We start from the raw sequence: 57,671 nt of genomic DNA, 5'->3' as shown, positions 1-57,671 counted from the left end.
TAAAGATGTTGCAACGATGTATCAGCAGGCAGCAAAATACTCCAATGATGTGATTACAGGACAAAGTGTTTACGGTTTCGAAAATAATCTGTTAACAATTTATGATGTTGAAAAACCTTTAGGAAAAGAAAATATCTTTTTGCTTTCAATGGACAGAACAGGGGCAACAGAAGGAGATTATTCTAAAATTTCAAAATTGTTTATTCCGTATATCGACGGAGCGACAATTTATTTGAAAAACCCTGACAATACCTATTCAAAATCACATGATGGCTGGAGTGTTTTCCAGACTTTAACTGGTTTTTACAACAGTTTTGATAATGCTGATAAAAGAAAAACAGACTTATTTGTAACCACTACTTATGATGCTTCAGGTGTAGTTTCTGCGCAATATCCTGGGAAAATTGTATATCCGTTTACACGAAAATACATTGACCCAAACTTCATCGGAGATAAAACGAGTACGAAACCATTTTTAATTCGCTACAGCGAAGTGGCTTTAACTTACGCCGAAGCAGTTGGCCCAACGACACAAGGTTATGCTTTAGTCAATCAAATTAGAAACAGGGCTGGTTTAGGTAATCTGGCTCCGGGTTTAAGTCTGGAGAATTTCAGATTAGCAGTTTGGAATGAACGTGCCTTAGAGCTGGCTTTTGAAGGAAACCGTTTGTATGATTTGCGTCGTTTCAACAGAGTTGCTCAGGTTGTTCCTGAAGCTGCCGGAATTACGGCAGAACAGGCAGCGTTTTATCCGATACCACAGACAGAAATAGATTTAAACACAGGTTTATAATTCTTAAAAATACAATTATGAAAAAAATACTATACGTCTTGTTTGCTTCTATTGCTTTGATGCAGACAAGCTGTCAAAAAGATCCTTTGGAAGATATCGAAGAAGGAAACTGGAACAATGAACGTAATGTTCTGGAAATCAAATTTGAAAATCAGGTAGGTAATGCTCAAATTGTTCGCGTAGACGACCAAACCGGAACAATCAACTTAGCGATTAATGTAGATGCCGTTCCTAATTTGAGCAACATTGTAGTTAAAGAAATTGTATTGTCTTATGGTGCAAAATCATCTGTAAAAGAAGGTGAAGCACTAAATTTCGAAAATACGCAGAACAGCGCAGAACTGACAGTAACTTCTCCAACAGGAAAATCAAGAAAATATACGGTTACGGCAAGTTCGTTTAGAGAATCTCTTGTTGGAACTTATGATATTGACAATTTAATTGTGTACGGAGGAACAGGCCCGGAATATGGTGGAGGAGCGGTTTTAGCCATGACCGATAAACCTTGGATTTGGTCTGCAACAGAAGGGCCGGACAAAGAATTAGACAATCAGCTGATTTTTGAAATGGATGGAATTACTGAAGATGGAAATACGTACGGAACTGTAACCAACACAGCTGGTGCCGACGGTAAATATGCGGACTTTGTATTCGTTGGAACGCCTGTAACTGATGTTAAAAAATTCTACAGACAAATTCCCGCAGGAAAAGGAAAATGGCTGAGAAATTATGCGACGGGAACGATCACTTTCACTTTTGCTGACGGAACGACCAAAGTGGGAACTTTTGAGAATGCAGGAACGGAAAATCTTGGAAACGGAAGGACCAAAACCATTGCGCACAATGCTTTTGCCTTCAACTTAAACGGTACTGACGATTGGGATAAAATTTATACGGATTACGACAAATTCGTTAAAAAGCCAAGACGTTTTTGGATTGACGTAACCAAAAAATAATAAAGTATAAATGTCATAAAACCTTTTTATGAGACAAATAGTTTTTAAAATTATAGTATCATTTTGGTTAGTGACAACAGTAATCAGTTGCTCGGCTTTGCCCGATGCAACTGTTGCTGTTGATAACACAACCATTATAAACCACAATTATATTGGCAATGGCGTCCAGTGGGATCCGTACCAGTTAGATTATGGTGAAAAACAATTGAAAATTTCTTCGGAAGACCGGCAGAAACTCTATTCCCGTCTTGACTTTATGAAACCCCAATTCATAAGAGTCATGATCAATACCACGTCGGTGATTGAAAACGGCGTGCTAAACGAGACAAAAAATTACGAAAACATTGCCCCAATTTTGGAATACTGCCAGTCCCGAAATGTCAAAGTAGTTTTAGGAGACTGGGGAGACAGAATGGTCAACAGTAAAACCAATTCAATTTCTGAAACCAATTTAAAATTCGCGGCAAAATATCTTGATTTTCTGGCAAATCAAAAAGGATTTTCATGCATTCATTATTATAATATGATTAATGAGCCAAATGGTTTTTGGTCTTCTACAAATGAAAACTATGAGCTTTGGAAAAATGCCGCAAGTTATTTTTGGTCAGAATTAAAAGCCTTAAATCTGGATAAAAAAGTTTCGTTGTTAGGACCGGATATCGCCATTTGGAAAGCCGATAAATTGGATTGGATTTCCAACTCGGTTCGAGATCTGGATCATGCCATTGGCGTTTACGATATTCATACGTATCCGTCAAAAATCACGGTTAATTCCGGCGAATATACTTCTATTTTAAAAGCGTATAAAGATGCTGTTCCAGCAGGAAAACCAATTGTAATGGGCGAAATCGGATTCAAGTTTGTCGAAAAACAAGATGAAGCTTTATTGAATGAAAATATCGCAAGGGCAAAAGCAAAACCGTATGCTTCTGTCGAAGATTCTCAAATGTTTGTTTATGATTATGTCTATGGTTCAGACATGGCCGATGCTTTAATCCAAACCGTCAACGCAGGTTATTCGGGTTCCGTTGCCTGGATGCTGGATGATGCCATGCACGCCAAAGAACAAAAAAACAAACTCAAAGTCTGGGGATTCTGGAACATTCTTGGAGATGAATATTTTGGAAAAGAAGAAGAGAAAGTCCGCCCTTGGTTTTATTCCTGGTCTTTATTGACAAAATATATGCCTTCGGAATCTCAAATTCATAAAGTTTCGGTTGATGGAAATCCAAACTTAAAAGCAATTTCGGTTTCAAAAGACGGAAAAAATATGATTGCGATTGTCAATGTTTCTTCAAAAGATTTAAAAGTAAACCTCACTTCAAAAGACATACCTGCTTTACATCAGGTGAAAAAGTTTGTGTATGCCAAAGACAAATTAAAACTCGAAGGCGATCATATTCTGCTTCCAAATGAAACCAATCTCACTTTGGATTTAAGCCAAAAAGCAACGGAAACAATTCCTGCAGAAGGACTTTTGGTTTTAACCAATTTCGATTATTAACCTAAAAAAGAAAACAATGAAATCATTATATACAATTCTGATTGCCGCGAGTTTGTCATTCGTAGGATGTTCTTCGGATGATAAAAACGATTCAGGCGGAAGCGAACCTGAAGTTCCAACTTCGGTAGAATTAAAACTCAGTGATCCAAATGCTACAGCCGAGACCAAAGCCTTATATTCCAATTTATGGCGAATTCAGGAAAAGGGAACCATGTTTGGTCACCACGACGATTTATTATACGGAAGAAACTGGATGACACAAGCCGGACGTTCAGATATTAAAGAGGTCTGCGGCGATTATCCAGCGGTTTTCAGCGTTGATTTTGCTGAAATTATGGATGACAGAAGTACAACATCAACTTTAAATAATGACAGAGCAAGAGTAATAAAAGAAGCCAGAGAAAGAGGCGAAGTGATTACAGCTTGTTGTCATTTAAACAATCCTTTAACGGGTGGCGACAGTTGGGATAATTCTAAAAATACCGTTGCAAAAGAAATCTTAACCGAAGGAAGTGCAACTAATATCAAGTTCAATTCCTGGTTGGATAAATTGGCTGTTTTTGCCAATAATTTAAAAGACAAGAATGGAAAAGTAATTCCGATTGTTTTTCGTCCGTTTCACGAACATACACAAACCTGGTCTTGGTGGGGTTCGGGCGCAACAACGCAGGAAGAATTTATTAGTCTATGGAAATATACGATTGATTATCTGAAAAATAAAAAGCAGGTTCACAGTTTTATTTATGCCATTTCTCCACAATTGGATTCGCAGGGAACTGCAGATAGTTTTTTGTTCAGATGGCCTGGCGACAATTATGTGGACTTTATTGGCTGGGACAGTTATCACGGAACTAATACAACCGCTTTCAGTACCAATCTTAGAAATCTGGCGACGCTTTCGCAGCAAAAACTAAAACCCTGCGGCGTAACTGAAACAGGAGTAGAAGGCATTGTGAAAAACGGTGCGCCTTATGATACGTATTGGACAAATGAAATTTCGGTTCCGCTTACAGGAAAAAAAGTTAGTATGGTCGTAATGTGGCGCAACAAATATGATCCGTTGCATGAAGGAACGCATTTTTATGCACCTTTTGAAGGACATAGTTCTGCGGCAAATTTCAAACTGCTTTATGCAAGTCCGAATATGATCTTCAGTAAAAAACTGCCTGATATGTACACAATGGCGGCCAACACAACAGTAAAATAAAAACCAAAACACAATAATAAAAATGAAATTAAGTAAGTGCACCCAAAATCCAGTTTTAAGTCCAAACCCAAACAATTATTGGGAAAACCTAGTGGTATGTAATCCGGGCGTATGGTATGAAAACGGAACTTTTTATATGCTTTACAGAGCGGCAGGAGATGATGAAGATCATTTAATCCGAGTTGGTTTGGCGACGAGTACAGATGGTATTAATTTTAAAAGAGAATCAGACGAACCCGTTTTTGGACCGAGCAGCAACGGACCAGATATGGGCGGAGTGGAAGACCCGAGAATCATCAAATTTGGAAATGAATATTATGTAACCTATGCTTACAGACCTTATCCTCCTGGACGTTACTGGACATTCCCGCACGATGTCATCAATCTTCCTGAAACTGGACCAGACGCACCGGCAGTTTACAAACACAATATTGCAAATTCCGGATTGGCTGTAACCAATGATTTTAAGAGTTTTAGAAGATTAGGCCGAATCACGACTTCCAACTTAGACGATCGTGATGTGATTTTATTCCCGGAAAAAATCAACGGAAAATATGCGATGCTGCACCGTCCAAAACAATGGATTGGCGCAGAATATGGCTGTGATTATCCTGCAATATGGATTCGTTACTCAGATGATTTAATGGTTTGGGAAGAAAAAAGTACACTTTTGTTAAGCGGAAGAAATGGAACCTGGGAAGAAAAAATTGGAGGAAGCACACCTCCTTTGCGAACTGATGATGGCTGGTTATTAATTTACCACGGAGTAGAAAACGGTGGAAACGGTTATTACAGAGTTGGCGTGGCTTTATTGGATTTGGAAGATCCAACGAAAGTAACCGCACGTTTGGAAGACTGGATTATGGAACCGGAACACGACTACGAAATTGAAGGTTTTTACAAAGGCTGTGTTTTTCCTACAGGAAACATGATTGTCGATAATATTTTATATGTTTATTACGGCGCAGCCGATAAATATGTTGGTTTAGCAACCTGCAACATGAATGACTTACTAAAAACCTTAAAAGATTCCCAAAATGAAAATTCAAAATAGCATTGCGCTTTGCTGCGTATTACTTGGTTTTTCCGCACAAAGCCAAAATTCGATTCCTATTGTTTCTATTAATCCAGATGAAGTGATTTCAAATGAATTTATCGGAAGCGGAATTGAATTTTCGGCCTATCCGCATGCTGATACCAAAGATTCAGAATGGGGAAAATTAATGACAGACGAAAAATGGCAGTTGGTTTTTGATCGTGTTTCATTCATCAAACCTAAAATTGCCAGAGTAATGGATCAGGCTAACTGGAGATATTTAAAAGGTTTTGATAAATCTGGAAATCCAATAATTGATTTTGAAAGCGATCAAATGAAAGCATTATACAAACTTTTGGATTACTGCGAAAAAAATAAAATCGCTGTGATTTTAGGAGAATGGGGACAACCGTATAAAGTACATGATACCCATTTAAATCTGCAAAATAGTTTTACAGGTGCCAATGATCCGAAATGGATTGATTTGATTGTGAAAAACCTAAACCATTTAATCAAAGTAAAAAAATACAGCTGTATCAAATATTATAATTTGGTAAACGAACCAAACGGAGACTGGGCAACCACTGACGGCGATTTTGACCAATGGAAAGAAGGAATTGTATTGCTTCATAAAGCCATTAAAAAAGAAGGATTGGACAAACATATTTCGATTATTGGGCCAGATGCGACTTCTTTTAATAACCGAAAATCAAAATACAAAGGTTTAGACTGGGCCAGACAAACGGCTTTACAGATTCCTGATTTGCTTGAAGCTTATGATGTTCACGATTATCCTTCAAAAGAAAGTATTCGTTCGGGAGAATTTCAAAAGACATTCAGCGAGTTGGTTCGTTTTACGGATTCGGTTCATAAAAAGCCTTTTATTTTAGGGGAATTAGGTCTTAAAGGAGATCCTTCTTCAAAAGAGCATTTGGGCGATAAATTTACAAGTGTAGACAGTCAGCTTTCGGTTTACGATTATGATTACGGAGTCGATATGGCTGATGCTTTAATTCAATCTATAAATAGCGGTTTCGATGCTGTAATTGCCTGGGATTTGGATGACGCCATGCACACCAAAGATGATAAAGGAAATAAATATCAATTGAAACGCTGGGGAATGTTCAACAGTTTAGGAAAAGAACTGACAGATAATAAAGCTGATGAAGATTTGCGTCCGTGGTTTTATACATGGTCGATTATGACACGTTATTTTACGGGTGATATGAAAATCGTAAAAATGGATAATTTGAATGTCGATAAGGTTCGTACGCTGACAGGAATAACAAAATCGGGAGATATTACCATTGCAATTGTCAACAACAGCGATAAAGAAACCATTTTTAAAATTGATACTAAAAAGCTTAAAGCAAAATCAGTATTGAATAAATATTTGTACAGCGAAAATAAACGCCCAGTTGATGCCAGAGGATTTCCAGTTCCGTCGGAAAAAATCAATGTAAAAGCTAATACAATTCAAGTTTCAATTCCTGCAAAAAGCGTAATTCTTTATACTTCATACCAGCCTTAATCATGATAAATTTAAATATAATTGACTTAGTGGTCTTAGTGTTATACATCATCTTTATTGTTTGGTGGGGATTAAAAAACAGCAAATCAAGCGATTCTGATGCTTATTTTCTGGCTGGACGAGATTTAAAATGGCCAATGGTGGGTTTGTCGCTTTTTGCTGCCAGTATTTCGAGCTCGACCTTAATGGGAAATTCGGGAGAAGGATTTATTAACGGAATTGCCGTTTTCAATTACAACTGGATTTCGATTTTGGTAATGGTTTTCTTCGCTATCTTTTTTCTGCCGTTTTATATCAAATCAGGGATTTTTACCATGCCTGAGTTTTTAGAACGACGATTCGATGTAAGATCACGTACTTACTTTTCGTTCATTACCATTGTAGGGAATATCTTTTTAGATGCGGCCGCAACTTTGTACGCAGGAGCTTTAATTATAAATATGATTTTTCCCGGTGCCGATATGATGCTGATAATTATCGGAATGGCAATTGTGGCAGGAAGTTATACGATTATCGGCGGACTTTCATCTGTAATTAATACCGAAGTAATTCAGGCTTTTATTCTGATAATCGGATCTACTTTATTAGCCTTTTTTGCAATGCACAGTATTGGCGGTTGGGATGCTTTTTACACGCAGTTTCAGGATGGAGTCTGGTTAAAACTGACAAGACCTATGAATGATCCTACAGTTCCTTGGCTGGGAATGTGGGTTGGAATCCCGATTCTGGGATTTTATTTCTGGGGAAATAATCAGGTTATGGTGCAAAGGGTTTTATCTGCAAAATCAATAGATCACGGTCGAAAAGGTGTTTTATTGGTTGGTTTTCTGTATTTGTTTACCCTTTTCATCTTCATTTTTCCAGGTGTAATTGCAAGAGGAATTAATTTGTTTGGAGTTGAAAATCTGCCTCATGAAATCATCAGCGGAAGCGAATTAAAATCAAAATACGGTATCAATACCGATCAGGTTTATCCGAGATTGATTAATAAAGTGCTTCCAGTTGGTTTAATTGGAATTATATTATCAGCCATGATTTCAGCTTTGACTTCCGCTTTAAGCGCAACTTTAAATTCGGTTTCCACTTTATTTACAATGGATTTTTACAGCAAGTTTGATAAAAATGCAGCAAGTGAAAAGAAAGTAAAAGTGGGTAAAATCACGGCAGTTGTAACTTTGATAATTGCTATTTTATGGGCGCCTTATATTGGCAAATTCGATTCACTTATTGCCTATTACCAAGAGATACTATCTTATTTAGCGCCTCCAGTTGTCGGGACTTTTTTCATGGGATTATTCTGGAAACGTTCCAATGCCATTGGAGCTTTCAGCGGATTAATGTCGGGACTTTTTATAGCCGTGATTATTATGCTTGCTAAATATATTTTAGGTTTTGAAATTGGTCTTCATTTTTTATTGTTAGCGCCAATTATTTTAGTTTTGAGTCTTTTGGTAAATTTTACAGTAAGTTTATCTACAGCACCACCGCCAGAAGAAAAAGTAAAAGAAAACACTTGGACAAAAGCCATTTGGATTGAAGAAACCGTGGCTTTAAAAAATGTAGTTTGGTATAAAAACTTCCGTATTCAGGCACTTTTATTAATCTTAGCCTGCTTTGGCATGTATGCAGTGTTTTTCTAAATGGAAAACAGTTTTTAAACACATAGAAACATAGTTGAAAAGACTAAAAAAGGCGTTTCACTTACATCAAAACACATAGCTAAGGGTCTATGTGTTAGAAACTAGTTTCTTTCTTCCATCTTTTTGATAAAGAAAAATCTATGTTTCTATGTGTTAAAAAAATATTCTGTTGCGCAAATCAATAAAAATATGTAAATGAAAAAGTTACACTATATAGTATTTCTATTAATCTTTTTTGGATATAATATAAATGCCCAGAATTCCGATGCCCAAATCGAAAAAAAGATTGATATTCTTTTAAAGAAAATGACTTTAAAAGAAAAAATCGGTCAGATGAACCAGTTGTCTGCTGATGATATGGAAACCAATTTTAAAGTAATTCAGCAAGGAATGGCGGGTTCGGTTTTGAGTATTACCAATCCTGAAATTGCCAACAAGGCACAGAAAATTGCAGTAGAACAAACTCGATTAGGAATTCCTTTGATTTTTGGCCGAGATGTGATTCATGGCTTCAAAACGATATTTCCAATTCCGTTAGGACAAGCGGCAAGTTTTAATCCCGATTTAGTAGAAAAAGCAGCTCGTGTTGCGGCAATAGAAGCTTCTGAAACCGGAATTCGCTGGACATTTGCGCCAATGATCGATATCGCCCGTGATCCTCGCTGGGGAAGAATTGCCGAAAGCTGTGGTGAAGATCCGTATTTAACCTCAGTAATGGGAGTGGCAATGATTAAGGGATTTCAAGGAAAAGATTTATCTGATCCAAGTTCGATTGCGGCTTGCGCCAAACATTTTGCAGGATACGGTGCGGCAGAAGGCGGACGTGATTACAATACTACTGCAATTACAGAGCGACAATTTAGGAATGTCTATTTAGTTCCGTTTGAAGAAGCGGTAAAAAAAGCAAATTTAGCAACCATCATGACCGCTTTTAATGCCAATGACGGAATCCCTTCTTCGGGAAATGAATTTTTACTAAAACAGATTCTTCGTAAAGAATGGAATTTTAAAGGTTTTGTAGTTTCTGACTGGGCTTCGATTACCGAAATGGTTGATCATGGGTTTTGCACTGACAACAAAGAAGCAGCAGAAAAAGCGATCAATGCCGGAGTTGATATGGAAATGGTCAGCGGGACTTATGTTGCTTATATCGAAACTTTATTACAGGAAAAGAAAATTTCGATTGAAACCATTAATGAAGAAATACGTAATATTTTAAGAGTAAAATTCAAGCTGGGACTTTTTGAAAATCCGTATGTAAAAGGAAATACAAAAGACGTTTTTTATAAAGAAGAACATTTGAACCTGGCAGAAAAACTAGCAGAAGAATCTATCGTATTATTAAAAAATGAAGCTCAGATTTTACCGTTCAATAAATCAAAGACAATAGCTGTTTTTGGCCCGCTGGCCGATGCACCGCACGAACAATTGGGAACCTGGGTTTTTGATGGAGAAAAAAATCATACGATAACGCCGCTGAAAGCTTTAAAGGAAAAATACGGAAAAGACAGCAACATTATTTATGAACCTGTTTTAAAATATTCAAGAGATAAAGATTCGACCAATTTTGATAAAGCCCGTAAAATAGCCCAAGAAGCAGATGTTGTTTTATTATTTTTAGGAGAAGAATCAATACTTTCCGGTGAAGCGCATAGTCTTTCAGATTTGAATTTACAAGGCATTCAGTCCCAACTTTTATCGGCTTTAGTCAAAACAAAAACACCTTTAATAACCATTGTAATGGCAGGAAGACCTTTAACAATTGAGAAAGAAGTGAAGCTGTCGAATGCTGTTTTATACGCCTGGCATCCAGGAACTATGGGAGGTTCGGCTATTGCCAATATTTTGTTTGGAAAAGCGAATCCTTCGGCAAAATTACCTGTGACTTTCCCGAAAAATGTCGGACAAATTCCGATGTATTATAATCATTTAAATACAGGCCGTCCTGCAAATGGAAGCGAATTGAATTTGACTAATATTCCTGTTGAAGCTTCGCAGACTTCTCTCGGAAACAAATCCTATTATCTGGATAGTGGAACTCAACCGCTATTTCCTTTTGGTTTCGGATTATCTTATTCGAGTTTTGATTATGGAAAATTAAAACTTTCTAAAACTGTTTTGAAGAAAGAGGAAGTGTTAGAAATTTCATTCACATTAAAAAATACAGCACAATATGAAGGAACTGAAATCGCCCAGTTATATATAAGAGATATTACGGCTTCGATTGCACTTCCTGTAAAAGAGCTTAAAAGTTTTCAAAGAATTACTTTAAAACCGAATGAAGAAAAGCAGGTTACATTCAAACTTCCAATAACTGACTTAGCGTTCTGCGGAATCGACATGAAGAAAAAAGTAGAAGCTGGAAAATTTGATTTATGGATAGGATCAAATAGTGAAAAAGGTGAAAAAGTATCATTTGAAGTTCAATAATAAAGAAAAATGAAAAAAGGTATATACGTTTTAGTTTTGTTGTTGTTTCAGTTTTTAGCAAATGCACAAAGCTTTATAAAAGTCGAAAACGGCAGATTAATAAAAGATGGAAATCCGTATCATTATGTAGGAACCAATTTTTGGTACGGAATGAATCTGGCCGTTTCTGATAAAGAAAGGTTATTAAGGGAATTGGATCGATTAAATAATCTTAGAGTCAAAAACTTGAGAATTCTGGCAGGTTCAGAAGGAAGTTTGGAAACACCTTGGTCAGTTCAGCCAGCCATGCAGAAAGAACCTGGAACTTATAATGAGGAACTTTGGAAAGGACTTGATTTTTTATTAGCCGAGATGAAGAAAAGAGAAATGACAGCCGTAGTTTGTTTGAATAATTTCTGGCCTTGGTCGGGAGGTTTTGCACAATATGTGTCGTGGGCAAATAAAAACGAAACAATTCCGTATCCGCCTCCTGCAGAAAATGGAGACTGGAGAACCTATCAGCAGTATTCAGCACGTTTTTACAGCAACAAAACGGCGAAGAAATGGTTTGAAAATCATATTGAAAAAGTGATAAATAGAGTAAATTCAATCAATAAAATTCCGTACAAAAAAGACACAACGATTATGGCTTGGCAATTGGCCAATGAACCGGAAGGGAGCAATAATGTGGAAGATTATAGAAAATGGATTGATGAAACGGCTCAATTTATAAAAAAGCTAGATTCGAATCATTTGGTTTCTATAGGTTCAGAAGGGAATACACCTTCTCCCGCAAACGGAACCAATTTTGAAATGGATCATCAAAGTAAATATATTGATTACTGCACTTTTCATCTCTGGGTTCAGAACTGGGGTTGGTATGATCCGCTTAAAGCGAAAGAAACCTATAGTGCTGCATTAGAGAAAGCGGGTAATTATATCGATGAACATGTGAAAATTGCTCAAAAACTGAACAAACCAATTGTACTGGAAGAATTCGGAATATCCAGAGATGAGAATAGTTATGACGCCGGTTCATCAGTTAAAATCAGAGACGAATATTACGCTTTTATTTTTGATAAGATTTATAATTTAAGTCAAAAAGTACCGCAAGTCGCTGGTGTAAATTTTTGGGCTTGGGGAGGCGAGGGCCGACCTAAAACTCCAATGAGTATTTGGGAACTGGGAGATGATTTAATTGGAGATCCGCCGCATGAATATCAGGGATGGTATTCGGTTTACGATACGGATCGAAGTACTCAGAAAGTTATAAAGGAATTTGCTTTTCAATACAATTCATTACAATAGTCTAATAACTTTTCCCATGAAAAATAAACCGGTTTCTATACAGAATATTGCTGACGAACTGAAGATTTCCATATCGACTGTTTCTTTTGTTCTAAATGGGAAAGCGAAGGAAAAGCATATATCGTCATCTCTGACGCAAAAGGTATTAGATTATGCACAATTGGTAAATTACAAACCCAATCGTATGGCACAAAGTCTTCGTACCGGAAAATCAAATATTCTGGTTTTTATGGTGGAGGATATTTCAAATATTATTTATGCTAAAGTTGCAAAATTTTTGGATGATATTGCTTATAAAAAAGGATATAAGGTTATTTTTTGCAGTATTGGAAATGAACAATCAAAGGCCTTAGAGGTAATTGATTTTTATATTTTGTTACAAGTTGATGGATTTATAATTGTATCTTCTTTAAACTTAAGCTATGAAATTGATGACTTAGTTAAGGGCAGCAATTGTATTGTTTTATTAAAAAAAGATTTAGTTAAAAATAATTGTAATGACAATATGTTATTTAATATTGCTAACAATATGATTGGATCAATGTTAGAGCTTCTTAACAAGTGAGGTTAGATGCCTGTAGACATCTTTTTTACGGTAAACTTTCACTCCTTTTTTCTAAGAATTTAAAAAATGAATTTTAAATAGAAAGGTCTGTAGATAGAATGATTTTTTAATGCGGTTCATTTGTTAGACTTGTTAAAGCTTGATTGCTGTATTTCTGTCGTCCTAAAATAATATACGCCATTATTTTACCACAAATTAATATACTCGAACCTATAATTGCAGATATTGATTTTCGCTAAGATGTTCCTGCTTCAGAATTCGATGTGCCGTGATTCTGCCGCAAACCTTGTATCACTACTTTCTAAAAAGATAATTTGGTGTTAGTAATGTTTCGAACTTGAGGTTTAAAGTCATTGTTGTACAATGTTTTAGATTTTCTCTTGAAATAGATGCATCGATTCTGCACCCAGATTCAAATATATCTTTTTTCAATATTTTTATCTGCCTTCAAATATTTAATACATATTTGAAAATGAGCTTCTTAAGTATTTATTTTTTAAGGTTTATTTTTTCTAAATAAATTATACTAAGATTTTACCACAAAATTTGTATGCTTATTATCTTTAATAACGCTTTTTCTTTTTGGAAATTGTAGGCAATCTCAAATAAAACTCGTCCTAATAAATGTTTTATTTAACTAAAAGATATTTTAATTTATCAATACTTAAAAGTTAAATCTTCGCTTAAAATTATTATTTGGAAAATTAAACGTACTGCAATAAATTACTCCTTCAGGAGAAACATTTTTTTTCTGTTTAATTTTAGTTGGAGTATCAGTTTTTTTATCTAATCCACTATCTTCTACAGTTTCATCACTTTCTGATTCTTTTAGAAATTTCTTCACTGTACCTTCTGCCAAAAATCTTAAAAAAGATAATATTTCAGCAGCTTCTTCTAGGGTGACGTTCATCCCTTCGTCGATCAACATTTTATGTGCCTTCTCAGGAGTTATTTTTCATTTGTCATTTTGGTTGCTCATTATTTGTTTGTTTTGTAACTCAAAGATAATCATTTGTTTATGGAATTGAATAATATTTTTTTTTGTTACATAAAGTGACGTTAGTTCACAATTTACAAATCATTTTACGATTTAAAGAAATTAGCTTACTTTCAAGTGAATTTGTAAGATAATTAGCTTAATAATTTATTGAGGAGCGATTTGTATGTATCGAAAGGGTAAAATGTTAAAAATCGTTAATTTCATAAGAATAGAATGAAAACCAAATCAAATTTTTAAAAGTAAATTTAAATTATAATTTTGAAAGTATTAATATCAAAATTTGTCGAAGATAAAATTTGATTCTTATTATTTTGCTTTTTAACTAATCTCATCAATTTGAGGAAAGGTAAAAGTTAAATTGTCAATGATTAAGTACAAAAAAGACAACTTTTTGAGTTGTCTTTTGAGTAGCAAAATGAAAAAGTTACTTTTTGCAATCTTTCGGAGCACAAGTTCCCGAATCGTCATTACAGCAATGCGTTGAACATTTTTCAGTGCAGTTTTTCTTAGCATCTGTTTTTGATAAGTTCGCATAAGCGAACTATCCAAAAAATTTTTATACTTTTGGAATAGCAATACCCCTTCAAGATGATGAATTCTAAAAACTTAGCCAAGTCTGATACAGAGCCAAATGCAATCGAGCCGGTAAAAATTATATTGGCCGATGATGATAAGGATGATCAGGAATTATTCAAGGATGCCCTTGATGCAGGAGGCATTAATTCTGATTTTACTGCCGTGGACAACGGCCAGCAGCTGCTTGACAGATTAAAGGACGATGCAGAACCGAATCCAGATATGGTTTTCATTGATGTAAATATGCCGTTTAAAGGCGGAAAGCAGGCGCTGAAGGAGATAAGGAGTGATGAGAAGCTGAAGGATATCCCAGCGGTTATGCTTTCCACTTCCGGCCATCCGCAGGATATTGAGGATGCATTGCGCCATGGGGCAGACCTTTATATACAGAAGCCAAATTCTTTTACCGGCTTTGTTTTACTGCTGAAAAAAGTATTCTCCCTTCATTGGGCAAAAGCGCTGATGAATCCGCTTAAAGAATTTTTCTTCCTTTCGGAAAACAATATTTCAAAAAGGGATTAAATACCGCCAATTGCAGTCGCTATGAAAGGCAAGCGGGAAACGGTACCGCATATCTCTGCCTTTTTATTTGCCTGCTCAGGAAATTGTCAATTGTGTTTTGGCAGGTACACGTTAAACACCGCGCCGTTTTCACTGCTTTGGCCTGCATCGATCTCCCCGTGATGGTTCTGCACGATTTTCCTGCACATGGCCAGTCCTATTCCTGTGCCCGCAAACTCGCTTTTGCTGTGCAGCTTCTGGAAGATGTTGAAAATTTTCTTCGTGTCTTCAGGCTTCATGCCGATGCCGTTATCAGCGAACTGGATTTTATAGTAGGACAGGCGCTCGTTTAGAAGAACGGAGCGGATTTCTTCAGAGGATGGAATAGTGCAGGTAATATTAATTTGCGGTTTCACATCAGGACGTATAAATTTCAGCGCGTTCCCGATCAGATTAAAAAAGAGCTGTGACATCTGCAGTGGAATGGCCTTAACAACAGGAAGCCCTTTCCATGCCACTTCCGCGCCTGTGCGTTCGATCAGCACATCATAATCTTCCAGCGCTTCTCGCGCAGTATCCTGAAGGTTTACCGGCACAAAAGCCGCCTCATCTTTGGGAAGGGCGGAATAGGCAAGAAGATCCCGGATGAGCCTGCTCATGCGTGCCGCGGCGTCTGTGATTTTTTCCATATAGCCTTGTGATTTTTCATCCAGGTCTTCTCTTATCCTGCTTTGCAGCATTTCCATAAAGGTGCTGATTTTGCGGAGCGGTTCCTGCAGGTCATGGGAGGCGATGTAGGCAAACTGTCCAAGTTCCGTGTTGGAATGGGCCAATTGGATGTTGGTCTGTTCCTGTTCCCCGTTTATTGCCCTTAATTTCTCCATTGCGGCCTGGATCTCCGCGGTACGCTGCTGCAGCTGGTTTTCCAGTTCCATCTGCAGCTCCATCTGGATGGTGACGTCCTGGGCTGTTCCGTTCATGCGCAGCGGGCGGCCAGTTGGATCAAAAACCGTTTTTCCCTGGGCGTGCAGTATTCTTTTCTTTCTGGTAGAAGGATGGATTACAGTATAGGTCTCATCATATACACCGCCTGACTCAGGGTTCAGCGCCCAGGCTACCGCTTCTGCTACTCGTCCGCGGTCTTCTTCCAGTATGATGGCAATAGCCTCATTGTAGTTCCTGGCGTCAGGGTCATAGCCAAACCATTCTATCATGCGCTCGGAATAGGTGAGCCCCATCGATGCCGCATCAATGCTCCAGGTGCCCAGCTGGGCCAGCTCCACTGCGCCCCTCATATTCTGCTCGGCTTCCTGCAGCCTGCTATTTACCACTACTTGTTCAGTCACATCAATTGCAGTGCATATCACGCCATATATTTCACCTTTTGTATCGTATAGTGGCTTGTAGGTATAATCATAATAGCCGTAGTAAGGGGAGCCGTTTTTAATGAACATGATGCGCGCGGCGGACTCGGTATGGATCTCACCGGTGCGCAGCACATTGCTGTAGGCATGGAAGAGATGCGTCTTCTGCATCTCCGGAACCGCTTCCATTATCGGTCTTCCTATAATGGAGTCCCCACGCCCGAATATTTCAAGCATTTTCTCATTGGCTTCCCGAAGCACCATGTCGGGTCCCGTATACACCAGCTTTGCGACAGGGGAATTGTAGAAGACGGTACGGGCAAATTTTTCATTTTCCTCAGCTTTGTGCCTCTGCACCACCTGAATGGTCGTGTCCATTACCCACACGGCGATTTTCGTTACCTTGCCCGTGCTGTCCTTCAGGGGATTGTAGACAAAGGAAATATAGATGGTTTCTTCCCTGCCGTCTCTTATGACTGTGCGTTTGGACTCAATAGCGGAATAAGGCTGTCCGGTGGACGCAACGCCGGCCATTGCCGATTCATAGGAGGCCCGCACCTCAGGGAAGGTATCCCAGTAAAAACTGCCAAGGATGGCATCGCGGGATCTGCCGGCCAGCGCTATAAAGCTGTCATTCACAATTTCAGCCGCAAGGGTCTGGGCATTTAAAACGCAGATTCCAACCGGTGCATTCATCACTAATAGGTAAAGTTCCTGTTGGTTTTCGACATTCATAAAATTATAAATTGTATAAAGGCGGGCAGTTTTTCCTCTTTATAATACCTGAGGCATTATAAGAATTTGTGCGGCAGCGTCTAAATTAGTTAGATAGTGGGTTAAAGATATACATTCATAAGCAGCTTGGCAATAATGTATATAGAAAATAAGCATATAGTACAAAATTCAGCAATTAGAGCGGCATGCTTTTACATAATTTTTAATTTTTATTACAAGATTTAATGACTGCATAAAATTCTTGGCAGATTTCTTTTTAATTTAATAATACCACAGCAGAAACTTATAGTAAGGACAGCATTCAATTAGTTATCTTGCTGGATGATCAGTGTTAAAGTATTGTTTTGTAGTACTTTTTTTAAAAAAAATAGCCCTATATTTGCTTTTACCATCCGATCCACGGATATAATTCGATCGTTTATGAATTTACAAAGGACTATATTAATTTTTTTAGTATAACTCTCTGCAGATTTACAGCGCTTGTCTTGCACTGCACTAAATTTGAAAGTTATGTTAGAAAAGCACAATTCCACTAAAATTATTTACCATGCTGATGACGATGAGGATGACAGAATGCTCTTCACCGATGCCGTCGATGAACTGGCTCTTCCGGTCAGGGTCCAGCAGGCATCCGACGGGCAGCAGCTTCTGGATATCCTTTTGCGAAATACGGAGCGGCTCCCCGATATTGTATTTCTGGATATCAATATGCCCTTCAGAAACGGCTTTGAATGCCTTGAGGAAATCAGGAGGGGAAAAGTGCCATTAAGGGAAGTAAAGGTGGTCATGCTCTCCACCAGCGGCAGCCCGGAGAATATAGCCCGCGCTTTTGAGCTCGGCGCCGACCTATATGCGGTGAAGCCCAGCAGTTATCAGGGGCTTAAAGAGCTGCTCTCTGAGATACTGGGGGTAGGGAAAAAGCAGGACCGCGAAATAAAAAGCGGCCATAAGGTCTATTCCAGCCCGACCTGGCTTTTGTGATTTTTAATGTTCTTGTGGGACGATAATGATGATTTTTCTGTAGTCTGCAGGCGGGCATAGTTATGCAGGATCTGATTGATGCTGTGTTGTGAATTGCCGCCGTAATCTGACCTGAGTGGCCATTACCTTAAGGTGGTTTCCTGTCTGTTTTTTTAAGTTTGAAAATTATTTTAGCCTTAATTTTATATCTACGTTTATTTTTTGAGAGCTTTTTCCGCTATACGCTTCAATCTTCTGCGCCGAACCCCGGCGCAGAAGGATTTCCGCTGCTATCGGGGCTAAAAAGGCCGAAATGATACTTATTGAAAACGATCCACAGTGCCGCAGTCGCTGTATAGTCTGTCTTCCTGCAGCCATTTTTTTTGGTAAGATAATTTTAACATGGCTTTTAAAATCCAGCTGCCCAATAGATTCGTATATCTGGCTGATAAGAATCTAGGAGAACAGTGGCAATGGAAATACTTTTAATTGATGATGATCAGGATGATGTGGAAATATTCATCGATGCACTTTACCAAGTGGGGGAGAACTTTATGATTTGCTCATCCGTAGATTCAATTTCAGCCCTCCACCAGCTTTCATTCTCCAATAAGCTTCCCGATGTTATTTTTTTGGATATAAATATGCCGCGAATGAACGGATATGAATTTATAAAAGAAGTAAAAAACATTGAACGTCTGAAGAATCTCGATATTATTTTGATTTCAAATCCTCCCGAGGAGCTTGTAATTCCTAAAATCAGCCATTATCAAAAGGTGCGTTATCTGGCCAAACCTGCATCCTATGACAGTTTGAAGAATTCTTTAAGCCGGCTTTTGGACCAGTCATAGAACAGTGCGGTTTTGATTTTGCTCAAGAAGTGTACAAACAGCGCTTGTCAGCCGTTTATTTTTTCCTTATGGTATCGCGATAGCCATTTTTCCATTCTCTGGAGCAGCTGGATTTCCTGCGGGTCGCCCGTTGGGTTCGAAAGCCCGGTTATGGTTCTTGAGTAATGGAATTTTTTGTCCTCAAATAGGCAGGTGAACCGAGGCAGTTCATTATGGGAGACCAGCCAACTCCCTGTTTTTTCTTTTTTATCTCAAACTTCTTCATATCTCTTGCACTGTCAATGCTGCATTTCGTCTTTAAATTTATTCCTGTTTAAAAAACTTTAGATCCCAATGGCCTGCCTGCGCCAACATATTTGCAATAAAAGCCAATGTATTTGTTAGTGCTCTTTGTTAATGATAGGGATATTTGCATTTTAATTCTAAATAAATTTTTATGTCAGCCAGTAATGAAAAGATTAAAAAAGTGCCGGACGGATACACATCTGTGACGCCATGGTTAATAACAAGGGATACTGAAAAGATGATATCATTTTTGCAGATGGTCTTTGATTCTTCAGAAATTCCAAACAGCAGAATCAAAAGTGAAGATGGGAAGATAATCCATGTCGTGGTAAAAACAGGGGACCGGCGGGGTTCGTCTGGAGGTTCTGTCCCAAATGATTTAGTTAATTACCATATACTTTTCAGGCAACCGCCGGCCGCCTAAGGACTCCCTTTTTTAGGGAGTTTTTTCGTTTGGTACAAGCATTCTGGATCTGCTAACTAAAATTGGAGTAAAAGTCAAGGTGTAATTTCTGCATCCATAACTTCTATAAAATTCATTATTAGTAGTAAAAAAATCCTAAAATTCCTTCTCTTTTGTGTGGGAATCTATCGTGATTCAGCAAAATTAAGAAAAAACTTCAACTAAATACAATTTCCTAATTTGGCAGAAGTGGCAGAAAACCTGAGAATAGAATTTAAGTGCCTTGTCCCGGGATAACTTTAGGGTAATTTGGTTATAGCCAACGCAGTTATCCACATTCATAAAGAGGTGGTGTGTTAGGTTATCCATAGTCTGTTCAGGTATGTACTGCTGGAATATATGTTCTTCCTTAATCCTTTAAATATTAATTCAAACTCTATTTTTCTGTGTTCTAGAATCTTGCGATAATCTTGTTCCAGCTCAGGCAAATCTTTAAAACTTTCAAGAAAGCTGATAAAGATAAACCGGTATTGAAGGCCTGTAAATATTCCAGCTGAAATTATAAAGACTGCCTTACCGCGTACAATTCTTATTTGGCAGTATATTAATTTAGCGATCTGGAGAAGTATCTAAAAAAATGATCAAAGTAATGATTAGTCATAGAAATTACAAACCATGAAGTCCAACTTAATAGTAAAAATAGATTTTTTTCTTCTGAGATTTACAAGCCGGTTTTACATTTGAGATATTTATCACTGACCGATTATTTAAATTATATAATATAAAGCATGTAATACGTAAAACACCAGACTTAAAAATGTATAATTTTGTGTGTGTTTACAAATTATCTTTGGCATGCATGTTAACATTAATTAATTAGCATTGAAAAGTGCTTTATTATAGCCATACTTGGCTTTGCTGGCTCGTAAACACACTTACTAAATAGCAAACAGATTAAATTTGTTTACTTATATACACAAGTTGAAATGTAATATTTGGTATATTTTGAAAAGTAATTTGCAAATATTAATGAACCTTTTTGATCGTATGGAAAAGGTTTGGCGCAATATATATAGTTATGAATAAAAAAATAATTTTACTGGTGGACGATGACTATGATGATTTGGAATTTTTCAAGTGGGCTATGGTAGGAACAGAAGAAACTTTTTCACTTAAATTTGTTGACAGCGGTGATGCTGCACTTCGTCTGCTTTCCGGCTTGGAGCAACTGCCGGATTTAATACTGCTGGATGCGGGTATGCCGAAAATGAATGGCTGGGAATTATTAAAGCAGATCAAAATTGATCATAGATTTACCAAAGTGCCTATCATTATGATGGCAACTTCCTCTCGAAAGCAGGGGATCGAACAGGCCAAACTACTGGGTGCTAAGGCATACATAATCAAGCCTTCTGACTTTCAAGAGTTGAAATCAATAATGAATCAGCTTTGCATCGGTATACAGACTAATCTTGATAATACAATTGCGAGTCTGCGCTGTAACCTTCCAGAGAATATTTACAATTTTAATTAGTCTTTAATTAAAAATGAATATTTTATAAGACCGAGTGTAAATCTTCCTGCTTAAAAATAGCCACTCACAAAATTTTAATTCCAAATAATGAATATTAAAGATATAGTTAACCGAGATCTGGTAACATTAACCAATTGCGATCAGGAGCCCATACATATTCCCGGGAAGATACAGCCCCACGGTTTTTTGCTTGGACTCACCAATAGCTGGACAATAGACTATTGCACAGATAATATTTCCTTTTTCATTAATTTAAGCCACATCGAGGCTCTGGGTAATAAATTTGAATCTGTTTTTGGGAGCAGGGCGCAGGAACTGCTTTTCAATTATATAAATTCGGATACGGTACAAGACGTATTTCCTCTTGAAATAGAGCTGCTGGATAAAAAATTTCAGGTCAATGTTCACAAAAGTCATGATATATATGTTCTCGAAGCTGAACCTCAGTTTGACAGACAGATTCTGGGGGACGTTTATACCCAGACCATTCAGTTTGTAACCCAGATGAACAGCACTGAATCATTAAAAGATCTGTGTGCTCTGGTTGCAGAAGGCACCCGTGAAATAACAGGCTATGACCGTGTTATGATTTATCGCTTTGACGAGCAGTATAACGGGGAGGTATATGCAGAAAGCTGCAGAAAAGACCTTGAGCCGTTTTTTGGACTGCATTATCCTCATACAGATATTCCGGTTCAGGCCAGGGAATTGTACATAAGGAACCAGATGAGATTAATTGTTGATATTAATTATGAGGCTGTTCCTATTTTTACTGTAGACGACAAATTAGATAAAAACCTTGATTTAAGCCTGTCCGTTTTAAGAAGTACATCTCCCATCCATGTACAGTATCTTAAAAACATGGGGGTTGGTGCCACACTTACGATTTCTCTTCTTCATCATGGCCGTCTATGGGGACTGATTGCCTGCCATCATTATTCAAAAAAAAATATTTCACCTGCAGTAAGGCTGGCGGCTAAACTGCAGGGGCAGTTTATTACTTCCCAGATAGATATAAGGGAGTCCAATGACGAAAATCTTGATGCAAGGAAAACCATTGAGGCTTTGGAGCATATAACAGCGATTGATCTGCCTCTGGCAGAGAACTCACTTGAGACTGTTATTAAGCTTCCCGAATTGCTTGCTCTCTGCAATGCTGCAGGTGTTTCGATCCTATTCAGAAATAAAATCTACAAAAATGGACTAACGCCAGAAGATCACCATATTGTTGCTTTTGCGGCGCTGGTTGAACAAAGGAAGTCCGATGATTTTTATGTAACAAGAAATGTAGGTGACCAGTTTCCTGAACTGGAAAACTCTCCTGATTTTGCAGGAGCGGTGTACCATTCTCTGGGAGGGTCAGATCATATAATATGGTACCGACCGGAAACTATCTCTGAAATCAACTGGGCGGGTGATCCCCAAAAAAGCATAGTTAAGGACCAAAACGGTCTGCATCCTCGAAATTCATTTAACAGCTGGAAACAGATTGTCAAAGGCCACAGTAGTATCTGGAAAAAGTACGAACTGAATTCAGCGGCAAAATTTGCGCACTCCCTTCATAAGAATTTGATCATGATATTGTTAAGTGAAGAGGAAGAAAAATACAGGCGTCAAAGCGAGGTTTTGCGAGAGACCAATTCTGAACTGGAAAATATAAACTGGATCAGCACGCATGATCTGCAGGAGCCTCTGAGAAAAATACAGATGATTACCTCAAAGCTGCTTGCTGACAAACGATTATCATCTTCAGACCCTGAGATTGATTCGCTTGAACGCGTTTCAAAATCTGCAACAAGAATGCGAGAGCTGCTTCAGGATATTTTGAAATACACCCGTATTAAAAATACAAGGGAGGCTGCCGAAAAAATAGATCTTAATTTAATTTTTGAATCTGCAGCAGAGGAATGCAGCGAGCTGATAGAGCAAAAAAATGCCGTTATCCACTGCGAGCAGCTTCCGGAAGTCAGTGCTATAGGTTTTTTAATGAAGCAGTTATTTTTAAATATCATCCAAAATTCATTAAAGTATGCGTCGCTGGACCGCTCGCCAGTCATAACAATTACAGCTTCTCAGGAGCCTGTGATAATAAAAGATCGTTTCAATGTATATTGCCACTGGGTTAAATTTTCAGATAATGGAATAGGTTTTGACCAAATGTACTCAGAATCCATATTTAAAGTGTTCACAAGACTTCATAATCAGCAGGAATACAGCGGTTCGGGAATCGGTCTGGCATTATGTAAAAAAATAATGCAGTCACTGGGAGGTAGCATTTCGGCCGAAGGAGCAGTGGGTGAAGGCGCGTCCATTACCATTTATTTCCCATGTGATCCTGATGATACTCTAATTTAACACTTGATGGATAAACAGGGATGTGTTGATCAAAATTAATATAGAGATAAGTTGTAAAATTCTCTCGTTGAATGATTAAATGATCTTTGAAATTAGTCTCTGGCTTTCTGGGGAAATTTTTGCAAAAATCAATTTTTAAAAGAATAAGCATTTCCAAGAGATTGCAGAATTGTCCGGAAATCAGACATGTATTGGGATAGATCAGTTTTCAGAGGAATACAAGATAAAGAATAGAATTTTTGTTCCCATGATTGTTTGTATTAACATTTCTTATCGATTGCCGCTATGATAATTACAGTAGCGGACTCATATCTTAAAATTATGAACTTTTAAGATGTTTCGGAGTATTAATGTTTCGAACTTAGATTTTAAGAAGTTCTAATTAGGTGTTTTAGTTAATTTCTAATATTTAAGTGTGATGATTTTGCAGCCAATTCATATTACCATTAATACAAAATAATATTTTACCAACATATGATATACAGTTTCGAACCGAAGCTTGTACGGATTTTATTTTACTGGATTGCTGCATTATAAAATGCGATGTGCCACAAATCTGCCATTAAAATTGAGCAGTTTTCAAGATGATAAAATTAAATTTCTAATTAATAAGTTTGTTGAAAAACTGGAATGCAAACAGGGATTAACGTGTTGATTTTTAGATTAAATAATCTATATATATATATAGAGAGAGATCCGGAAACTTTTGAGATCTAATGAGTGGACAAATCTTTAATTTAGTTCTTTTTTTACTCCTTATTTTGCAGATTTATCTGTACCTTTTTTTTGTACCATTGCTTTGTACTGTACCGTTATATAGAGGTTTGTTACTTTGTTTAACTGCGCAGAATAACTGCGTACTTCTTGCATAGCTTTGAATTGTTAAAAGATAAATATTTTATGATCGATTTTGTAAATTATAAAAACACAGTATTATGAACAGATCAATTACATTTATGGAAAAGCTATCCGCTGGATATTCACTTGCTGACCTTGGATACCGTGATAAGGGAAGACAGCAGGACTATCAAATAAAAAAGCGTGAGATTGGAAAAGCAATGGACGGATCAATTAACAGAAGCTTAAATGCACATAGGCTTTTTTCAGAAGGAAAAATTGATTATGATGATTATTTTCTGAAAAAAGAAAACTGTAAAGCTTATTTGAAAAAATATGCTTCGGAATTGCGTGAGCTGGTCTTAAATGCAGGGGCAGGGATTTATGCAAAGAATACAGGTGATAGTATATTCCATCGCTTAGCAGAGGTTTATGAGCCGTCAGATGTATTAATGAAACAAAGAATTGCGAGGCTGTTTTTTCCTGAAAAAGTAATTGCTGACGCAAATATTTTCAATATGCTTCCAGAATTTATAAAGAAAATATTCGGGTTAGAATTAGTTAAAAATCGCTCGATGAAAGAGCAGGATTTTAATAATGATGAGATGATAAATAATTTTCTAAATGAGATTGCATTGTTAGCCTTTGAGCAGCAGTTGAAAACAAATTAAGAGAATGTATATAATGAGGAGAACAAAATATTTGATTTAATTGGAAGCCATAAAATTTGGCGGCAGAAATGGTGTCAAGTATGGATTTGATTCTTTTTAACGTAAATTCTTACTAGCAAATTACATAATTCCCATTTTTAGCATGGAAATTGTAAAACTATTTTACTTTTAATTGTTTCGTAATAATGGTAGAACTATCTTTAAACATTATTAACCGGATAACGGATGTAATTCCATTTTTTAAAAATTTACAAAGGATTATAGAAATATAAGCGGCTGCGGATTCTTAGATTATAGTTTTATGTTTGCCTGACAAACTACATATAATGCCCGAGCCTGAAAATTCCAAAAAGGTTGTATGTATTGCTGACCATGATGAGGACGACCGAATGCTGCTCCATGAGGCATTACTTAGTCTAAATCAGCCATGTGAGATTCTAGAGATCAGCACAAGAGACCAGCTTACAGACCAGTTATCTAAATTGTCTGATATTTTTCCTGATTTTATTTTTCTTAATACAGGTATGACTGGCATAGAGATGGTTCATTGCATTGAAACGATCAGGAAGGAAACCGGATCAGGCATGAAAGCAAAGATCATTATTTATTCCACTGACAGCGATAGGTCCAGCATCGAAAAAGCATTTGAACTGGGAGCAGATTTTTATGCTGTCAAGCCGAGTAATTATAAAGATCTTAAAAAGCTTGCAGGAACTGTAATAGAAATGGAATGGGAGACTTCTGAGGAAGAAAGCAGGATATTTCACATTGGATTTTAATATTTAGGAATGCTGTCTTATTTCTATCGCACACACGCTTTTTTCAGCCTGCTAATGTTATATTATGCTTGGCTTTATAGACGATTTTGAATACCGGCAGAAAAATTTGCAGGGAGATAGATGCACGGAAGAAAATTATGCGGCAACATTCTTTCATAAAATTTTGACTGGCAGATTTTGCGTAAATCTGTCTTGGCTTTTGTGGCGGAAATGCTTAAAATCCATTATTTTTTTATGATGAATGGATTCGACTTTTCTTGGATTAATGTAAAAATTGAATAGCACACAGTATGATACTTGGAGTGCCTAATTAATTTTCCGCCATTTTTTAGTGACCCAAAGGAGTCTTTATATCTTGACGTGAAAGTTTTCAAAAGCTGGCTGGAGATTATCGGGCTGCGACACTAAAGATAATGCTTTTTTTATAAGAATAGAAAGATGGCTGTATACAACTGGTTTTGTGATAAAATAATTTGCCCCAAGGGAATACATTTTTTCGATATCCGCAGTATTGCTGCTGGTGCTGAAAACAATAATGATATGCTTTTTTAAGGCATCAGAATTTCTGATTTTTATAAGACATTCCTCTCCAGACATAATAGGCATATTAAGATCTAGGAAGACCAGCTCTGATTTAGGAGTTTGGGGATTTTCAAGAAGACTGATCAATTTGGCTCCATCATGCATAATGGAGAGTTTCATATCAGGAAATTGGTCCCTGACTGCTTCGGCAAAAAAGTCGCAGTCATCGATATCGTCGTCTGCCAGCAAAATGTGATTAAATAACCTTTTGGTCATATTTTTTTGCATTAATTCAACATAACTCAAATGTACGGCTTTTCAAGCCAATTGCAAAATACGGATTTACTGGAGCAGTGCATATTTCTAACTGCATAAAACCGTATTTCGCGGAAATGCAAGAGCTATAGGAAAATAGGATTTAATTTTTTACACAATTCCCATGTTTGACATGGGAATTATATAAGTTTTGTTAAATTATAAATTTTTGAAAGAAGTCTTCTATAAAAAAGGCTAGTAATAAAAATACTTACTCCAGATATCGTTAATGACATCAGGCTTTGGACCATAAATTCGGGTAACAAACATGAATTTTTCATTTTTGGAGTGGGAAGCCAATTGCTTTCTTTATCCTTTCCCAGTTAGGTACTCTGCAGGTAGATAATCAAATCCCCGTTGGCTTCATATTTCAGCCCTTTGGTTTTATTAATGATAGAGTATCGGTCAATTGTATTTGGAACCATAAAACGTTCTGGGGGCTTATACATTGTAATGCTCCAGAAATATTTTGCTTCAGAAGGTTCTTTTTGGATATAGATCCTATTTTATGTTAAGGGGAGCTCATCTTTTTTGGCATTGCATCTTACCGTGGTATACAATACGGGGGCGGTCATCTTAGTAGTTTTTTATCAGTGTTTCTCCTGAAGACTTCTATATCATAGTTTATTATGCATGATTGTAAATGCTATCTAGCGGTATAATCAATACTAAAGAATTGCAGATATATTTATATCATCTTTAAGATAATAATATATTTTATTTCGGATCTTCCTTCTCTTTTGGGATGATTTTTTACATTTTTTTGATTTAATGCTGCGCTGCAGTTCAAAAACTTCTATATCATTTGCAAGAATGGATATGCCCAGAGAGTTTGTAGCTCAGTGCCCCAGACATCAACTACGCCGGCAGTTCATACAGGCAGTATGCCGTATCTAGTTCTTTCCCGGAGCAGATCGTATTTTTGGTTCTTTGGGCAGTATTTTCTGGTGGCTTTCTTTGACCGTGCGGCTTTCAGAGGCCATAGATGTGAAATGCCCATGTTCATCCACGTAGATAATCATGCTCTGAAAGCCTTTGCCTTTGAGGTTGTTTGTTTTTCTTTCCAGCTTCCTGAGTGCTTTCTGCTTTTTGAGAACAGCTTTTTTCTTGTTATTTTCTTTTTTAAAAAATGAGTCGGCCATATTTGACTTCAGTATTAAATTAAACAATTGGATTACTATTTTTTTTTTCTTTGATCGATGCCCAGTGTTTCAAAGTAACAGTAGCTTTAAGAGCAGGATATCCTAATACGGTATCACCTGCGCAGACATCGGAGATCACTCCCGATCCTCCGCCGACGGTAGCTCCGTCTCCAATTGTGACATGGTCCTTAATGCTGCTTCCCCCTCCGATGACCACTCCTCTGCCAAGTTTCACAGAACCTGCAAGTCCGCTGTTTCCTGCGATGATGCAGTGTTCGCCTACAATGCAGTTATGCCCGATCTGTACCAGATTATCGATTTTACAGCTGTTTCCAATAACAGTTGAAGCGAATTTTGCGCGGTCTATGCAGACTGCTGCACCAATTTCTACATCATCACCGATAACAACATTTCCGATATGGGGGACCTTTACGAGTCCTTCAACAGGACACTTCACAAAACCAAACCCGTCGGCACCGATAACAGCATTGGAATGTATGATTGTCCTTAGGCCGATGCGACAGTTTTCACGTATGACAGTCCCAGGCCATATAACAGTTCCAGAACCAATAAAACAGCCGTCAAGCACGGTAACGTTAGGATAAATAGTGACATTATGTTCCAGTATGCATCCTGCGCCTACGTATACGCCGGCTCCTATTTTTGTTTGACTGCCTATTTCAGCGGACTTATGAATTACTGCAGAGTGATGGATGTTGTTTTCAAACCTAACAGCCACAGGTCTGAAAAGTTCAAGCACTCGGCACATAGCCAGCTCAACACTGTCTACTTTGATCAGTGCCCTGCCGGGGCCGGGGTCTAGGACGCTGTTCTTATCCACAACAGCAACAAGAGCTTTGGATTTCGGCCAAAGCCTTTCAAATTTTTTGTTTCCGAGAAAAGTAATCTGATATGGCTGGGCGGTTTCAGGGCTCCCCGCAGAGGATACCATTGCCGACGTTTTGCCGTCAGTTATGCCATGAAGATGTGTGCAGATCTCATGTACTGAAAATTTTTTCATGTAAATATGATTATTATGTATGGCAGTATGTTAAATTTATAATTTAGGTGGCAACCGCCATACAATTGATGATTATAAAAAAGCAGCAGCAGGTGTACCTGATGCCTTTCGCAGGTAGGTTTTCAGCTCTGATTTTAAAAAAAAAGATAATTCCTGTTATAAAAAAAAGGTAAAGTTTAATTCTATGCCTGCTAGAAGCATTATGATTTATTGGTTTCAGATTAGTGTCTTAAGCAAAGAAATTTATTATAGTAATAACGAGCCATTATGCATCAGCTCTATGTAGATTTGGCCGCTGGTCTGATCAGAGCATTGCCAGAGACTGCAGCTATCTTCTTCTGTCCTTAGAGTAATTTGATGCGCCTCTGCTGGAGCTGTAGTCCAAAACATCAGGCTTAGGTCGGGCTTCGTTTACCACTACAGTCTGGCTGTCCAGTTTGGAGTTGTTCAGCCCTTTTATTGCTTTTTCAGCATCAGATTGGTCAGGCATTTCAACAAAACCGAAGCATTTTGAGCGGCCTGTAAACGGATCCATAATTATTTTTACAGAGGTTACTGTTCCATAAGATGCGAAAGCGTCGCGCACCTGATCCTCCGAGGTTGCAAACCCCAGTTTTGCTACAAAGATATTCATAATGTAAAATGTTTTAAAAATTAAGGCGGCTGTATGCCTAAACTGAAGAGTAAGGGAGGACAAATTTTACAAGATGGACAGATCTGCTTATCAGAGTGAGCATTGGCAGAATACCAATTACAGCAAAGATAGCATTATATATTTTATCGCAGGCATGTTATTAAAAAAAAGTTTGGTAAAAAAAACTGAAAATCAATAATTTAATTCTGTGATCCTAAGTTTTACGATGTATTTACTTTAATCTTTACAACTGTATTACGTTATTATCCGCTTTATGAATAAACCATTTTTTTGCCTCCGTCATTATTTTTCCATACTTATAGTGGTTGCTTTAAAAGATTATGTCTTTTTTTAGAACTGATTTTATTGCTTCCAAAAGTTCATGCTGCTTAAAAGGTTTAGGCACATAACCGTTCATGCCGGCATCCAGGCATCGGTGCAGTTCTCCTGCCAGGGAATGTGCAGTCATGGCGATAATAGGGATAGGGTTATTCATTTCTTTTCTTATATATTTAGTCGTCTTGTAGCCATCCTGAATAGGCATCTGCAGATCCATAAGCATCAGGTCATATTCTCCGTGCGCTAGCATTTCTATGCCCTGGCTTCCGTTTTCGGCTATATCTATTTTAAATCCGAATCCTTCAATTACGTTCTGTGCCAGTTTCTGGTTGAGGTAGTTGTCCTCACAAAGCAGTATGCTGAGCCTGCCAAGATCATTGAAGAGTTTCGCTTCAGGCGGGCTGGTTTCCAAGACTGCTTTTTTATAAGATAATGTGAAGTAAAAATACGTTTGATGCCAGTTTAATCGTTAAATACAAAATTCCAATAATAACGGCACGAATCATTATCTGGTGTTACTTATAGTCGAAGACCGAAAAATATTGATAATTGAAAATTATTACATAAAAAATGGTTAGTACAGCCAGAAAATTATTCAGTGAAAGGAGAAAATCCCTATTGTCAGTAAAGATCATAACCAATTGCATAAAAGCACTGATTGTTAAGATTCCATACAACAAAAACAAATTGAGTACTAAGTTCTCTGTAAAATTTTGTCTGCTTTTTTTAAAAAGTAAATAACTGGCTAAAGCCATAGTGGGAACGTGCAGAAAAACGATAATTTTTGAATAATCCTTTAATACCTTAAATAATCCAGAAGCCGTTGTTTGATCATACAAATCTGAAAATTCAATTATGGTCCATTTCTTTAAAAAATAACCGATGGTCAGTAAAAGAATTATCGTTGCAAAACAATTGTAATGCTTTGATCTTTTTCCTTGTATATAATCTCTAATACTGTGTCCTGGTCTGGTAAACAGCTCTTTGATGGTGTAAAAAAAGCCTGTATCGAAGTGGAATATGCGTGAATAAAATCGTGCTTGATAACGTGAGATTAAGAAAATCTATGTGTTGATGCTGACTTGCTGCAATTGCTGCAAAATTTACCTGCAAGCTGTTCATTGCAATTTAAACAGTTATTCGTTATTGTTAGTTAATATTTTTCAATAATGTTAATTCTTGATCTTTTTTCAGTCTGAATGCCTTACATCTGTATTAAGTGACACATTTTGCTGTTTAAAAAGCCAAATTTAGGAATAATATTTTAGTTCGGCATCTGGGAAATTGAAAGTTTTTTACCAGTATACGAGAAAAACTTGAAGAATTTAAAAGAGTGTGTTTCCCTTTTAATCCTGATTATTTTTAAAAGATTTATGATACTTGGCTTAATAATATCTTTATATTAATTGCTTTATCCCGAAGATGAATGCTGCCGGAAAGGTCCATCGGTGAGAGTTGCTTTTTTTTGGAAAATCCCTTGTCTGATTTCTCGAATCGCGTTGCCGGCTGTAAAAAATACTTCTTCCTTATTTTTATAAGTGATGGGGTTCTTCTTTGGTTTGAGATTAACAGGATTGAAAAGTTTTACGGCCCGCGCTTCAGGCAGCATAGATGCTGTGATCTGATAAGTTAGGACACTGGTAAGGCTTGATAGTAGTGAAAGGGGGATCAAATATCAAACTGCAGGTATGTACAATCAATTTTCCAGACATGTCTGGCGGCCTGTTAATTATACTAGTTAAATCATCTTCATGGATAAACAGTATCCCTATTTCCATGCTGGCAGCTTCTCCAATGTGACAAAGCTGTAGATGAAATCTCATTTTATGAGCAGCATCTCTGAGGAGATCGTTTCGTGTTGTGAATTTTAACCGGCTACCCAGATTCTGCCGACCTGAAGGCTAGTTCTAAAGTCACACTGCTTATACTTATAATTCCAATTTTCATACCCTATGGTTTTATAAAGTTAAAAAGATGACTTTGGACAATTTAATGCTTAATAATAGATAATAAATTTATTATATTTATATGCTTTTCAAACAGGTAATTAAACTTGATGTTTCTTAATTTTCTTAAAATAAGAATTCCGTTATAAGAAGCTCCCTAGAGAAATAATTGCTGCCTTAAAAAAAAAAGTATATGCCTGAAACATCATTAAAGCTCACTGATAAGATACTTGGAGAGCTTTCCAAAAATTATAATAAACCTTATAGTTTAGAAGAACTCGTAAAAGCCTTATTCCCTTTGTGTGATTATAAAAGCAGAGACTTAACTGAGGTTAGAGCGGCGGAGGCTGCAGTGCTGGACGCTTTGCTTATTCTGGATGATTTTGATCTAATATTTTTAGATCCGCTTACCGATGAAAGCTCAATAAAATTTAAGATGTAATTTAAGAAAAGAAAAAAACTGTTTTCTATCAATAACTTTGAAACAGGGGACGATAAACGAAATGAGTACGGCAGTACATTGCCGCTTTTATATCGCAGGAAAATCTTGCCGAAACTATTGCCATTAAGTAAATCCAACTTCCAAGCGTATTTACTCTCCAAGCCCGCCGGCGGGCAAGCCGGCGGGCTTTTTAGTATATTTAACCACAAAAAAAGCCGATGCATTATCGGCTTTGTTTATAGTTTCTTTTTTTCTTTTTTCAAACGTTCCCTAATTTGATACAGATTCCGGCTGAGCAGGTTCAGTATCTTCTTATGATGCTTTGAGGGCTTGTTTTTCAGCCCCCTGCACTGCAGTACTTCCATACGGCTCAGGGAGATTTCAATGGTTTCCAAGGATTCCCCTGCCATTTTAGCCGAGAGTATCAGCGAATCCCTTCTTCCGTAATACTCGTTGGTGAATACGCAATGCCTCAAATCATCGCCTTCCTGCATAAAATCCCTTACGTTTTCAATTACGGAAATGCTCAAATCTTTCTCGTGGAACGAGAGGCCGAAAAAGCGCTTCTTGTCGCTTGCGTATCGTTTCTGCGCCTTTTCGATTTCAAGGCGCAGGTCGTGCAATTTCTTTTTTCTGAGCAGTTCCCTTTTCTTTTTTACGAAATGGTCGTGAGCATCTTGCAGATTATCAGGGCAGACATAAAGGGCGCAGGAAAGGTCTTTTTTGAAATAACGGAGCAGTTCCAAGTAATCCTCCCATAGCTGCACGTCTGCAATCTTGTAGCCGTTTCGGATGACCGTTTTGACCGCCTGCCAATTGCGTTTTATCTGCTGTCGTGATGCGCCGAGGTAATACTGCAAAAGGTTCAGCTGTCGGGATTTCAGCAGGGTTTCGGCTATGGGGTCGCTTAAAAGCGATGAAAACAATAGGTGGGGCGCAATATCATAAACCGAAGACTTGAAGCCGTTGCGTCTCAAAATCGGAAGCGTTTTCATCTGCGGATAGACCCTGTAGGGATTGATATAGTATTTGGCATTGCGGATGAAGTCCTTAGGCTTTATTTCGAGCGGGGAATAGAATTTCCATGCATCAAGGGTAGAGGAAAATACATTCGTACTGAGCGCAAAGGTGCGCACTTCGCCTTTGGGATTAATCCAGTGCTGCATGACCTCTTTGTGGAAATAGGTCGGCGTGAAATTCTTTTTCATGTGCTTGTGGGAAATGACCATGCGCACCACCTGAAACCCCGCACAGCGCTCGACTACTGCAAAGTATTCGGTTTCCTTGAAATGCACCTGATTATAAGGCATCATTTTGAGCTTTCCTTGGCAGGCAGGACAGGTGGTGAACTTGGCGCAGGTGCTGTGGCAGGAGGGCTTCCAGACATGGGCGCATTCGAGGCAGTAGAACTTGGAGCGTGAGAGCACGCCCCATTTGAGAAAGATATTCTGCTCCGCCCAAAGAAAAACCTCTTCCCTTATGGGTGCAAGCGAGGCGAAGGGATAAATATTCCAGGCGCAATCGGCAGGGATGTCGCGAAGGCTTCTGCAGACCGTTCAATACAGACTTTAGGATTGACCGGTGTTACAGATTCATGGGGAGCTCAGGCAGCAGGAATGGGTATAGAGGCGGCAAAAAGTCTTTTAAGCAAGAAAGTAAAACTGATCAAAGTAATAGTTAAAGCAGGATATCAGGTACTTTTGTATGATGAAAAACAAAAGAATCTAAAACCTTAAAGTGAAAAAAATGAAAAGAATTAATCATTTATTTAAAATGAGTTTATTGCTGTTTTCTGTTTTAGCCTATCCCCAGTTGAGTGTAAAAGAGACGATAGCGAACGAAGACCAATACAAAAGCGTTCAGATCGGATACTCCAAAACAACAAGTATTGTTTTTTCCTATCCAATCAAGAGCATTGATAAAGGAAGTGATGAGGTACTGGTACAGAAAGCCAAAGGTGTAGAGAATATATTACTGATTAAAGCAGCTAAACAGCATTTCATTCAGACCAACCTGACTGTTGTCACTTCTGACGCGAGATTATACGTATTTGTACTGAATTATGATGATGACTGTCCGGATTTGAATGTTAAAGCCGTGAATTCTATTGCTGCCAGTAAAGATGTTTTATTTTCACTTGAGAACGAAAACCAGAAAAAAATAGAACAATGTGCCTCCCTGGCATTATCTAAAAAGAATAAAATCGGCGGTTACAACAAATCTAAGTATCAGATAAGACTAGAGCTAAACGGTATTTTTATTTATCAGGATGTTTTGTATTTGAGGATAGTATTTAAAAATAAGTCAAAGATTAACTATGACATTGATCAGTTCCGATTTTTTATCAGGGATCAAAAAAAATCAAAACGTACTGCATCGCAGGAAATAGAAATTGAGCCGCTTTATCAAACTACGTCATCCACTTTGATTCCCTATAAGTCTGAAGTAATAAAAGTTTATGCACTCGAAAAGTTTACTATTCCTGAAAATAAATATCTCACACTTCAGCTAGTTGAAGAAAGTGGTGGAAGACATCTTGAACTTGATATCAGCAGTAACCTGACCGATAAAGTATTTCCAATCGAGGCAGTTAACATGGATAAATTTTAAACTACATATATCATGACAATAAATGTAGCAGATGCTGAAACGCTGTTATCATACGCGGAAGAGATGGTTTCTTACGGTTATCAATTTGCAGCCTATCCTTTGAAATTAATTACTGACAGCGATACTATCCAGTTTTTTAGAACATCGATGGCTGCAGAGGATTATTGCCTTGTGGGTCCTAATGATGTTGATTATTTTAAGAATATTCCAATAACATCTCTCATCAAAGATTTAAACATAATTCTAGAGAGAGGTCTGGATACTTCTGGAATAGAGACCGTTGATGTAAATGATTTTATGCATCTGTATAAACAGAGAAATGAATTGAATAAAAACTACTTAAATGCAAATACAATGAACGAGAAAAATTTAGAATATCTAAAGGACCAGTTAAAATACACTGGAATGGGTGAGACGTTTGAAACAGAACTTAAAGAGAACATGCAGAAAGGTGATAAGGATTTTAAAATCATCCATAGCGGGATTATGAATAATGGGGTGCCAAACAATGATACTTTGACAGTTGAATTGAATTTCAAAAAATCGGATCAGAGTGACATTTACTTTTTTAATTCTTATCATGTGAATCTGCAGAAAGAGAACAAGCCTGGACTGGAGCAAACATTTTATATAAATAATGATGGCACGAGTATAACTCTTAAGGAAGCTTACAATTTGATGGAAGGCCGTTCTGTGAACAAAGATCTTAAAACCAAGGAAGGGGAATCATACAACGCATGGTTAAAAATGGATTTTAAAGAATCAGAGAGCAATGGCAACTTTAAAATAAATCATTTTCATCAAAATTATGGCTATGACTTGGAGGCCAGTCTCGAAAAACATTCTATTAAAGAGCTTCAGACTCCAAACTACAAAGAAAATCTGATGAGCTCACTTAAGAAAGGAAATCTGCAGTCTGTAACTTTTGTTGTCAATGGTGTGGAAACTAAAATGTTTGTGGAGGCCAATCCTCAGTTTAAAACATTAAATGTCTATGACGGCAGTCTGCAGAGAATCAATCATAGAGAAAGCAAACAGCAAAAACAGTCGGAATCTAAAGATAAAAATGTCAGCAAGGATAATGATGATGAACCAGCACAGAAAGAGCAGAACTCAACAGCCCGCAAAAGAAAAGTTGGTAAATCTGTGTAGCATAAATAATCAAAAGTAAAAAACGATGGATAATCAGTCCCTTACCAATAGACTTGCAATTGAAATAAATGATTGGAATAGTAAAGAGGAAAACCTAAAAAAACTTTTCCGTTCCAGTCCTTCAATTGAAACTTCTCTTTTAAAGGAGAAGTTAAAATGGTATGAAAGCATGCTGGTTAGATATCGTAAGACAAATAGTGTTTATGAAAACCTCATTCTTCAAGTTGTAAAAAGCGAGCACAATAATCTTGCGAACAAGTTATACCCAGAAAAACTAAGAAGGTTTATTTATAAAAACATTGTTCTAAGGATGACTGTGAGATTAAAATCTGATATTTATAGCAAAACTGAAGCGAAATCCAACAATGAGCTTAAGGATAAATTGGAAAAAATAGGTTTTAAAGATGCTTTCAAAAAAGTCGAGCGATATATGAATCTGGGAGAAACGAAATTTATTGTGCCTGTTTCTTACTATCTAAATGAAAAAGAAAGACTAGATCATTCTCTTAATTTTAAAAAAGATGAGTCCGGCCAATATCAATTTGAAGGATTTAAAACCAGTCTTTATACGCAATCCAAAAATGAAGAAAATAGTCAGCACTTTTTTACAGAGGATGGTGTTAATGCAAGACAGTCTTATGAATTACTTTCAGGTCGGGCGGTTTTGATCGATGGAATCTGGAAGCAATTGGATTTAAATGATAAAGATGCATCTGGCAGTTATAGAGTAAAAGAATTTCCTCAAGAGTACGGCTATGATTTAAAGAAGGCTTTGGAAGAATTGCCTATAAATTCTTTGGATCAATTACAAGTTGCGGAAATCTTGAGATCTTTAAAAAATGGAGGCAGAGAGCTGGTTAAATTAGAAAGAAATGGCAGTTCTCAAAATTTTTATGTAGAAGCTAATCCACAAAATAAAGGGCTTTTGATCCACAATGAAGATTTAAAAAAAGTATTGCTTTCGGATCTTTTAAATCAAAATTCCAAAACTTCAAATAAGCAAGCAAAGTATGTAGCGATACAGTCTTCTCAAAGACAGCATAGAACAGCTAAAAGTAAAAGTTTATAAATTATTCAAAATGGAAAATTTAAAACCGCTATCGGACTTTTTTACAGCAATTGAAAATGATTTTCGAATAAGCTCGACACATATTGCTATTTACATGTCTCTGCTTCAGTATAGGACGCAGAATCAGTTTGTAAACCCAATACAGGTCTATAGACATGATATTACTCCGATAGCAAAGATTTCCTCACCGCATACTTATCACAGATGCATCCAGGAATTGAGTGATTATGGATATCTTAAATACGAGCCTTCGTTTAAGAAAACACAAGGAAGCAAGATTTACTTTTACGATTGAACACAGGTAAATAACCATGAAAGCCCGTAAAGGGCTTTTATTATTTAATTAAATGATGATGGAAAATGAAGAAGAAAAAATGAGAGGAAAAATAACTCCAGAGAAAGCTATGCAAATGTTAAACTCTGAGGGTATGAATGTTACAATTGAAGAAGCAACTGAAATTTTGCTATTTTTACGAAAATTGGCCCATGCGGTCGTTTCAAAATTTTTAGAATCATGAGTATTATTGCAGATTTATACATTCGTGTAAGCACAGACGAGCAGGCTGAGAAAGGATATTCACAAAGAAATCAGGAAGAAGTCCTACGTAAGTATTGTTCTATAAATTATATTGAAGTTCGTAATGTTATTTACGAAGATCATTCAGCCAAAACCTTTAATAGACCACAATGGAATAAATTACTTCTTAATCTTAAAAGAGAAAAAAACAAATGCGACTTTGTCTTATTTACAAAATGGGACAGGTTTAGTAGAAATGCTGGTGACGCATACCAAATGATAAGTGTTCTACGAAAACTTGGAGTGGAGCCACAAGCTATCGAACAGCCTCTTGATTTATCTATTCCGGAAAATAAGATGATGCTTGCTTTTTATCTCGCTGCCCCAGAAGTAGAGAACGACAGACGGGCTTTAAATACTTTTCATGGAATGCGAAGAGCTAAAAAAGAAGGAAGATATATGGGAACTGCTCCCTTTGGTTATGCAAATAAATCAAAAGAGGACGGAACTAAATATATTGCTCTTGTAGAGCCGGCTGCATCAGTAATGAGATGGATATTCGAAGAAATTGCAAGAGGAGTGTTTAACACTGAACAGGTTTACCATCTTGCATGCAGAAGAGGTTTTACAAGAACCAAAAGCAATATGTGGGGTTTAATTCGAAATCCAATTTACTGTGGTAAAATTTTTGTCCCCCAATATAAAGATGAAGAAAGCATGTTAGTTACAGGACAGCATGAGCCTTTAATTACGGAAGGTCTTTTCTATAATGTTCAGGATATTTTAGATGGAAAATCCCGTATTTACAGACCTAAAATTAAAACAGTTGTAGAATTTCCCCTTAGAGGATTTTTTAATTGTCCAAAGTGCCAAAAAAAGCTTCAGGGAAGCAAGTGTAAAGGCAGACATAAACATTACTATTATTATCATTGCGAAGCCCAGTGTAAATTTAGAATCAATTCTGAAATAGCCAATAAATTATTTATTGATGACCTAAAAAAATACCAGCCAATACCAGAGGTCAAAAAAATATACACATCTGTAATATTTGAAACTCACCGAGAATTGGCTAATAATGCTGGTGAACAGAAACGACGACTTTTAGAACAGATTAAAGATTATGAACTTCGATTAAGTAATGCAAGGGATCTTCTTTTAACATCAAAAATAGATTCGGATGATTATAAATTAATGAAGGATGACTATAGTGCACGAATTACAAACCTTGAAAGGGAATTATCCTCCATTGCAAAAGATAGACACAGCATCGAATCCCTTTTAAATAAAGGCATTGAGAACTTAATTAAAATGAATGTGGCTTATGCGGATATGGATCTTTCGGAAGCTCGAAGCTTAATAGGTTTGGTTTATCCTGAAAATTTTACGATTCGTGAAAATAAAATACAAACCGCTAGAGTGAACAAAATTGTAGAGGGTATTTATATGATTAACAAGGAGTTAAAGGCAAAAAAAAATGGGACAAAAGATGATTTTTATCTTTTGTCCCATAGAGTGACCTCGACAGGATTCAAACCTGTAACCTTCTGAGCCGTAATCAGATGCGCTATTCAGTTGCGCCACGAGGCCGTATTTGTTATCTCACTATTTTTTAGTAGCTTTGATAATTGCTGTTTGCGGGTGCAAAGATAGACATAAATACTAGATAAACAAGCGAAATTTTACAGAAAAATAAAAAAAAATGAACATTGAAAAGTATATACGTGATATTCAAGGATTTCCAAAAGAAGGAATTTTATTTAAAGATATTACACCTTTGCTGATTAACCCTGAAGCACGAACAAATTGTCTTAAAATTTTGGTCGATTCTTTAGAAGGACAAAAAATCGACAAAGTGGTAGGAGCAGAAAGCCGTGGTTTTTTCTTCGGGATGTTACTGGCACAGAAACTCAATGCTGGGTTTATTCCTGTTCGAAAACCTAAAAAACTTCCATTCGAAACTATTTCGGCTTCTTATGAATTGGAATATGGAACCGATAGTCTTGAAATGCATACCGATGCTATTCAAAAAGGCGACCGCGTTTTAATTCATGACGATGTTCTGGCAACAGGCGGTACTGCAAAAGCAGTATGCGATCTTGTGCAGAAACTCGGCGGTGAAATCATACAATGCAACTTTTTAATGGAACTGACTTTTCTAAACGGAAGAGAAAAAATTAAAGATTTTCCAGTTTTTGCAGCTTTAACGTATTAAACAAAAACTATTTTATGTTTAATGGCATATAAAACCAAGCCGATTCGAGTTTTGATTTCAAGTTTATCAAATAACGATTCTCGGTAACCATCAATCGTTTTTGGGCTTAAACACATTTCCGAAGCAATTTCTTTGTAGGTCATTTCGGTGCAGGCATGTTTAATGAAAACAATTTCTTTTTCCTTAAGACTGATTTTTTTATTGTCGCTGTTGACTTTATTAATCAGCATGCCTGAAACTAATTCGGTAAAGTAAAATCCTTTTTCGATAACACACTCAATTGCTTCGCGGAAAACTTCGGGAGAAGTATCTTTTAATAAATAACCTTTTGCGCCATTGGTAATCATTTTAATGATGATTTCTTCATCGTCATTAACAGAAAGTGCAATTACTTTTAAGTCTGGACGGTTTTCTTTTATCCATTTCATGGTGTTTATGCCGTCTAGAACAGGCATGTTTACATCTAAAAGAATTAAATCTATATCATTGTCTAAATTTTCCTGTAGATAAGAAATAAACACTTTGCCGTTTTCAAAACGATTTATGACGTCGTAATCACCAAAACTTTTAATAAGCAGTTCCAAAGACTGTGAAAAAAGAAGATGATCGTCTACAATTATTATTTTGCTTTTTGAGTTAGTTTTCATCACATTGGGTTAAAGGGTATTCCAGAGTTACAATTGTTCCAGATTGATCTGAGGCAATAGCCAATTTGGCACCAATCAATTTGGCTCTAAGTTTCATATTTGTAAGTCCTAATCCTGCATTAGAATCTTCTAAATTATATCCAATTCCAAAATCTTTCAGTTTAAGTCTGAATACATTTGGAGTGGTTTCAAGGTGAACATCAAATAAATCACTATGCGAATGCTTTAAGCTGTTGTGCAGTGCCTCTTGAAATATTCGGTAAATAATCAAATCATGTTCTTCGTTGATCTCGGGAATTTCACCAATTAGGTTGAAATTATATTTGATTTTTTTGAGTTTTTTTACGCGTTCTAAATCTAGCTGAATGGCTTCTGCAAAATTGTGCTGCAGTAGATTATCTTTATTGATAATTCGGGATAAAATTCTGAGTTCATCCAGTGATTTGGCTAAAACACTTTTAAGATCTTTTAATTCTGATACTTGAATGCCTTTATTGCTGATTCCGATGTTAAGCTGCATAATCGCAACCGAAATAATCTGTCCAATATTATCATGAAGCTCTTTGCTGATTTCAGAAAGCGTTTGGTCTTTTATCTCAATTCTGGTTTTTACAAGTTCGGATTGGAAATACATTTCAGCCTCCATTTTTTCAACCATATAGTTGTTTTTCTTCTTTATAAAATAAAAGAAAAGAAAAAGCAAAACGATGAGTAAGGTAAAAAAGACAATACCTAATGAAATGACTAATAATTGTATTTCTTTTCGCTCCATAAAAAACCAATACTATAGCATGTGTGTGCCAGAAAATTTAAAATGAACAATACAAGACTAAAAATAGAATCGTCCTGCTTGATTAAGAACCAGTTAATGGCAAGCATAAAAGGAGTAAAAGGCACATGAAATACCAAAATTCCTAATAAATACCAGAAAAAAACAGATCGTTTGAAGTTTAATATTTTGTCTGAATTAAAAATTTCCACCAGATACAAGCAAGATAAAATCAAAATCAATACAACTCCAATTGCGAAACTGTAGGTAAAGGAACGATTAGGATCTTCCTTAAAATACATAATGTTTAAAAAGAAAGAAACAATAAACAGTAACAAAAACAACACTGAAGTTATTCTGTAATTAATCTTTTGTAAAAGGCTTCTTATGAGTAAGATATAGGCGGACAAACTGACCAGCATATAAGCATTATAAACATAATAGTTTAATAAACCGGTCCAATACGTAAAATAGTATCCGATTATTTCTGTGAGAATCGAAAACCAAATTAAAATTACTAAAAATTTAGCTTTCTTACCAGGTAATTTATGCATCGAAATTAATCCGATGCTTCCTGATAATAAAGCTAAATAAATGATATAGGATCTTAAAAATTCAAACATACAATTCTATTAATATACTAAGCTTGGCGGTCTTCCTATGTTTCCGTAATTCATTGGTTCAAGACTTTGAATGTCAGCCGGAGCTGATTCTTGAACTAAAGCGAAACTTTGAATTTTAGCCGTGTTGTTTTCTACTTTTTTTCCTGTAGGAACTAGGAATAATGTGGTTAATCCGGCTTTTTCACCATGTTTTTCATCGTCTGGGTATACACCAAAATAAAAACGTATACCGTCTACGTTATAGCCCTCTTTTGCGCCACTGGTTTTGATATAATGAATATAACTTTCAAGCGCTTCTAGTGAATACCAAATAGCATTTGCATCTTCTTTTTTAGCAGCTTTTGCAGTTAATGAGGATGCTCTTTTGTTATTGTAGTTCACATTTAACTGTTTTGCAAATTCTTTAGTTATTAACTGACTAGGTTTTGCGGGTGGATTTTTCATGATTTTTTTAAAATTAATTGGTTAAAGGTTTAGTTTACAGTTTTTTTTATTTGTTGAAGTGACAAAATTATTGGAAACCCAAAACGTGAACAAGGGGAAAAATACCCTTTTTTGTGCAGGTGAAATTATTTAAAAAAATGGGTTAAAGTGCTGTTTCATAATATTTTATAATGAAACAATTTTACATCGTCAAATTTATGTAAAAATCTGACGGTCAAAATGAGTAACCAATAATAAGTAATAACTAAATTTTTTTAATTATGTCACAACCAACACCTCTAGGTTATCCTCACGCAGGAGCCGGAACAGTAGAAATCCTTTTAGAAAAAGAAGATGGAGCAGATTTTGCAGTCCTTTTTTCACCAGATCCTAATAATATATTATTGAGAGACGCTGGTCTGCCAATGCAGTTTTATTATTATCCAAAGTATCCAAGACTTTCAAAACACCCTGACGGAAGATTTAAATTTGCAATGCAGGTGTTTAAATCAGCTGGAGATTCATCAACCGTAATTGGAGCAGAAGGACTAGAAGAAGAAGCAGGAGCTTATACCACACTTACCAGTACCATTGATCTTCCCGAAGCTTTATTAAAAAAAGCAATCGACAAATTGAAAGCTAGACTTAATTCTGACTACAAAAACCACAGAAATTCAACTCTTTTTGGATTGTTTTCTTTCTTAATTGGAGTAGATAAAGATTTTAATTCGACTAATGTAAGACCTATTCAGCTCACAGAGAACAACATCGCAATGCATGTGGTGGGCGAAAAATCACCTAATAATCCATTTGGAGGTGCTAATCCGTGGACTTTCAACATTCAGGGAGAAGGAGCAGGAACCACTTTCGGATTAGGCGATAATGCGCTTTCAATTTTAATGGGAAGAAACAGTGCTTCATTAGTGAAAAATGCACTTGAAATAGGAAGCAACAACCTAGTAGTCGAAAATAACATTAAGTACAAGGCTTATATGCCAACTACAGTTATCAAAACTACAATTGATGTTAAAAAAGTACACTCTTATTTCTCTGCAAAAACCAATGTAAGCTGGTCGTTTGTAGATTTGAACTGGGAACATGAATACGAAAAAATCAGTACAGAGGGAGGAATCGTAAGCGAGATCATTACTGATGAACAGTTTTCAAACGAAGAAAGAAAAAAAGTAGAAGAATCATTACTCCAAAAACAAAGAGATTTTGCTTTTGAAATGTTGAAAAAACAAATTTTTGACGTTCCAGAAAAACAATTCACACCAGCTGCAAATCCAGAAAAACCAAACGGTTTCTTCAGATTGTTTATGGGGCTTGGCAGCGTGGGAGTAAACCTTAAATCAGGAACACAGATTCGTGCGGTTAAATTTACAGATGAAATTAAATTCTCTGCAATTCAGGTTTTGGATTCAAAAATCAGCGGAAACTTAACTCCTTTGACTTTAAAAACAGGAACTGAAGCAAAAGCAGACGTTAAAAAGTACATTACAGAAATTCAGCTTGACGAAGACTTCTCAAAAGTGCAGGTAGTTGCTTCTTTAAATGGAGGTTTAATTAAACTGGACAAAGACAGTGATATTGTTAACGATAGTCCGGTAAGCCAAGTTTCTATAGAAGTTGGGTATCCTGATTCTAAAGGACAAATTATCTGGAAAGGGCAAGGAAGAATGATTGCTCCAGAAGGAACGCCATACGTAAAAAATACGAGCAAATCAGGAAAAGAAATCGATGCCATTTTTCCAGCAACATGGAACGATAAATCAAAAGAGAAAAATGCTTTCGTATTTGATTTCGTAAAAAACAATGGGTCTTCTAAAGTTAAAGTAAGACAAGAAGTGATGTACGAAAAAGATAAAAGAATCAAATTAAAAGACAGTGTAAAAGAATTTGAATTTGAAGGAACTAAAATCTTCGTGCCGCTTCCGGTTATGAACATGATTAACTATACATTATCGACTGAACAATTGTTTGAATGCGATACACTTGAAGTTACTCTAAAAGTAGATAAAATGTCAACTAAAAAATTCAAGTTTACTGCCGATAATTTTGAAGATGCAATTCCGTACAGAGCTTGGTATGAATTGGATTACACTATTAAGCCAACCGAGTATAAAGTGAAATATACTTGCAGTGGTAAAATTGGAAAAAAATCTAAAAAAGTGTCTATTTCTACAGATTTTATCAAAATTGATTATCAAGAAGGAGATATATTATTTGAACGTCCAACAGGAACTGACGCTCAAAATGCTGATATCGAGAAAATCAGAGCTCCATTTATGGAATAATTTTTTTGAGACATTTTGCAAAAGGGACTCAGAGGTCCCTTTTGTTTTCTTAAAAGTCACTAATCATTAAACCAAAACGTCATGCCGGATTTAAACACATTTAAGCTCGAAGGAACTAAATTAGTTCCCATAAACAGATTCAATCTTGAACCTGCAAAGCCCAGCACTTCCTTTACAGCAGCAACACTTAAAAAAGAAAATGAATTTAAGGTTATAGAACATCCCATAATTCATTCGATAGAAATAAAGCCTGTAATAATTGGATTTCCAATATTTGAAAGCTATTTTCCTTTAATTGAAGATGATAATGCTATTACAGAAAATGCTTCCTTTAAGGATTATTTTAAAAATGACATTACTTTATTTTTTCCTCAGGTAGAAATTGAACCCAATAATGGAACTCTTTTTTACTATGAAAATGTTCCAGACAAATCAGGAAACCGAGCGGGTTTGATTGGAAAGGTAACTTTGAAATACAGCATCAAAAACAAGGAGTTACAAGCTAGTCAAAAAAGTATTACTTTAAATCTGAGAGAAGCGATTTTAAACTTAAAAGTAAATCGTGATTTTGTAAAAGTAAACGGAATTGTCAATACAACAACGCAAGAAATCCAATTTGATTTAATAGATGAAGCTGTAAAAATTGCCTTTCTAAATTTAGTTTCAAACCTAAACGATTTAAAATCTAACCTGGATTTGTTTTTCGATTTTAAAGGATATACCAAATTGAAACGCAATTTTTTGTTTGCAAAAGATATCGCCTTTATCAAACAGAATGTTATAAAGAAAGACCTAACGACAGCGCCAACTACTATAACGCCTAAAGCAACTCTTATTAGCAGTCCGCTGATGGTAAAATCGGCAGTGAATAGAATGGCACCCAAAATGGCTATTTCTGAAATTCAGCGTGAAAACAGCATTAGGGCAGATGTACAAGAAGAATATGTAAAAAGTACTTTTCTGCTGAAAATCAACAAAATATTAAGTTATCCCATTGGTACAAATCCAGCGACAAGTCTATATAAAACAATTGGCGGTGGGTTTACTAATATTCCGTTCAATTTAAATGATGATTTTTCCCAGTTCAAACAAATCTTTGTGTCGGGATTTAATTTTGACAAACTTTCGATTTACAAATCGATGGTACAGCCAAATACGTTTTTATTAATTTCAAAAGTCTACAGCCTTTCGAAAGATTTAAATACCATGAAACCTTGTATTTCGACCATTTTTCATGCTTATGAAGAAGGTGCTGGAACAACCGAAGAAATCTCAAAAATCAGTTTTCAATTTGCAATTGGTCCAAACCTTTCTGATTTTGATCTGGCTAAACTTAAAATTGCGCTTCTAAATAATAATTTTATCGATGGAGATACTGCAGACTATTTTGATAAAGTTCAGTTTTTGTTTCCCAATGATATTTCTTCAGAATACGAGGTAAGCGGTAATTACTTTTTACAGCAATCAGATATTACTACAGATGGCAAACATTTTTTATTCAATCTTTCGACTGAAAACCTATCAGAAGCCAGTATTATGATTAATGCTTTAAACAATACGATTACACAATATGCCAATATCAATTTCAAACATAAAGAAATCAAAGATTCCAGTATCATTGAATTGAATATTGAGCAGACAATAGGCGAAATCGTAGAAGCTTTGATTGACAATGCCACGAAGAAAATTCAGATCAACAATCAGTCTATTTCTAATTGTAAACTTAATTCCATTCTGCTGGTTTATAATCAGAATGTAACTTATTTAAACAGCACTTTCTTTAAAAATTATCCACAGCTGGTTAGCAATGATACCAAACAGCTGGATTTCACAGCACTCAATCCAACTGCTTCTGGAGATTTAAAAAGCGTGTTTTTCGATTTTGAAAATATTGAAAACATTAGTTCTGAGTTTAGTCAAGTTGTTTCTCAGTCTACAGCTTACAATCGATACATTCAGGTTCAAATCAAAAGCCAGACAGCTGCTACAGCCAGAATTACGATTGAATTAACGGTTCAGGAAACGGGAAGTAAATTTACAATCGAACGATTAAAAACCGAATTTTCTACTCCAATATTGTTCAATTTTATTGTAAAAAATACTTTGAGCAATTCGACACTGATTTCATACAAAGTCAATTATTATGATAAGAATGATAATTTGACCGGTACTAAAAATGATGTTTTTGATTTTTCAAAGACTTCAATATTAACAATAAATAAAAAGTAATGAAAACAATACAATCAGGAGCCAAATCTAGTGAAGTATATTATTTAAATGAACTTCTTGCGAATTTGGGTTACAGCGTTGTAGTTTCCAACAATTTTGGATCTGCAACAGATTCTGCTGTTAGAGATTTTCAGTTGACAAACAATCTTGTGGTCGATGGAATTGTGGGTTTAAAAACATGGTCGGCAATATTGCAGAAAACACAAGGATTGTTTACTTCGAATAGCAAACTGCTTTCGGAACAAAATTTAATCGATTTCTCTAATCACTATAGTTTGGAATTAGCAGCGGTTAAGGCAGTTAACGAAGTCGAAAGCAATGGAAAAGGTTTTCTGGTAGATGGAAGACCGAAAATTTTATTTGAAGGTCATATTTTTTGGCGTGAACTTGAAAAAAGGAATATAGATCCAGCAGCCTATGTGAATGCTTCAACTGAAAATATTCTTTTTGAAAATTATACCCGAAAATATTATGTAGGAGGCGCAGAAGAATACAATCGTTTAGAAAAAGCGTCTAATTTAGGCGGAAAAGATTTTGAAGATGCAGCGAACTGTTCGGCATCGTGGGGACTTTTTCAGGTTATGGGATTTAATGCAGTGCCAATTGGATATTCAAGCATTGATGAGTTTGTTGGTAAAATGTATGAAAATGAAGGAGAACATCTTAAAGCTTTTGGTTTGTTTTTAGAAGAAAATAATCTTATAGAAACTTTAAGAAGTAAAAACTGGGCAGGGTTTGCATTGAGATACAATGGTTCGGCTTATAAAACCAATAAGTACGATGAAAAGTTGCTAAAAGCCTATCAAAAATATTCTAGATAAACTGGGAATTTATCTAACTGCTAACAACAAAAAACTAAAGAATATGAGTTATTTAGTCAATCAGATGATACAATCTTTATCGAATAAAGTACTGCGTCTTGAAAAAGCAAACAGTGATCGTGATTATTCTGGCGGAGGATGGTATCAGGAAGTAAAATATGAGATTTATTTGTATGCCGATTTTACTGCGGTATACATCAAAGAATCTTTCAGCAGTGTTTCTGGAGGCGGATTGTATCTTCCAAACCAGTCTTCTGACAAAGAATATGGAAATTGGAACGTTTTAGAAGAAAACGGAAAAGTGTATCTCGAAATGATTTTTGATGATAATTCCAGACAAAAATTAGAAACACAAAACCTAGGAACCGGAATTCAGAAATTAGAAGATCAAATCTGGAACAGATATTTAATTAGTTGAGTTTTTTGTTTCAGGTTTCGAGTTTCAGGTTTCAGGTTTTGACTAACATGAAACTTGAAACCTGAAACAAAAAAAACTTAAAACCAAAAAACAAAACCCGATAAATTCTAAAATCTATCGGGTTTTTAAATTATGATGAGATATACTTATCTTAAACTCGCACCAAGTTCAGTTTCAAAAGTCTGTTGTAGTTTAGACATGATTTTGTCAATCTGAGCATCAGTAAGAGTTTTGGTATTATCTTGAATTGTAAAGCTTAAAGCATACGATTTTTTACCTTCCGGAAGTTTGTTTCCTTCATAAACATCAAATAAATTAACATCTTTTAAAAGCGTTTTCTCGCTTTGTTTAGCCAGATTGTAAATACTTTCGTAAGTAGTGTTTTTATCAATCAATAAAGCTAAATCTCGGCGTACTTCAGGATATTTCGGAATTTCGGTGTATTTAATTTTTCCTGTAATGATTTTTAAGACCAAATCCCAGTTAAAATCAGCATAATACACATCTTGTTTGATTCCGAAGTGTTTTAAAATGGATTTTTTAACCACACCCATTTCTACTAAAGTATCATTGTTGTAGCAGATAGAAGTTCCTTCAGAGAAAACATCTGATTGTACAGGAGCATTCGATACTTTTTCAATTCCTAAACGATTTAAAACTGCTCTTACATATCCTTTCAATAAAAAGAAATCAGTTCCTTTTTGAGGAGTTGTCCAGCTTTCTTTATTTCTGTTTCCTGAAATAGATAATGTTAAGTGTTTGTGCTCTTCGTAACCGTTCAGGTATTTATGATATGATTTTCCGAATTCAAATAATTTTAAATCCGAATTTTTTCTGTTAACATTATATGAAATAGCTTCTAAAGCCGAGAACAATAAAGACTGACGCATCGTTGCTAAATCGTTACTCAACGGATTCAGCATCGTAACATTGTGTTCTTCTTTTAAAACAGATGATAATTTAGCGTAAGCAGCTGTTGTTAAAGAATTCGCCATCATTTCATGAAATCCTTGCGAGTTCAATTGAGAAGCGATTACATTTTGTACTTTATAATCTTCTGTTCTTGGTGAATTAGCCACAGTCGCATTGAATTTTTTAGAAAACTCAATATTGTTGTAACCATACACTCTTAGAATTTCTTCGATAACGTCAATTTCACGTTGTACATCAACACGATATGCTGGAATTGTTAATCCTAAACCAGTGTCTGAAACGCTGTTGACTTTAATATCTAAAGAAACTAATATTTTCTTAATCGTATCTTTTGGGATTTCCTGTCCAATGATTTTGGAAACATGACTGAAGTTCAATAAAACAGAGAAATCTTCCACTTTTTTAGGATATACTTCTACCACATCTGAAGTTACTTTTCCGCCTGCGACTTCTTGAATCAAAAGAGCGGCACGTTTTAAAGCATATTCTGTAATAGTTGGGTCAATTCCTCTTTCAAATCTAAAAGAAGCATCTGTGTTTAATTGGTGTCTTTTTGCTGTTTTACGAACGCTTACAGCATCAAAATAAGCACTTTCTAAGAAAATAGATGTGGTTCCGTCAGAAACACCAGATTTTTTCCCTCCAAAAACACCTGCAATACAAAGCGGACCTTTTTCATCGCAAATCATTAAATCTTCTGCATGTAATGTTCGTTCAACATCATCAAGCGTAACAAATTTAGTTCCTGCAGGTAATGTTTTTACAATAACTTTTCCAGTGATTTTAGCAGCATCAAAAGCATGAAGCGGCTGTCCTAATTCGTGTAAAACATAATTAGTAACGTCAACAATATTATTTTTTGGAGTTAATCCAATAGCTTTCAAACGATCTTGTAGCCAAGCAGGAGATTCTTGAACCGTAATTCCAGAAATAGTAACACCACAATATCTTGGCGCCAATGTTGGTTCTTCAACATTCACATCAATTTTAAGTGTACGCATATCTACTCTAAAGTTGCTCACAGAAGGCGTAATCAATTCTACGTTTACACCACGCTGTAACATTCCAGCTCTTAAATCACGAGCAGTACCAAAATGGCTCATGGCATCTGCACGGTTTGGAGTCAGTCCAATTTCGAAAACTTCGTCATTGGCAATTTTGAAAACTTCGGCAGCAGGAGTTCCAGGCACTAAATTTTCGTCTAGAACCATAATTCCGTCATGACCAGTACCAAGTCCTAATTCATCTTCGGCACAAATCATTCCGTGGCTTTCCTGTCCGCGGATTTTTCCTTTTTTAATAGTAAATTCTGCGCCTTCTTTATCGTATAGAATAGTTCCAATGGTTGCAACGGGAACTTTTTGTCCAGCAGCTACATTTGCAGCACCGCATACAATTTGCACAGGCGCTTCTAAACCAATATTTACAGTTGTAACTTTTAATCTGTCGGCATCAGGGTGTTTTTCGCAAGTAAGTACGTGTCCTACAACAACCCCTTCTAAACCGCCTTTAATCGATTGGTATTTTTCAACAACTTCTACTTCAAGACCCAGATCAGTAAGTAATTCCGATGTCTGCTCAGATGTCCAGTCTGTCTTAATAAATTGTTTTAACCAGTTGTAAGATATTTTCATGTTAGTTTTATTATTCTTTTTTGTACAAGGATACAAATATAAGGAATTGCAGACTGTAGTAAGAAAGAAATTATTTGGTTTTTTTAGACTGATTTTACTTGAATAAAAAAGAAGTTAGGTTAAATCAATTCTTCGATGTGTTTTTTGATATTTTCGGAAATCTTTTTGGTTGGAAGATCATTTTCATCATCACCAAACGGATCTTCGATTTCTTCGGCAATCAGCTCTAAACTGGCTAAAACGTAAAAAATAAAAACCACAACAGGCGCTACAAAATATCCTAAACTAACAGAATATCCAAAAGGCAGTGTCATGATATAGAAGAAAATAAATTTCTTAATGAAAGCACTGTAAGAGTAGGGAATAGGCGTGTTTTTTATACGTTCGCAGGCCCCGCAGATATTGGTGAATTCCTGAAACTCTTCGTTTAAAATAATAAGTTGTTCTCCGGTAATTTTTCCTGTATCGTACAAATCAGTGATCTTTTGATACATGATTCTTTTTACCTGATTAGGTTTGTGTTTGTGCAGATCTATTTCTAAATCAACATCTTCAAAAAGTTGTTTGCTGGTTTCTTCATCTTTTAAATGTTTGTGAAGCACATCAGCATACATTGGAATAAATTTTCGGAAAAACTTTCTGTCGTTTTCATCCTTTAAAATAGCCGAAAGTTTTATGGCAAGATTACGGCTGTTGTTTACCAAACCGCCCCACAGTTTGCGGCCTTCCCACCAGCGGTCATAAGCTGTATTGGTTCTGAAAACGAGTAATAAGGAAATTACAAATCCCAACATTCCGTGCATGATGGGAATGTTGTGGATGTAATCATTTTTTGTGACTTTGAAATGATGAATTTCAAGATAACCTACTACTGCGGCATAAACGCCTATTGCAAGCATTATCGGAAGCAGTTTTCGAACTGTATCTGATTTATGAAAATGGAATATAAAAGTAAACCAGTCTTTGGTGTTATATGAAATCATCTAAAATTTGTTTGAAACAAATTTATTTAAAAATTAATTGTTCCTGCTAATTCTTTTAAAGCAATTTCAGATAATTTTGCTTCATATTGTGCATTGCTGTAGCGAACTTTAGCGTTTACATAATTCAATTGTGCCGTTCTAAAATCGATTGTAGTAATGGTTCCAATTCTGAATTTATCCAGAGTAATTTCAAGGTTCTGCTTCGCAATTGCTTCGTTATCTTCTTCTAAATCTATTAATTCCAAATTGGTTAAATAGGTTTGATACGCTGTATTTAATTGCGTGTTTAAAACCGTATTTTGCTGTTCGATCGCAATTTTAGAATTCTCAATTTGAAGTTTCGCCACTTTTTCATTTCGATGCTGATTAAAACCATCAAAAATATTCATAGAAGCATTAAAACCGTAATTTAAACCTCGTGAAGAGGTCTGGCTGGTAAATCCTAAACTCGATTGACTTTCAGCGAAATTATATCCAGTTGTTAATCGTAAAGTTGGATAACGATCTGCTTTTACTTGTTTCAGTTGTAACTCGGCAATTCGTTTATTGATAATTTGTGCTTCTAAAGCCGGATTTTGTTTTTGGGCTAATTCTGTTAAATCAGCCAACGCGAGTTTGTCATCAACTTTAACTTCATCTGTAACTTTAAAATCAATTTTTGGATCACGCGCTAAATATTGGTTCAAAAGAATTTTAGCATTAGCATACGATTCTTTTTGTCGCAACAAAGCGACCTGATCTGAGTTTAAGTCTACTTGCGCATTCAAAACTTCTAACTTGGAAGCTTTACCAATGGTAAAACGATTTTGTGCTAATTCTAATCGTTGTTTAGAAATTACAATAGTTGTATCTAAAGCGGCCAATTGCTGCTGTTGCTGCACCAAATCATAATAAGCGGTATTGACCTGTCCGATTTTTGCCAGAATGGTTTGTTTTAGCTGTGCGTCTCCTAATTTTTGAAGTTCTTTCAGCTGGTCTAATCTCGCAAACATTCTCATTCCGTCAAAAACCGTCCATCCTAAACTTACACCATAGGTTAAACTGTTGTTTTTAGCATTGTTTAAAGAAGTGGTGGTTCCGTCCTGACGTGTTTGTGATGAATTGGTAATACTGTTATTGTCAGTTACAGAAGCAGTTGCTGTAGGCAGCATTCCTGCATTTCCCACAGTAACATTCGTCTCATTTATAACCGAGTTATTCTTGGCAATTTTGATTTCAAAATTGTTCTCCAATGCGATTTTCATAGCCTCTTCAATAGTCAAAACTTCCTGTGCATTGGTTTGAACCACACAGAAGATTATGATTATTAAAGTGCTGTATAAATTCTTAATGTTCATATTTATTTTCTTTTGCCGAAAAATCACGAATTTCAAAAAGTAAAATTCGTGATTTTTTTGACTTCTTATTTCAAACTTTCTTTTTCGTATTCGTCTATACGGTCAAATTCAGGATAATGTTTTCTGGCTTTAGACCACATGAAATAAATCGCTGGAATAACAAAAAGAGTTAATGCTAAAGAGAAAATAGTTCCTCCCACAATGACAACTCCCATACCAATTCTACTGGTAGAAGCGGCTCCAAGTGACATTGCAATTGGAAGTGCTCCTAATGCAATTGCTAAACTGGTCATTAAAATGGGACGTAAACGTGCTTCTGAAGCTTCGAGAATGGCATCCATTTTTGATTTTCCTTGCTCGCGTAACTGATTCGCAAACTCAACGATCAAAATACCGTTTTTAGTTACCAGTCCAATAAGCATTACAGTACCAATTTGGCTGAAAATATTCCACGTTTGATTGAATAACCATAATGAAAATAATGCTCCGGCAACTGCCATTGGAACCGTTAAAATGATGATAAACGGATCGATGAAACTTTCAAATTGTGCTGCAAGAATCAAGAAGATTAATAATAAAGCCAATCCAAAAGCGAAAGAAGTATTGGAACTGCTTTCTACGAAATCTCGTGATTCTCCAGCTAAATCAGTTGTAAAACTTTCGTTTAAAACTTTGGATTTAATTCTATCCATTTCCTGAATTCCATCGCTGATACTTTTTCCAGGTGCTAGTCCGGCAGAAACAGTAGCCGACATATAGCGATTGTTGTGGTACAATTGCGGCGGATTACTCTGCTCATCAATATTTACTACGTTATCCATCTGGATTAATTGTCCGCTTTTGTTTTTTACAAACATCGAAGTTAAATCCAGTGGTTTTGATCTGTCTTTCTGGTCAAACTGTCCAATTACCTGATATTGTTTTCCGTTTTTGATGAAATATCCAAAACGCTGTCCGCTTAAAGAAAGCTGTAATGTCTGTGCAATATCGATAATTGAAATTCCTAAACTTTCTGCTTTTTCGCGGTCAATACTTACGTTAATTTCAGGTTTGTTGAATTTTAAATTTACATCAGTAGTCGAAAAAACATCGCTTTTATTCACTTCATCCATGAAAACAGGAATTTTTTCTTTTAATTTTTCAAAATTCGGCGCCTGAATTATGTACTGAATTGGTAAACCTCCACGTCTGTTAACTGCAATTGTAGGTTGTTGTGTGACAGAAGTTTTAGCATTTGGATATTTTTTGGTCCATTTTGTTAATTCGTCTGCAATATCTTTTTGCGATTTTTCTCTTTCGTCGACGTCTTTTAATGTAAGCCTTACTAATCCGCTGTTAACCGAATTTGAACTAAATCCAGGCGAAGTAATTACTAAACTCACTTTTTTCTCTGGAATAGAATCATCAATCAATTGAGAGATTTCCTGCATGAAACGATCTGTGTATTCGTATGAAGATCCTTCTGGAGTCGTCATACGCATGGTTACAGAACTTCTATCATCGTAAGGAGCCGTTTCTTTTGGAAGAATGGTAAAGAACAAATAAATCAATCCAAAACACGCTATTAAAATGGGAAAACTAATCCATTTTCTGCCCATGAATTTGTTTAAGGCTTCAGCATAACTGCTGTTCATTTTTTCAAAAAATGGCTCGGTTTTAATGTAGAATTTAGATTTTTTCTGTTCGCCGCCCTTCATTAAATAAGCATTCAGCATTGGTGTTAATGTCAGTGATACAAAGGCAGAAATTAACACGGCTGCACCAATTACAACTCCAAATTCCCTAAAAAGTCGGCCAACGAAACCTTCTAAGAAAATTACAGGTAAAAACACCGCAGCTAATGTTACCGAAATGGAAATTACAGCATAGAAAATTTCATTAGAACCTTTGATTGCTGCTTCAATTGGTGACATTCCTTCTTCAACTTTCTTGAAAATATTTTCGGTTACAACAATACCATCATCTACTACCAAACCTGTAGCCAAAACGATAGCTAATAAGGTTAATACGTTGATTGAGAATCCGAAAAGCCACATAATGAAGAAAGTGGCAATTAACGAAACGGGAATATCAATTAAAGGTCTGAACGCAATTGCCCAGTCTCTAAAGAATAAATAAATAATAATGATTACCAGAATGATCGAAATTCCTAAAGTCTCGGCCACTTCAAGTACTGATTTCTTTACGAAAATAGTATTGTCAAGTGCAATGTTTAATTTGATATCTTTTGGAAGGTCTTTTTTAAGTGCTTCGTATTTTTTATAGAATTCTTTTGAAATATCTAAATAATTGGCTCCCGGCATGGGTACAATTGCTAAACCAATTAATGGAAGTCCTGATTGGCTTAGTTTTGTTTCTAAATTTTCGGGTCCTAATTCGGCACCGCCAACATCGCTTAAACGTACGATTTTGTCTCCGTCGGTACGAACAATAATATTGTTGAATTCTTCTGGTTTAGAAAGGTTACCAACCGTTTTTACGGTCAATTCGGTATTGTTTCCCGTTAATTTTCCTGACGGAAGTTCTACGTTTTGCGCATTTAATGCATTACGAACGTCGGCAACTGTACAGCCATAAGCGGTTAATTTTGCAGGATCAATCCATAAACGCATAGCGTAGCGTTTTTGTCCCCAGATTTGGACACCGCTGACTCCTGGAATGGTTTCTAATCGTTGTGAAATGACATTTTCAGCATAATCACTTAGTTCTAAAGAATTTCGTGTATCACTCTGAACGGTCATCGAAATGATAGCATCACTATCGGCATCGGCTTTTGAAACTACCGGCGGAGCATCAATATCCTGCGGTAAACTTCTGATGGCTTGTGATACTTTATCACGAACGTCGTTTGCGGCTTCTTCTAAATCTTTGTCAAGATTAAACTCGATGGTAATATTACTGCTTCCTTGATTACTGGAAGAAGTGATGTTTCGGATTCCGTCAATGGCATTTACTGCTTTTTCAAGAGGTTCCGTAATTTGTGATTCGATAATATCGGCGTTGGCTCCTGTATAGTTGGTACGAATGGAAACCTGCGCCGGATCGATCGACGGGAATTCGCGCACCCCTAAAAATGTATAACCAATAAAACCGAACAATATAATTAATAAGTTCAGTACTATGGTTAAAACAGGTCTTCTAATACTGGTAGTTGATAAACTCATTTGAGATTTTGGATTTTAGATTGTTGATTTTGGTTTTAGATTTCGTGTATGCTGAAATCCAGAACCTAAAATCTGAAATCATAAATTATTTTTGCGCTTGTACTTTAACTTTGATTGGTGCTTCGTTTTTTAAAGACATTACACCGCTTGTAATTAAAGTATCTCCGGCTTTTAACCCTGATAAAATCAAAATAGAAGCATCTGTTCGTGTGGTGGCATCAACCATTACTTCTTTGGCTTGACCATTATTGGCGATATAGACTTTTTTACCGCTTTGTACGGGTACAATTGCTTGAGATGGAACTACAATGGCATCTTTAATAATGTTCAATGGTAATTTAATATCAGCAAATGTTCCAGGGAAAAGTTTTCCGTCGGTATTGTCAGCAATAGCGCGAATCTGCAGTGTACGAGTGGCAACGGCAACTTCAGGCTCGATAGCGTATATTTTTGCGGTATAAGTTTTATCTGAACCAGAAACGTTAAAATCAATTGTTGATCCGTTTTTTACTTGTGAGGCATATTTTTCTGGAATAGAAAAAGTGATTTTTAGTTTTCCAGTATTGACCAGTTTTGCGACTAAAACGGTTGGAGTGATGTATGTTCCAGGTGAAATAGAACGTAAGCCAATTTTTCCTGAGAAAGGAGCTTTTACAGATGTTTTTGCAATTTGTGCTCTGATTAACTGGCTTTGTGCCTGTGCCGAAGCGTGATCTGCTCTTGCTACATCTGCTTCCTCCTGGCTGATAGCTTCTTTTTGAAGTAAAAGTTTGGCTCTTCTTTCGTTTTCTGCTGCTAAACCTTCTTTGGTTACAGCTTGTCTTAACTGCGCTTTTAATTCGATATCATTTACTTTAAAAAGTACCTGTCCTTTATTAACGTAAGTACCTTCATTAAAATAAATTCCTTCTACAATTCCCGAAACTTCGCTGTGGATTTCGACTTGTTCATTGGCTTCAATAGAACCTGATAACGATAAATTATTATCGAAGGTAGAGGTTTTTACGACAAGTCCCGTTACCGATATTGGTTTGTCTTTGTCGCCAAATTTTTTAGAGTCCTCATTTTTACTCTTATTCGAAATTATCCTGTAAGTGATAAATCCTCCTAAGACTATGATTATTAAGGCGTAGATTAGGTGTTTTAGTTTCATAAAGTTTTGGTGAAATAGGTGTTTTGGGTGTATGTTTTTTGCAACTGACAAATTTAACTTTTTGAAGTGAAATCGAGAGGTGTTAGCTTTTATTTAACACTTGCGTAATCATAATTTCAAATCGGTTTTTATAGGTATTGCATTAAAAATTTTGCACTTAGACACTGTTTTTGATCAAAGGTTTAATTAAATACTTGATATTTTTATTTTGCTTTAACTCTTTTTATGTTAATGAAATCTATGTACTTGATAATTATGCTGTTATTTTCTTTTTACAGTTGAAAATTAAAAAGAAATTTTTCTCAACTTTTTTATGAAGAATAAAAATAAAGTTTTTTTTGTCTGATTTTTTTTGCATTTAAACGATTTTATTTGTAACATTGATATGTTAAACAAAATGAAGTTTTTTCCATGAAAAACGATTGTTTTTATTCATTTTGATGTTAAAATATTGAAATTGGTGGTGTTTTTTTGAAGTTTTAAGGAATTTAGCTGATAAATTTATTAACAAGTGTTTAT

Annotated in this window: 50 protein-coding genes and 1 tRNA gene (1 of these 51 running past the window's edge); 30 read left to right on the top strand and 21 right to left on the bottom strand. The window is 36.0% G+C overall.

Going from position 1 to position 57,671, the window contains the following annotated elements; translation table 11 throughout:
• From P2W75_RS09140 to P2W75_RS09095, 10 genes are all read left to right on the top strand, one after another.
• Positions 1-793: the 3' portion of a RagB/SusD family nutrient uptake outer membrane protein gene (locus tag P2W75_RS09140; RefSeq protein ID WP_276380115.1), read on the top strand. It extends 701 nt beyond the left edge of the window; only the last 793 of its 1,494 coding nucleotides appear in the window; its start codon lies off the left edge, out of view; its stop codon occupies positions 791-793.
• 17 nt (positions 794-810) lie between these two features.
• Entirely contained in the window at positions 811-1,749 is a 939-nt protein-coding gene (locus tag P2W75_RS09135; RefSeq protein WP_276380114.1) for a hypothetical protein, read from the top strand.
• A gap of 28 nt (positions 1,750-1,777) precedes the next feature.
• Positions 1,778-3,253, top strand: a complete 1,476-nt coding sequence (locus P2W75_RS09130) for a cellulase family glycosylhydrolase (protein ID WP_276380113.1) — start codon at positions 1,778-1,780, stop codon at positions 3,251-3,253.
• A gap of 16 nt (positions 3,254-3,269) precedes the next feature.
• Positions 3,270-4,460 (top strand): glycoside hydrolase family 26 protein, encoded by a 1,191-nt coding sequence (locus P2W75_RS09125; RefSeq protein WP_276380112.1) that lies wholly within the window; start codon positions 3,270-3,272, stop codon positions 4,458-4,460.
• A 22-nt stretch (positions 4,461-4,482) separates the two neighbouring features.
• Positions 4,483-5,514, top strand: a complete 1,032-nt coding sequence (locus P2W75_RS09120; protein ID WP_276380111.1) for a glycosidase — start codon at positions 4,483-4,485, stop codon at positions 5,512-5,514.
• Positions 5,498-7,027 carry a hypothetical protein gene (locus P2W75_RS09115; RefSeq protein WP_276380110.1) on the top strand — a complete coding sequence of 510 codons (1,530 nt, stop codon included), beginning with the start codon at positions 5,498-5,500 and terminating at the stop codon, positions 7,025-7,027. The genes P2W75_RS09120 and P2W75_RS09115 overlap by 17 nt, the downstream gene beginning before the upstream one ends.
• A 2-nt stretch (positions 7,028-7,029) precedes the next feature.
• A complete protein-coding gene (locus tag P2W75_RS09110) occupies positions 7,030-8,667 on the top strand; it encodes a sodium:solute symporter (protein ID WP_276380109.1) in 1,638 nt (545 codons plus the stop codon).
• 195 nt (positions 8,668-8,862) lie between these two features.
• On the top strand, positions 8,863-11,097 hold the full coding sequence (gene bglX, locus P2W75_RS09105) for a beta-glucosidase BglX (RefSeq protein WP_276380108.1): 2,235 nt from the start codon (positions 8,863-8,865) through the stop codon (positions 11,095-11,097).
• 9 nt (positions 11,098-11,106) lie between these two features.
• Entirely contained in the window at positions 11,107-12,384 is a 1,278-nt protein-coding gene (locus P2W75_RS09100) for a hypothetical protein (RefSeq protein ID WP_276380107.1), read from the top strand.
• 16 nt (positions 12,385-12,400) lie between these two features.
• Positions 12,401-12,949: a LacI family DNA-binding transcriptional regulator gene (locus tag P2W75_RS09095; protein ID WP_276380106.1), complete on the top strand. Its 549-nt coding sequence runs from the start codon at positions 12,401-12,403 to the stop codon at positions 12,947-12,949.
• A 664-nt stretch (positions 12,950-13,613) separates the two neighbouring features.
• Here P2W75_RS09095 and P2W75_RS09090 read toward each other — a convergent pair.
• Positions 13,614-13,877, bottom strand: a complete 264-nt coding sequence (locus P2W75_RS09090; RefSeq protein WP_276380105.1) for a hypothetical protein — start codon at positions 13,875-13,877, stop codon at positions 13,614-13,616.
• A gap of 660 nt (positions 13,878-14,537) precedes the next feature.
• Between P2W75_RS09090 and P2W75_RS09085 the strand changes: the two genes are divergently transcribed.
• Positions 14,538-15,047, top strand: a complete 510-nt coding sequence (locus tag P2W75_RS09085; protein WP_276380104.1) for a response regulator — start codon at positions 14,538-14,540, stop codon at positions 15,045-15,047.
• Between the two features lie 86 nt (positions 15,048-15,133).
• Here the strand turns inward: P2W75_RS09085 and P2W75_RS09080 are convergent, their stop codons facing one another.
• The gene (locus P2W75_RS09080; protein ID WP_276380103.1) at positions 15,134-17,125 is read right to left on the bottom strand and encodes a PAS domain-containing protein; all 1,992 of its coding nucleotides are present in this window, start codon (positions 17,123-17,125) and stop codon (positions 15,134-15,136) included.
• A gap of 510 nt (positions 17,126-17,635) precedes the next feature.
• Here P2W75_RS09080 and P2W75_RS09075 point away from each other — a divergent pair.
• The 7 genes from P2W75_RS09075 to P2W75_RS09045 all read left to right on the top strand — a co-directional run bounded on the left by P2W75_RS09075 (position 17,636) and on the right by P2W75_RS09045 (position 25,800).
• Positions 17,636-18,106: a response regulator gene (locus tag P2W75_RS09075; RefSeq protein ID WP_207295639.1), complete on the top strand. Its 471-nt coding sequence runs from the start codon at positions 17,636-17,638 to the stop codon at positions 18,104-18,106.
• Positions 18,107-18,558: 452 nt separating this feature from the next.
• Positions 18,559-18,936: a response regulator gene (locus tag P2W75_RS09070; RefSeq protein ID WP_276381001.1), complete on the top strand. Its 378-nt coding sequence runs from the start codon at positions 18,559-18,561 to the stop codon at positions 18,934-18,936.
• A gap of 436 nt (positions 18,937-19,372) precedes the next feature.
• Entirely contained in the window at positions 19,373-19,645 is a 273-nt protein-coding gene (locus P2W75_RS09065; RefSeq protein ID WP_207295642.1) for a hypothetical protein, read from the top strand.
• 1,057 nt (positions 19,646-20,702) lie between these two features.
• Positions 20,703-21,158, top strand: coding sequence for a response regulator (locus P2W75_RS09060; protein WP_276380102.1), 456 nt, complete (start codon positions 20,703-20,705; stop codon positions 21,156-21,158).
• Between the two features lie 87 nt (positions 21,159-21,245).
• On the top strand, positions 21,246-23,513 hold the full coding sequence (locus P2W75_RS09055; RefSeq protein WP_276380100.1) for an ATP-binding protein: 2,268 nt from the start codon (positions 21,246-21,248) through the stop codon (positions 23,511-23,513).
• Positions 23,514-24,448: 935 nt separating this feature from the next.
• Complete coding sequence (locus P2W75_RS09050; protein ID WP_276380099.1) at positions 24,449-25,021, top strand: hypothetical protein; 573 nt, start codon at positions 24,449-24,451, stop codon at positions 25,019-25,021.
• Between the two features lie 326 nt (positions 25,022-25,347).
• Positions 25,348-25,800, top strand: a complete 453-nt coding sequence (locus tag P2W75_RS09045; protein ID WP_276380098.1) for a response regulator — start codon at positions 25,348-25,350, stop codon at positions 25,798-25,800.
• A 348-nt stretch (positions 25,801-26,148) separates the two neighbouring features.
• Here P2W75_RS09045 and P2W75_RS09040 read toward each other — a convergent pair whose 3' ends face one another.
• The 8 genes from P2W75_RS09040 to P2W75_RS09010 form a co-directional block, all read right to left on the bottom strand.
• Complete coding sequence (locus P2W75_RS09040; protein ID WP_276380097.1) at positions 26,149-26,610, bottom strand: response regulator; 462 nt, start codon at positions 26,608-26,610, stop codon at positions 26,149-26,151.
• A 350-nt stretch (positions 26,611-26,960) separates the two neighbouring features.
• The gene (locus tag P2W75_RS22595; protein ID WP_373921636.1) at positions 26,961-27,131 is read right to left on the bottom strand and encodes a DUF1214 domain-containing protein; all 171 of its coding nucleotides are present in this window, start codon (positions 27,129-27,131) and stop codon (positions 26,961-26,963) included.
• Positions 27,132-27,530: 399 nt separating this feature from the next.
• A complete protein-coding gene (locus P2W75_RS09035; RefSeq protein WP_207295648.1) occupies positions 27,531-27,779 on the bottom strand; it encodes a hypothetical protein in 249 nt (82 codons plus the stop codon).
• Positions 27,780-27,798: 19 nt separating this feature from the next.
• Positions 27,799-28,800, bottom strand: a complete 1,002-nt coding sequence (lpxD, locus tag P2W75_RS09030) for a UDP-3-O-(3-hydroxymyristoyl)glucosamine N-acyltransferase (protein ID WP_276380096.1) — start codon at positions 28,798-28,800, stop codon at positions 27,799-27,801.
• 328 nt (positions 28,801-29,128) lie between these two features.
• Complete coding sequence (locus tag P2W75_RS09025; protein WP_276380095.1) at positions 29,129-29,497, bottom strand: RNA-binding protein; 369 nt, start codon at positions 29,495-29,497, stop codon at positions 29,129-29,131.
• 268 nt (positions 29,498-29,765) lie between these two features.
• Positions 29,766-30,185 carry a response regulator gene (locus P2W75_RS09020; RefSeq protein WP_207295651.1) on the bottom strand — a complete coding sequence of 140 codons (420 nt, stop codon included), beginning with the start codon at positions 30,183-30,185 and terminating at the stop codon, positions 29,766-29,768.
• 103 nt (positions 30,186-30,288) lie between these two features.
• Positions 30,289-30,729 (bottom strand): hypothetical protein, encoded by a 441-nt coding sequence (locus P2W75_RS09015; RefSeq protein ID WP_276381000.1) that lies wholly within the window; start codon positions 30,727-30,729, stop codon positions 30,289-30,291.
• Between the two features lie 455 nt (positions 30,730-31,184).
• Entirely contained in the window at positions 31,185-31,382 is a 198-nt protein-coding gene (locus P2W75_RS09010; protein ID WP_276380094.1) for a hypothetical protein, read from the bottom strand.
• A 530-nt stretch (positions 31,383-31,912) separates the two neighbouring features.
• Between P2W75_RS09010 and P2W75_RS09005 the strand changes: the two genes are divergently transcribed.
• Positions 31,913-32,161, top strand: a complete 249-nt coding sequence (locus P2W75_RS09005) for a hypothetical protein (protein ID WP_276380093.1) — start codon at positions 31,913-31,915, stop codon at positions 32,159-32,161.
• A 236-nt stretch (positions 32,162-32,397) separates the two neighbouring features.
• Here P2W75_RS09005 and P2W75_RS09000 read toward each other — a convergent pair whose 3' ends face one another.
• Entirely contained in the window at positions 32,398-33,474 is a 1,077-nt protein-coding gene (locus P2W75_RS09000; RefSeq protein WP_276380092.1) for a PcfJ domain-containing protein, read from the bottom strand.
• Positions 33,475-33,606: 132 nt separating this feature from the next.
• Here P2W75_RS09000 and traM point away from each other — a divergent pair, with 132 nt between their 5' ends.
• The 6 genes from traM to P2W75_RS08965 all read left to right on the top strand — a co-directional run bounded on the left by traM (position 33,607) and on the right by P2W75_RS08965 (position 39,057).
• Entirely contained in the window at positions 33,607-33,897 is a 291-nt protein-coding gene (gene traM, locus P2W75_RS08995; RefSeq protein WP_373921635.1) for a conjugative transposon protein TraM, read from the top strand.
• A 10-nt stretch (positions 33,898-33,907) separates the two neighbouring features.
• A complete protein-coding gene (traN, locus tag P2W75_RS08990) occupies positions 33,908-34,771 on the top strand; it encodes a conjugative transposon protein TraN (RefSeq protein WP_276380091.1) in 864 nt (287 codons plus the stop codon).
• 12 nt (positions 34,772-34,783) lie between these two features.
• Complete coding sequence (locus P2W75_RS08985; protein WP_276380090.1) at positions 34,784-35,923, top strand: hypothetical protein; 1,140 nt, start codon at positions 34,784-34,786, stop codon at positions 35,921-35,923.
• 25 nt (positions 35,924-35,948) lie between these two features.
• Entirely contained in the window at positions 35,949-36,992 is a 1,044-nt protein-coding gene (locus tag P2W75_RS08980; protein WP_276380089.1) for a hypothetical protein, read from the top strand.
• A 347-nt stretch (positions 36,993-37,339) separates the two neighbouring features.
• On the top strand, positions 37,340-37,510 hold the full coding sequence (locus P2W75_RS08970; RefSeq protein WP_219637275.1) for a hypothetical protein: 171 nt from the start codon (positions 37,340-37,342) through the stop codon (positions 37,508-37,510).
• Positions 37,507-39,057, top strand: a complete 1,551-nt coding sequence (locus P2W75_RS08965) for a recombinase family protein (RefSeq protein WP_229355216.1) — start codon at positions 37,507-37,509, stop codon at positions 39,055-39,057. Before P2W75_RS08970 ends, P2W75_RS08965 begins: the two co-directional genes overlap by 4 nt.
• On the opposite strand, the gene P2W75_RS08960 is transcribed toward P2W75_RS08965, so the two are convergent.
• Positions 39,023-39,096, bottom strand: a tRNA-Arg gene (locus tag P2W75_RS08960). The two genes, P2W75_RS08965 and P2W75_RS08960, sit on opposite strands and share 35 nt — an antisense overlap.
• 112 nt (positions 39,097-39,208) lie before the next feature.
• Here P2W75_RS08960 and P2W75_RS08955 point away from each other — a divergent pair.
• On the top strand, positions 39,209-39,721 hold the full coding sequence (locus P2W75_RS08955) for an adenine phosphoribosyltransferase (RefSeq protein ID WP_276380087.1): 513 nt from the start codon (positions 39,209-39,211) through the stop codon (positions 39,719-39,721).
• Here P2W75_RS08955 and P2W75_RS08950 read toward each other — a convergent pair.
• The 4 genes from P2W75_RS08950 to P2W75_RS08935 all read right to left on the bottom strand — a co-directional run bounded on the left by P2W75_RS08950 (position 39,718) and on the right by P2W75_RS08935 (position 42,204).
• Positions 39,718-40,368, bottom strand: a complete 651-nt coding sequence (locus P2W75_RS08950) for a response regulator transcription factor (protein WP_276380086.1) — start codon at positions 40,366-40,368, stop codon at positions 39,718-39,720. The two genes, P2W75_RS08955 and P2W75_RS08950, sit on opposite strands and share 4 nt — an antisense overlap.
• Positions 40,358-41,026, bottom strand: coding sequence for a sensor histidine kinase (locus P2W75_RS08945; protein ID WP_239023192.1), 669 nt, complete (start codon positions 41,024-41,026; stop codon positions 40,358-40,360). Before P2W75_RS08945 ends, P2W75_RS08950 begins: the two co-directional genes overlap by 11 nt.
• Positions 41,027-41,112: 86 nt before the next feature.
• Complete coding sequence (locus P2W75_RS08940) at positions 41,113-41,439, bottom strand: hypothetical protein (protein WP_239023191.1); 327 nt, start codon at positions 41,437-41,439, stop codon at positions 41,113-41,115.
• A 330-nt stretch (positions 41,440-41,769) separates the two neighbouring features.
• On the bottom strand, positions 41,770-42,204 hold the full coding sequence (locus tag P2W75_RS08935) for a hypothetical protein (protein ID WP_207296380.1): 435 nt from the start codon (positions 42,202-42,204) through the stop codon (positions 41,770-41,772).
• A gap of 260 nt (positions 42,205-42,464) precedes the next feature.
• Between P2W75_RS08935 and P2W75_RS08930 the strand changes: the two genes are divergently transcribed.
• The 4 genes from P2W75_RS08930 to P2W75_RS08915 all read left to right on the top strand — a co-directional run bounded on the left by P2W75_RS08930 (position 42,465) and on the right by P2W75_RS08915 (position 47,948).
• Positions 42,465-44,480, top strand: coding sequence for a hypothetical protein (locus P2W75_RS08930; protein ID WP_276380085.1), 2,016 nt, complete (start codon positions 42,465-42,467; stop codon positions 44,478-44,480).
• Positions 44,481-44,561: 81 nt separating this feature from the next.
• Positions 44,562-46,709 carry a hypothetical protein gene (locus tag P2W75_RS08925; protein WP_276380084.1) on the top strand — a complete coding sequence of 716 codons (2,148 nt, stop codon included), beginning with the start codon at positions 44,562-44,564 and terminating at the stop codon, positions 46,707-46,709.
• Entirely contained in the window at positions 46,709-47,530 is an 822-nt protein-coding gene (locus tag P2W75_RS08920) for an N-acetylmuramidase family protein (protein WP_276380083.1), read from the top strand. The genes P2W75_RS08925 and P2W75_RS08920 overlap by 1 nt, the downstream gene beginning before the upstream one ends.
• A 43-nt stretch (positions 47,531-47,573) precedes the next feature.
• On the top strand, positions 47,574-47,948 hold the full coding sequence (locus tag P2W75_RS08915; RefSeq protein ID WP_276380081.1) for a hypothetical protein: 375 nt from the start codon (positions 47,574-47,576) through the stop codon (positions 47,946-47,948).
• A gap of 146 nt (positions 47,949-48,094) precedes the next feature.
• Here the strand turns inward: P2W75_RS08915 and pheT are convergent, their stop codons facing one another.
• The 5 genes from pheT to P2W75_RS08890 all read right to left on the bottom strand — a co-directional run bounded on the left by pheT (position 48,095) and on the right by P2W75_RS08890 (position 57,152).
• Complete coding sequence (pheT, locus tag P2W75_RS08910) at positions 48,095-50,515, bottom strand: phenylalanine--tRNA ligase subunit beta (protein WP_276380080.1); 2,421 nt, start codon at positions 50,513-50,515, stop codon at positions 48,095-48,097.
• A gap of 119 nt (positions 50,516-50,634) precedes the next feature.
• Positions 50,635-51,498: a bestrophin family ion channel gene (locus P2W75_RS08905; RefSeq protein WP_276380079.1), complete on the bottom strand. Its 864-nt coding sequence runs from the start codon at positions 51,496-51,498 to the stop codon at positions 50,635-50,637.
• Positions 51,499-51,524: 26 nt separating this feature from the next.
• Positions 51,525-52,835, bottom strand: a complete 1,311-nt coding sequence (locus tag P2W75_RS08900) for a TolC family protein (RefSeq protein WP_276380078.1) — start codon at positions 52,833-52,835, stop codon at positions 51,525-51,527.
• 65 nt (positions 52,836-52,900) lie between these two features.
• Positions 52,901-55,999, bottom strand: coding sequence for an efflux RND transporter permease subunit (locus tag P2W75_RS08895; RefSeq protein ID WP_276380077.1), 3,099 nt, complete (start codon positions 55,997-55,999; stop codon positions 52,901-52,903).
• Positions 56,000-56,084: 85 nt separating this feature from the next.
• Positions 56,085-57,152, bottom strand: a complete 1,068-nt coding sequence (locus P2W75_RS08890; RefSeq protein ID WP_207296368.1) for an efflux RND transporter periplasmic adaptor subunit — start codon at positions 57,150-57,152, stop codon at positions 56,085-56,087.
• Positions 57,153-57,671: the final 519 nt, after the last annotated feature.

This window comes from Flavobacterium sp. H4147, assembly GCF_029360735.1.
Classification (GTDB): domain Bacteria; phylum Bacteroidota; class Bacteroidia; order Flavobacteriales; family Flavobacteriaceae; genus Flavobacterium; species Flavobacterium endoglycinae.
Note: the sequence above shows the minus strand (reverse complement) of the source record. Positions and strands in the feature narration are given on the sequence as shown.

What these genes read in the sequence shown, in the direction of transcription:
- P2W75_RS09135 (WP_276380114.1), top strand. Translation starts at nt 811, where the DNA reads ATGAAAAAAATACTATACGTCTTGTTTGCTTCTATTGCTTTGATGCAG.
- P2W75_RS09130 (WP_276380113.1), top strand. Translation starts at nt 1,778, where the DNA reads ATGAGACAAATAGTTTTTAAAATTATAGTATCATTTTGGTTAGTGACA.
- P2W75_RS09125 (WP_276380112.1), top strand. Translation starts at nt 3,270, where the DNA reads ATGAAATCATTATATACAATTCTGATTGCCGCGAGTTTGTCATTCGTA.
- P2W75_RS09120 (WP_276380111.1), top strand. Translation starts at nt 4,483, where the DNA reads ATGAAATTAAGTAAGTGCACCCAAAATCCAGTTTTAAGTCCAAACCCA.
- P2W75_RS09115 (WP_276380110.1), top strand. Translation starts at nt 5,498, where the DNA reads ATGAAAATTCAAAATAGCATTGCGCTTTGCTGCGTATTACTTGGTTTT.
- P2W75_RS09110 (WP_276380109.1), top strand. Translation starts at nt 7,030, where the DNA reads ATGATAAATTTAAATATAATTGACTTAGTGGTCTTAGTGTTATACATC.
- bglX (WP_276380108.1), top strand. Translation starts at nt 8,863, where the DNA reads ATGAAAAAGTTACACTATATAGTATTTCTATTAATCTTTTTTGGATAT.
- P2W75_RS09100 (WP_276380107.1), top strand. Translation starts at nt 11,107, where the DNA reads ATGAAAAAAGGTATATACGTTTTAGTTTTGTTGTTGTTTCAGTTTTTA.
- P2W75_RS09095 (WP_276380106.1), top strand. Translation starts at nt 12,401, where the DNA reads ATGAAAAATAAACCGGTTTCTATACAGAATATTGCTGACGAACTGAAG.
- P2W75_RS09090 (WP_276380105.1), bottom strand. Translation starts at nt 13,877, where the DNA reads ATGTTGATCGACGAAGGGATGAACGTCACCCTAGAAGAAGCTGCTGAA.
- P2W75_RS09085 (WP_276380104.1), top strand. Translation starts at nt 14,538, where the DNA reads ATGATGAATTCTAAAAACTTAGCCAAGTCTGATACAGAGCCAAATGCA.
- P2W75_RS09080 (WP_276380103.1), bottom strand. Translation starts at nt 17,125, where the DNA reads ATGAATGTCGAAAACCAACAGGAACTTTACCTATTAGTGATGAATGCA.
- P2W75_RS09075 (WP_207295639.1), top strand. Translation starts at nt 17,636, where the DNA reads ATGTTAGAAAAGCACAATTCCACTAAAATTATTTACCATGCTGATGAC.
- P2W75_RS09070 (WP_276381001.1), top strand. Translation starts at nt 18,559, where the DNA reads ATGGAAATACTTTTAATTGATGATGATCAGGATGATGTGGAAATATTC.
- P2W75_RS09065 (WP_207295642.1), top strand. Translation starts at nt 19,373, where the DNA reads ATGTCAGCCAGTAATGAAAAGATTAAAAAAGTGCCGGACGGATACACA.
- P2W75_RS09060 (WP_276380102.1), top strand. Translation starts at nt 20,703, where the DNA reads ATGAATAAAAAAATAATTTTACTGGTGGACGATGACTATGATGATTTG.
- P2W75_RS09055 (WP_276380100.1), top strand. Translation starts at nt 21,246, where the DNA reads ATGAATATTAAAGATATAGTTAACCGAGATCTGGTAACATTAACCAAT.
- P2W75_RS09050 (WP_276380099.1), top strand. Translation starts at nt 24,449, where the DNA reads ATGAACAGATCAATTACATTTATGGAAAAGCTATCCGCTGGATATTCA.
- P2W75_RS09045 (WP_276380098.1), top strand. Translation starts at nt 25,348, where the DNA reads ATGCCCGAGCCTGAAAATTCCAAAAAGGTTGTATGTATTGCTGACCAT.
- P2W75_RS09040 (WP_276380097.1), bottom strand. Translation starts at nt 26,610, where the DNA reads ATGCAAAAAAATATGACCAAAAGGTTATTTAATCACATTTTGCTGGCA.
- P2W75_RS09035 (WP_207295648.1), bottom strand. Translation starts at nt 27,779, where the DNA reads ATGGCCGACTCATTTTTTAAAAAAGAAAATAACAAGAAAAAAGCTGTT.
- lpxD (WP_276380096.1), bottom strand. Translation starts at nt 28,800, where the DNA reads ATGAAAAAATTTTCAGTACATGAGATCTGCACACATCTTCATGGCATA.
- P2W75_RS09010 (WP_276380094.1), bottom strand. Translation starts at nt 31,382, where the DNA reads ATGCTGCCTGAAGCGCGGGCCGTAAAACTTTTCAATCCTGTTAATCTC.
- P2W75_RS09005 (WP_276380093.1), top strand. Translation starts at nt 31,913, where the DNA reads ATGCCTGAAACATCATTAAAGCTCACTGATAAGATACTTGGAGAGCTT.
- P2W75_RS09000 (WP_276380092.1), bottom strand. Translation starts at nt 33,474, where the DNA reads ATGATGCCTTATAATCAGGTGCATTTCAAGGAAACCGAATACTTTGCA.
- traN (WP_276380091.1), top strand. Translation starts at nt 33,908, where the DNA reads ATGAAAAGAATTAATCATTTATTTAAAATGAGTTTATTGCTGTTTTCT.
- P2W75_RS08985 (WP_276380090.1), top strand. Translation starts at nt 34,784, where the DNA reads ATGACAATAAATGTAGCAGATGCTGAAACGCTGTTATCATACGCGGAA.
- P2W75_RS08980 (WP_276380089.1), top strand. Translation starts at nt 35,949, where the DNA reads ATGGATAATCAGTCCCTTACCAATAGACTTGCAATTGAAATAAATGAT.
- P2W75_RS08970 (WP_219637275.1), top strand. Translation starts at nt 37,340, where the DNA reads ATGATGATGGAAAATGAAGAAGAAAAAATGAGAGGAAAAATAACTCCA.
- P2W75_RS08965 (WP_229355216.1), top strand. Translation starts at nt 37,507, where the DNA reads ATGAGTATTATTGCAGATTTATACATTCGTGTAAGCACAGACGAGCAG.
- P2W75_RS08955 (WP_276380087.1), top strand. Translation starts at nt 39,209, where the DNA reads ATGAACATTGAAAAGTATATACGTGATATTCAAGGATTTCCAAAAGAA.
- P2W75_RS08950 (WP_276380086.1), bottom strand. Translation starts at nt 40,368, where the DNA reads ATGAAAACTAACTCAAAAAGCAAAATAATAATTGTAGACGATCATCTT.
- P2W75_RS08945 (WP_239023192.1), bottom strand. Translation starts at nt 41,026, where the DNA reads ATGGTTGAAAAAATGGAGGCTGAAATGTATTTCCAATCCGAACTTGTA.
- P2W75_RS08940 (WP_239023191.1), bottom strand. Translation starts at nt 41,439, where the DNA reads ATGTATTTTAAGGAAGATCCTAATCGTTCCTTTACCTACAGTTTCGCA.
- P2W75_RS08935 (WP_207296380.1), bottom strand. Translation starts at nt 42,204, where the DNA reads ATGAAAAATCCACCCGCAAAACCTAGTCAGTTAATAACTAAAGAATTT.
- P2W75_RS08930 (WP_276380085.1), top strand. Translation starts at nt 42,465, where the DNA reads ATGTCACAACCAACACCTCTAGGTTATCCTCACGCAGGAGCCGGAACA.
- P2W75_RS08925 (WP_276380084.1), top strand. Translation starts at nt 44,562, where the DNA reads ATGCCGGATTTAAACACATTTAAGCTCGAAGGAACTAAATTAGTTCCC.
- P2W75_RS08920 (WP_276380083.1), top strand. Translation starts at nt 46,709, where the DNA reads ATGAAAACAATACAATCAGGAGCCAAATCTAGTGAAGTATATTATTTA.
- P2W75_RS08915 (WP_276380081.1), top strand. Translation starts at nt 47,574, where the DNA reads ATGAGTTATTTAGTCAATCAGATGATACAATCTTTATCGAATAAAGTA.
- pheT (WP_276380080.1), bottom strand. Translation starts at nt 50,515, where the DNA reads ATGAAAATATCTTACAACTGGTTAAAACAATTTATTAAGACAGACTGG.
- P2W75_RS08905 (WP_276380079.1), bottom strand. Translation starts at nt 51,498, where the DNA reads ATGATTTCATATAACACCAAAGACTGGTTTACTTTTATATTCCATTTT.
- P2W75_RS08900 (WP_276380078.1), bottom strand. Translation starts at nt 52,835, where the DNA reads ATGAACATTAAGAATTTATACAGCACTTTAATAATCATAATCTTCTGT.
- P2W75_RS08895 (WP_276380077.1), bottom strand. Translation starts at nt 55,999, where the DNA reads ATGAGTTTATCAACTACCAGTATTAGAAGACCTGTTTTAACCATAGTA.
- P2W75_RS08890 (WP_207296368.1), bottom strand. Translation starts at nt 57,152, where the DNA reads ATGAAACTAAAACACCTAATCTACGCCTTAATAATCATAGTCTTAGGA.